The organism is Streptomyces sp. NPDC058872, from assembly GCF_042743065.1.
Lineage (GTDB): Bacteria > Actinomycetota > Actinomycetes > Streptomycetales > Streptomycetaceae > Streptomyces.
This window is the reverse complement of the sequence record NZ_JBHYMK010000028.1, coordinates 1-57,671: the sequence shown is the minus strand read 5'-3', so window position 1 is coordinate 57,671 and position 57,671 is coordinate 1. Positions and strand designations below refer to the sequence as shown.

The following is a 57,671-nucleotide window of genomic DNA, read 5'->3' as shown; positions in this document are numbered from 1 at the left end:
CCTTGCTGATGCCGAAGTCGATCACCCGAGGGCCGTCCGCAGAGAGCAGGACGTTGCCCGGCTTGACGTCGCGGTGCACCACCCCCGCCGCGTGGATGACCTGGAGCGCCTCCGCGAGGGCGGTGCCCAGCGCCCGCAGCGCCGGCTCCTGGAAGCTGCCGCAGAGCCGGACGGCCCGGTCGAGCGAGGGGGCCGGCACGTACGCGGTGGCGACCCACGGGCGCGGGCCCTCGGTGTCGGCGTCCACGACCGGCACCGTGTAGACGCCGCTGACCCGGCGGGCCGCGGCCACCTCACGCCGGAAGCGGCTGCGGAAGACGGGGTCGTCCGCGTACTCCTCACGCACCTGTTTGACCGCGACCAGTCGCCCCGACGCCATCCGGCCCAGTGACACGACGCCCATTCCGCCGCTGCCGAGCTCCCGCATCACCACGTACGGTCCGATGGTGGCCGGCAGCGCAATGGTCACGTCCTCCGGCCCTGTCCCGCCACTGCCCGGTTGCTGCACGCTCATCCCCCAGTCCCCCCACAAGTCGCGTTGCCGCACTGCGGCAGCAGACGTCACCAACTCAGCCTAAGGTTCCGCGTAGTTGACGCCACGTCAATCAACGGGATCACGCCAACCGCCCCTGTGTGCCGGCATGCCGAAAACCCGCCAGGCGCCGCGCACATCCCGTCACGTACGAGGAGGCGCGGACCTCGCCAGGCCCGGTTGCTCGTGGTCGGCGCCGTAGGCCCGGCCGTCAACAAGCAGCATCCCTGCCCACGGGGCTCAGCCTTCCGGCCACCACCGACAGCCGGAGCCTGCTACGGGGGTGCCCACCGCCCCGCCCGCCGCCGGGCGGCCCCTGCCCCACCCCGGACGGCCCGCTCGACCGGATGTGGACCGCGTCCCATCAACATCGCGGCTCCAGCGCGGCCGCATTGCGCGTTCGCGCATACTCCTCGGATTGGACACGGACCTTTCAGGCCGGCTCGTGCTCGACCACGCTAACGATCACGTTGCGCGGGAACGGCTCGACCCCAGCGGCAACCCGCGCCTGATGGCCACGCTCCAGGTGTCCCTCAACGATGCGTATCGCGTCATTCCGTTCGATCACAACGGCAGCGTCACCCAGCACGTCAGCTCGCCACCAGCGGATTTCCCCTCATCGAGCACTCTCATCTGCAGGCGCCGAGAACACGTCTGGGCCGATCCATCACGAAACGTCCGCCACAGCCACGAAAGCGGCCAGGCCCTCTTCTGATCCCCCAGGTGGTTGTCCGTTGAAGAAGATCGGGATCTCGGCGAGCGAGGGTCATGGGTCGCCCGTCCCTTGATCGTTCGGCCCCCTCCAGCCCGTCAAGGCGACGGGGGCCGACCGTCGGAACGAAAGCCGGCGCCAGCCTGCCGCGCGGCAGGCGGGGGTCAAGCCGTGGCCGGGCACGGAGCGTCGACCCCGGGCCGCGTGGAACGCCGTTCAACGGATGGGGCGTGTACGGGGTATGGCGCAGTGTCCGACGGTCGGTGCACACTGCGCAACGCGCGTAGAAGTGACGTGCGGAGGAAACCTTTCGGTTCCCCGTGTGCAACCTGTCCCGCCTAGAACTTCCTTGCCGCCACGGCGTGTCCCCCACACACCCCCGGTGCGGTGCTCCGCGAACCGTCCGCAACCGCTCGCGAAAGGCACCCTCATGTCATCTTGTCGCATACCTGCCAGGCGCCCCCGCCGTACCGCCGCGCTCGGTGCCGCCTGCCTGGCCGCCGCCGTGACGCTGGCAACGCTCACCACCGCCCCCGCGGCGAACGCCGCCGCCTCGGTTCCGTCGCAGGGATCGCCGACACAACTCGACGTCGGCAACTGGAACGTCGAGTGGTTCGGTGCGCCGGACTTCGGCCCGACCGACGAGGCGCTTCAGCAGCAGAACGTCCGCGACGTCATGGCGGGCGCCGACATGGACGTCTGGGGCCTGTCCGAGGTCGTCAGCACCTCGGCGTTCGACACCCTCGTGGCCGGCATGCCCGGGTACACCGGGGTCGTGGCCAACGACCCGGTCGTGACGAACGGCGCGCAGTACTACTCGGACTTCGGCAACACCGAGCAGAAGGTCGCCCTCGTCTGGCGCTCCAGCATGGCCACCCTGGTGAGTGCGAAGGTCATCCTGACCGACCAGAACAGCAACTTCGCCGGGCGCCCGCCGGTGGAGTTCACGTTGCGCGGCACGTTCGACGGTGTCACCCGCGACCTCGTCTTCATCGTCCTGCACGCGAAGGCCGGGGCCACCCAGGACGCGTGGAACCGGCGCAACCCCGCGTCGCAGGCCCTCAAGTCCTACCTCGACGCGACCTACCCCACGCAGAACGTCTTCGTCATCGGTGACTGGAACGACGACGTCGACACCTCCATCGTTTCCGGGCAACCTTCGCCCTACGCCGACTTCGTGAACGACTCGGCGCGCTACACGTTCCCGACGCGTGCCCTGTCGCTGGCGGGCGTGGCGTCGACGACCGGCTACCCGGACTTCATCGACCACCAGCTCACCACCAACGAGGTGCAGGCCAAGTACGTCGCCGGCTCGGCGACCGCCTTCCAGCCCCAGGCGTACGTCCCGAACTACGCGGCGACGACCAGCGACCACTACCCGGTGCTGGCCCGCTACGACTTCGTCATCAGTGGCAGCGGCGCGAACCAGCCGCCCACGGCGTCGTACACACACTCCTGCACCGCTCTCGACTGCACCTTCACCGACGCCAGCAGCGACTCCGACGGCACCATCGTGAGCCGCAGCTGGAACTTCGGCAACGGCCAGACCTCGACCGCGACGAACCCGACCGCGACCTACGCATCGGCCGGAACCTACCCGGTCTCGCTGACCGTGACCGACAACGACGGGGCCACCCACACCACGACCCAGAACATCACCGTCACCGCCGGCGGCGGACCCGCCAACGTCATCATCAACGAGGTGCTGGCCAACGAACCGGGCAGCAGCACCGCCGGCGAGGCCGTCGAGATCGTGAACACCGGCGGCACGGCCATCGACATCACCGGCTGGACCGTCCGGGACGGGTCGGCGGTGCGGCACGCGTTCGCCGCCGGCACGACGCTGCAGCCCGGCAAGGCGATCACCGTCTTCGGCGCGAGCTCCGCGATCCCCGGCGGCATCGCGGCGGTGGCAGCCAGCACCGGCGGCCTCAGCCTGTCCAACAGCGGCGACCAGGTCATCCTTCGGGACTCGGCCGGAGCGACGGTCCAGTCGATGACCTACACCTCAAGCCAGGCGAACTCCGACGGCGTGTCCATCAACCGAAGCCCCGACGGCTCGGCGACCGGCAGCTGGGTCAAGCACAACACCATTAGCTCACTGTCCCGCTCGCCCGGCCAGCACGCCGACGGAACCGCGTACTGAGCCCGGAACCGCCGGCGCGGACCGGCTGATCTGACAGCCGTCCACGCTCCTCACCGAGCGTGGGTGATCGGCCCACGCTGCTCAACGAGCCCGGCTCGGGGAAGATTCGCGCACCCCCTCCCCGAGCCGGGCGCCCGCAGCCAGATCGCCGGTGGCTCGGGGCGGGAACAACCGCCTCGACCTGCTCCCACATCGTGGCCGGGCCCGGCACTCAGGTGGGGAGCCACGATGAGCAGGTCTGGCCAACATCCGAGTCCCGGGTGGCCGTTTTCAGGGTGCTGACCGCAGTTGCGTGAATGATCTTGTGGGCGAGGCGGCCGGCCGTGCGCCGCTCGTGGACCGCTCTGTCGGGTCATGCGGGTGCCTGGGGATCTGCGCGTCCCAGCATTTCGGCGAGGGAGATGCCGGTTCGGGTTGCTGCGATTCGACGTGCGCGCAGCTGAGCTCGGGTACGCGGGCGGAACGTGGGTTTCTTGCCGCAGCCGCAGGGTTCACGGCCCTCGTAGCGCAGTCCGGCGTTCAGTACCGCAGCAACGACGGTCCATGCCTTGGCGTCCCGGCGCCGTGGGGTCGCGAAGTCGTGGCCGGCGCAGACCATTGGTTCGGAGCATCGGGGGCATCGGTGCTCGCCGGGCTTTGGATGCCGCTTGAACGCGATGCGGCAGGGCACGCACGTGTAGTGCAGCTTGTAGGACTTTTCGGCGTAGTGGCACACGAGGTGAACGTACCCGGCACGACGACGACTGGCGAGAAGTTTGCCGACCAGGTCATGGTCGGGTGAGGACCCGGGGCCGGAGGAGTCGGAACGAGGCCCAGTCGCACCTCGTCCTCTTGAGGGTTTTGACCCGGGAGGAGAGCAAGCACCTGCTGGGACTGTTCCGGTTCGAGTCCGGCACCGGTGGCGAAGCCGTCGAATACCTCGGCGAGTGGGACTTTCCGCCCGGCAAGGTTCTGCACAAGGCCCTCGACCTCTGCCCGTCCCGACGCTGAGCTTGCGGCAGCCTCGCGCTGACGGACAGTGCTACCAAGGTTCGCCTCCCGCCACGGGGGCGGCTTGACCTCACGATGGGGAAGTCCTTTCCGCCTGGCCGCACTGGTCTCCCGGGTGGAGACGCGGTCGCGGGACCGAACGGGCGGGAACGTAGGGCACCGAGTTCGTTGGCGCCGCGTCCTGGCCGCCGGCCCCGGGCGAGAAGGAACCTCTTCCCCACGGCTGCTGCGCGGGGAAGAGGCGTCGTCGGCGCGGACGAGCTTGCCTGCTGCCCTTGACCTGCGCGAATGGAAGATCATCGGTTTCGGGGGTTCCCACCTCCGGTCACACCTGCGGTCCCCCGCCTAGCTCGTCCAGCTGTGGGCCACGTCGACCACGACCCGGTCGTTCAGCTGGATCACGCGGAACGGCAGCCGGTTGCGTACGCCGAGGCCGACCTGGGTCTGGCCCTCGAAGGTGCCACCGAACCGAGTGTCCCGGAAGGTGCTGTAGCCGCTGATGTTCACACCGGGCAGGGGCTCACCCACTTCGCCCGGGTAGGTCGGCGTGCCGGCTTGGAGGTCGTAGCTCCAGGCGCCGACGCGAATGTCGAGGACCGCTCCGCCGGCGACCGGTATGTGCTGGCCCGAGGGGTCGGCGTAGAACTGGTCCACGTACTGGACCTGGTAGCTGATGCGGTCACCGCCGCCGGGCACGTCAAACACGATGCGGTCGTAGCACTCGTGCTGTCCGGTCCTGATGCTTCTCAGATGGTCGGCACCCATGACGGCACCGCCCTTGGCGCCGCTGCCCCAACCCGTCGGGCAGGTCGCCGTGCGCGAGCCCCCGGCCGGGGCCGCTGCCACGGTACTGGCCGCCGTCCCCAGCGAGGCGGCCGCGAGCACGAGCACCGCCGCTACCGCTCCGATACGTCGCATTATTCCCCCTTCGATCGCACCTGCGCGTGACTTCCGATATCAAGTCAGACGACCTGGAACATGGGAAGGTTGCATATCGGACAGGGGCAAAAAGAGAATCTTGTGCACCTGGGCGAAGGTACGGAAGCGGCACCACGTGTACCTCTGCCGGCCGGAACGGTTTCGGGCACGGAGGCGTCGACGTGTCCTGTGGCCAGTTGACGCGGCGGATGGCAGCCGGGACGGGGCCGGGCAGAAGGAGCCCCCGGGAGGGGGCGGGACCGAGCCGGAGGATCATGGGCTGGTCCGAACGACTCGGGCAACACGTTCGTCGTGATCCAGCCCGATCAGGACGACCTCGACTGGTTCGCCTCCGTCGCCGTCCTGGACGAAGGCGGATGCGAGGTCGTCCGCCGCGACACCACCCGCCGCGAACACGACGTGACCATCGAGACCAGCTCCGGGACGACCTGCTGGCGCCGTCTGGCACGTGGAACGAGGCCGGCGTGGTATCAGCTGCACCTGGTGTTGCTGAAGAAGCTGCGAGCGGCGAGGAAGCTTGACCGGTCGCGGGCGGTGATCGACTCCTCCCACGTCAGGGCCGCTCGACGGGGCCCACAAGCAGTCTCGGCCTCGCCACCCGCCTCATCACCCACCGACACGTCCAACGCCTTTGTGAGGACCTCTAAGCCCCGCCAAGCGGCAGGCAGCGGCTGCGTGGGCGGCGGGGGAGCGGCAGGCCGCTGCCGCCTGGGAGGCCGGCCGACAACGGGCGGCCTCCGCCTGGGACACGGCTCCTGATCCCTGCGCCGGCACCGGCGCGGGGATCACGGGTTCCGGTGCCCGCCGGGTGGGGCCGCCCGTCTCTCGGCGGTGCCGGATGGATCCGGTGAGGGCTCGCCCGCCGCGAGGTGTTCCAGGACCTCCGCCAGTTCCTGGCAGGCGCGGCGCACCGACCGGCGGGTCGCACGCTGCTCGGTGATGACGGAGGCGAGGAGCAGGGCGGTCAGGGCGGCGGAACCGTTGAACGCCTGGAGCTTGACCATGATCTCGACGTCCGTGAGGTGGAGGAACGCGCCCCGTCCGGAGGTCGCCCCGAAGGTGGCGAGCACGGAGGCGAAGAGCGCGCACAGCATGCTTCCGGCGAGCTGGAAGCGGAGCGCTGCCCAGATCAGCAGGGGGAAGACGAGGAAGAGCATGCTCATCGAGCTGAGTACGACCACGGGCATGAGGATCAGGGTCGTCAGCCCCAGAAAGGCCGCCTCCTTCCAGCGCCGTACCCGGAACCGTCCGGCCGGCCCCATGAGGACGAGCATGAGCGGGGCGACGAGCAGCACCCCCATCGTGTCGCCCACCCACCAGGCCAGCCAGACGGGCCAGAACTCGCTCTTGTCCAAGGAGCTCTTCGCCACCTGCAGCCCGACCCCCGCGGTCGCGCTGATCATCATGGCGCCGAACCCACCGAGGAAGACCAGGGAGAGTCCGTCCCGCAGCCGCGCCATGTCGCGCCGGAAGCCGGCCCGCCTCAGCAGCAGGAAGGCACAGAGCGGCGCGACGGTGTTGCTGACCACGGTGACTACTGTGGTGGGCCCCGGAGTGGTGAGGGAGGCGATGACGAGGAAGGAGCCGAGGGCGATCCCGGGCCAGACCCGCGCGCCGAGCAGCAGCAGGGCGGCGACGGCGACGCCGGTGGGAGGCCAGATGGGGGTGACCACCACGCCTTCGACGACAAGGTGTCCCATCAGGCCGAGTCGTCCGGCCGCGTAGTAGCAAACCGCCACGGCCAGCGACATCAGAGCCGTCCCCGTAGAGGACCGGAACTGCCGAATATCCAACACGTCACCCATCAGACACCGGCCGGGCCGCCACGAGCGGGCAAGGCTCCTGCGTGTCGGGCGCCGCCGTCCGGCATGGGTCCGGGCCGGGTCCGAGGACCGACCCGGCCCGAGGCGAGCCCCTCCCCTCATTCCTCGGCCGCCGGCCGGGCCGGACCGCCGTCATGGCCGACGACCAGGACGGCCGCGTCGTCCTCGTGCCCCACCGTGGCCGCCAGCTTCATGACGGCGGTGGCGAGCCCGTCGACGTCCAGTCCGGCGACGGCGGTGATCCCGGCGAGCCTCGTCACCCGGTCCAGACCCTCGTCGATGTGGAGCGAGGGCCCCTCCACCACCCCGTCGGTCAGGAGGACGAAGACACCGCCGGTGGTGATCCGGTGGCGCGTGGCCGGGTAGTCGACGCCGTGCAGCACACCGAGAGGAGGCCCGCCCTCGCTGTCGTCGATGCCGGAGCGGCCGTCGGTGGTGGCCCAGATGTAGGGGATGTGACCGGCCCGGGCACACTCCAGGGTGCCGGCAGCGGGGTCGAGCCGCAGGAAGGTGCAGGTGGCGAAGAGGTCGGCGCCCAGAGAGATGAGCAGGTCGTTGGTGCGACCGAGCAGCTCTCCCGGGTCTCCGGTGACGGAGGCCAGCGCGCGCAGTGCCACGCGGACCTGTCCCATGAAGGCGGCGGCCTCGATGTTGTGTCCCTGCACGTCACCGATGGACATGCCGATCTGCCCGTCGGGCAGGGAGAAGGCGTCGTACCAGTCACCGCCGACGTTGAGCCCGTGGTTGGCGGGCTCATAGCGGACGGCCAGCCGGGCGCCAGGAAAACTGGGTAGGTCCGAGGGCAGCATGCCGCGCTGCAGGGCCACGGCGAGCTCGACACGGGAACGCTGCGTCTCGGCCAATTCCCGCGCCCTGGCGGTCAGTGACCCGAGCCGGGCCAGAAGGTCCTCGCTGTTGTCGGCCGGTCGTCTGCGGAACATCGATCACTCCGACGTCACGACAATCCTCGCATCACTTCGTCCCGGTCTCCAGCATGCGTCACCACAGGGGACCACCTCGGTACGAACAGGTCCTCCCTACTCTGCCCGCAGGGGGCAGGGTCCGCATCTCGTCGGCGGAGAACGCGGCGGATCCCAGCGGGGCCACCCCGCACCGCAGGCAACGAGCAGCGGTTCGGCGAGGGCGAAGGCATCGCCCCGCCCCTGACCTGCGTCCGGACCGAGCAGGCCGACGCCGCGCGACTCGCAAGACACCGGCGGCCCCAAGGACACCAGGCATGAACACGAACCACACCCCCGTCCCCCGGCGCGAAGAGTTCTGCGCCGGTCCTCCTCGGCGCCGGGTGATGTCGGTGACGTCCGCCCGGCAGAACCTGCTGCCGACGGGGTGGGGTGCAGACGGGGCTGGCGGAGGGCGAAGGACGGCGGGCCTCGCCCCCGAATCCTGAACACGGGTGATGCGGCGGATGCCAGCGTAGTTGGTGGTGCTTCGAGTACGGCTTCGTAGGTGGTGGGGCTGCGGTGTCCGGGGCGGGAACGCCGGCGCCGGGTGTGGTGGCGGTTGAGACGTCGGAAGGCGTGGAGCCGGCCACGGCGTTCGTCGGGCCAGCTCCTTCGGCCCCGGAGCGTCTCGTGTGCGAAGGTCGCGTTGAAGGACTCCGCAAGAGCGTTGTCCGCGCTCGACCTGACCGTACTCATGCCCCGTCGCACCGCTGCCGGCCTGCAGGCTTCGGAGAAGGCCCTGCTCGTATATCGGGCGGCTGAGGATGTCGAGGCAGTCGCTGCCACGCTCAACAGTCGGCCCCGGAGGAGCCTCGGTCGGAAGACACCCGCCGAAGCCCCAACGACGATCTGTCTATCGATGAGGTAAGCCGGTGTTGCATCCACCACCGCCGGGTCGTCGAACGCACCGTCGCCCGGCTCCACGGCTTCCGACGCCTCCGCATCCGCCGGGCACGACGCGAAGGCATCCACGATGCCTTCCTCGGCCTCGCCACCCACCTCATCACCCACCGACACGTCCAACGCCTTTGTGAGGAGCTCTTGTCTAGGGCACGTCCGCCTCGACGGCTGCCTTGATGCGCTTTCCGAAGGCCGGCGCGTCCTTGCGCGCCGCGCCCAGGGCCAGGCCCACGATGAGCTTGCCGAGGCCGTGGCCCTCCAGCACGTTGTGGATGCGGACCCGGGTTCCGCCGTCCGGCAGCGGTTCCAGGTCATAGCCGCCCTCACTCACCGTCACGAGGTTCTTCGACACCTCGGCCCAGCGCATCGACCGCGGCGGATCGAAGGCGGTGACGCGGAACTCCCGCGAGGTCTTCATCCCCGCGTCCTTCACCGTGCTGCGGAACACCGTACCGACGGCCGTCGGAGATTCGGGGACCCGGTCTATCCGGAGCACCCGCGGGCTGAACCGCGGATCGTTCCGCCCGTCGGCGAGATAGACGAACACCTCGTCGATGTCCCGGCCCACGTCGACCCTCGCCTCGAACTGTCTGGACATGCCGCTCCTCGTCGGGGTCGCACCCGCCCGGCGCGAGGGGCGGGTTCCCTCCAGAGTGGAGGACCCGCCCGTCCCACGCACTTCGGACGGGTCGGACGGCGGGTGTCAGGTCCCACGAGGTGGTGCATGGTTGGCGCTGGTGCGTCGGACCCCTGAGCGCCTTCCCGGAGGCACTCCGGTGCCGAACCGCAGCCGTCCTCTGCGTGATCACCTCGGAGTGCCGGCGTCGTGGCCTCGCCCGGTTCGTGCCGGTGACGCTGCAGGGCCCTCGTCCATGGCCGGTCGTGCGCTGTCGTGCCAACCCCTGGGCGCAGGAGGTCAACTCGGTCGTTCGGGGCGCTCGTAGCGTGAAGAAGTGCCGGGCCGCGAAGGCGGTGGGCACGTTTCCGATGGTTTCGAAAGGACACCTCATGTTCGACGTCGACAAGGTGCAGGCCGCCCCGAGCAAGGACCTGCTCACGCCAGGCAACTCGGTCATGCTCTTCGTGGACCACCAGCCGCAGATGTTCTTCGGCACCGGTAGCGGCGACCGTGCCGCGATCATCAACAGCACTGTGGGTCTTGCCAAGGCGGCCAAGGCGTTCGACGTTCCGGCCGTCCTGACCACGGTTGCCGCCGAGTCCTTCTCGGGCCCCCTGCTGCCGCAGCTCGCCGAGGTGTTCCCCCAGAACGAGATCGTCGACCGCACCACCATGAACGCCTGGGAGGACGAGGCGCTCGTCGCCGCGGTGAAGGCGACCGGTCGCAAGAAGATCATCCTGTCGGGTCTGTGGACCGAGGTCTGCCTGGTGCTGCCCGCGCTCTCGGCCCTCGAGCAGGGCTACGAGGTGTACGTCGTGACGGACGCCTCCGGTGGTGTCAGCCCGGCCGCCCACGAGCACGCGCTGCAGCGGATGATCGCTGCCGGCGCCGTCCCGGTGACCTGGGTCCAGGTCCTTCTGGAGCTGCAGCGCGACTGGGCGCGCCAGGAGACGTACGGCGACGTCATGGAGATCGTCAAGGCCCACGCGGGCGCGTACGGCCTGGGCGTCGTATACGCGCAGTCGGTCATCGGCGCACACGCGGCCGGCTGACACCCGTGGACACCGGCATGCTGATCCTGCGTCTGCTGGTGGGACTGCTCGTCGCCGGCCACGGTGTGCAGAAGGTCAGCTCGCACCTGGGCGGCAAGGGAATCGAGGGCGGCACCGAGGAGTTCCGCGCGGACGGCTTCCGAGGCGGTGTCCTCACCGCTCTGGCTGCGGGCGGTGGTCAGATCGGCTCAGGCCTGCTGCTCGCGGCCGGCCTCCTCACCCCGCTCGCCGCGACCGGCGCCATCGGTGTCATGACCGTCGCCCTCACCGTGAAGTGGCGCCACGGGCTCTGGGTGCAGAACGACGGGTACGAGTACCCGCTCGTCCTCATCGGCACGGCCGTCGCCCTCGCCGCCACCGGACCCGGCGCCTGGTCCCTCGACGCGCTCCTGGGTTTCGCGCCGTACCCGCTGTGGTGGGCCGCCCTCGCGCTCGTGTCCGGTCTCGGCAGCGGACTCCTCACCCGGCTCCTCCTGCGCCGGACTCCCCCCGCCCCGGCGATCGCCGATCGCTGAGCGCAAGCACCCAGACCGGGTCCGGCCGGCTGTGCACCCCCGACCGGGCGGCCGGGCCCACCCACCCACTTCTCCCCGTACTGGAGTACTTGATGGACACCCTCACGAATCCGCACGGCGGCGGCCAGCCGCTACTGCACCAGAAGGGTGCCGAAACCCAGGCGTTCGGCACGCTCAAGCAGTTGCCGATCGGCCTCGGCCACGACACCCGCATGTACGCCTGCCAGCGGCTGAACCGCGTCCTCGCCGACACGCAGATCCTCCACTCCCTCTACAAGAAGCACCACTGGCTCATGCGCGGGGCGACCTTCTACTCGCTCCACCTGATGCTGGACAAGCACGCAGAGACCCAACTGGCCATCGTGGACGCGCTGGCCGAGCGGGTCCAGAGCCTCGGCGGCGTCGCCGTCGGGGACCCGCGCCACGTCGCGGAGCTGACGGCGATCCCGCGTCCGCCGGACGGCGTCGAGCCGGTGCCCGTCATGCTGTCCAGGCTCCTCGACGCGCACGAGCGGATCCTGGTCGACGCCCGCGACGCTGCCGCCCGGCTCTCCCAGGAGGGCGACGAGGGGAGCGCCGACCTGCTCGTCTCTGACGTCATCCGCACCGGTGAGGCGCACGTGTGGTTCCTGGCCGAGCACCTCGTGGACACCCCTCTGGTGCACGGCTGATGGACACGTACGACGTCGTCGTGGTCGGCGGCGGGCCGGCCGGCGAGGTTGTCGCCGCCCGCGCCGTCCGGGCGGGGCTGACCGCCGTCGTCGTGGAGGCGGAGGCGGTCGGCGGAGAGTGCTCCTACCGTGCCTGCGTGCCGAGCAAGGCCCTGCTGCGTCCCGGCGCCGCTCGGTCGGAGGCCCGCTCGGTCGACGGGGCCCGGCAGGTGGTCACGGCGGCGCTCGACCCGGTGCGGGTGCTGGCCCGCCGCGACCGCTTCACCGGACGCGGTGACGACACCGGCCAGGCCGACTGGCTCGACGGCGCGGGCATCGCGCTCGTTCGGGGACACGGGCGGCTCGCCGGTGAGCGCCGGGTGGAAGTGACCCGGGCCGACGGCACGGTCCGCACCCTGGGGGCCCGACGTGCGGTGGCGGTCTGCACCGGCACGGAGCCCTCGCTTCCCTCGGTCGAAGGGCTCGCCCGGATCGGAGTCTGGACCAATCGGCAGGCCACCACCGCCGACGCGGTGCCCGCGAGGCTCGTCGTCATCGGCGGGGGAGTGGTGGCCTGCGAGATGGCCACCGCGTGGCGCTCGCTCGGCGCCTCCGTCACGCTCCTCGTCCGCGACCAGACGCTGCTCACCGGCTGGGAGCCGTGCGCCGGCGAAGAGGTCACCCGGGGGCTGGGCGATCTGGGCGTCACGATCCGCTTCGGAGCGTCGGCCGTCCGGGTCGCCCGTGACGGGACCACTCGTACCGTGACTGTGGAGACCGACGACGGCACCGCCCTGGCCTGCGACGAGGTCCTTGCCGCCGTGGGTCGTCGCCCGCGCACGGCCGACCTCGGCCTGGAGACCGTCGGACTGCCCGTCGGCGACTGGCTGCCCGTCGACGACACCTGTCGGGTCACCTCGGTCGAGGGAGGCTGGCTCTACGCCGTCGGCGACGTCAACCGCCGTGCGCCGCTGACCCATATGGCCAAGTACCAGGCCCGTGTCTGCGCCGCCGCGATCGCTGAGCGTGCCGCAGGCAGGCCGGCCGACACAGGAGGCTGGCCGGCGTGGAGTGCGCGGGCCGACCGAGCGGCCGTTCCCCAGGCCGTCTTCACCCGTCCCGAGGTCGCGAGCGTCGGTCTCACGGAACGCGCCGCACGCGAAGCGGGTCTCGTGGTGCGCGCGGTGGAGTACCGCGTCGACGACGTCGCCGGTGCCGCGCTCCACGCGGACGGCTACCGCGGCTTCGCGAAGCTCGTCGTCGACGAGACCCGAGGGGTCGTGGTCGGCTGCACGTTCACCGGCCCGATGGCGACCGAACTGATCCACACGGCCACCGTCGCCATCGTGGGAGAAGTCCCGCTCGAGCGTCTCTGGCACGCCGTCCCCGCATTTCCGACGGTCAGCGAGATCTGGCTGCGTCTCCTCGAGGCGTACGGCCTCTGACACGTACGGCCTCCGACGTACACCGCCTCCGACGCGTACGGCCCTTGATGCGTAAGGCCTTTGGCGCGACAGCAGCCCGTCCCTTCGCGCCCGCCCTGCACAAGCACCTGACAAGGAACCTCGTTGATGCTTCCATCGACCAGGGCAAGTACCGCCGCCAGTTCGCCGCGGACGTCCCCGCCGCCGACGCGGCGGTCATGGCCGCGACCCAGCGCCCTGTGTCCACCTTCGCCCTGGAGGATAAGGCCGGGGAAGCGGCGTGGAAGACGGTCTCGTCCCGGGCGCTGGTCGCCACCGCCGACAAGAACGTCCCGCCCGCCGCCGAGCGGTGGATGGCCCGGCGCGCCGGCTCGCACATCACCGAGGTCGACGCGTCGCACGCCGTGCCGGTCTCCCGCCCGACCGTGGTCACGGACGTGATCCTCGACGCCGCGCGCAGCACTCACTGAACCCGCCCAGCGGAAGCCGACGCACACAACCCGCCCAGCACACCCCTCGAAGGAGCGCCCTCATGCCCAACCGACCGACCCTCGAACCCGCCGCCCAGGCATTCGCCGACGCCACCGCCCATCCGCCGTACCTCTACGAGATCCCCGTGGCCGACGGCCGGAAGGCCGTGGACGACGTCCAGAGCGGGGAGGGCGTCCCGCTGCCCGCCGTCGACGACGAATGGGTCACCGTCCATGGCGGTCCCACCGGCGACGTCCGCGCCCGGATCGTGCGCCCGCGCGGCGTCACCGGCTCCCTCCCCGTCATCCTCTACATCCACGGCGCCGGCTGGGTCTTCGGCAACGCCCACACCCACGACCGGCTCGTCCGCGAACTCGCCGTCGGCACAGGGGCGGCCGTCGTCTTCCCCGAGTACGACCTCTCGCCCGAGGCCCGCTACCCCGTCGCCATCGAGCAGAACTACAGCGTCGCCCAATGGATCGCCCGCGAGGGACACCACAAGGACCTCGACGGCACCCGGATCGCCGTCGTGGGCGACTCCGTCGGCGGCAACATGACCGCCGCCCTCACTCTCATGGCCAAGCAGCGCGGCGACGTCCACATCACCCACCAGGTCCTCTTCTACCCGGTCACCGACGCGCGCTTCGACACCGACTCGTACCACGACTTCGCCGAGGGCTACTTCCTGCGCCGCGACGCCATGAAGTGGTTCTGGGACCAGTACACGACCGAAGAGGCCGAGCGCGCCCAGATCACCGCCTCGCCGCTGCGGGCCACCACCGAGCAGCTCACCGGCCTGCCGCCCGCCCTGGTCATCACCGCCGAGGCCGACGTCCTGCGCGACGAGGGCGAGGCGTACGCGGCGAAGCTCCTCGCCGCCGGTGTCCCCGTCACCGCCCTGCGCGTCCTGGGAGTCATCCACGACTTCGTGATGCTGAACGCGCTGCGCGAGACGCAGGCCGCCGAACTCGCCATCGGTCTCGCCACCGAAACCCTGCGCAAGGCCCTCGCATGACCGGGCCGTCGACGAGCATGCCCGTGGCTGGCCTCGTCCCCGGCCCCCGCCGGGAATCCGTACCGGCCGACCTCCTCGTCCGCAACGCGAAGGTGTTCACCGGAGACCCTGCCCGTCCCGAGGCCCGTGCCGTCGCGATCCGCGACGGCCGGGTCGCGGCGCTCGGCGACGACCACGACCTCGCCCTCCTCGTCGGGCCGGGCACGAAGGTCGTGGACGCCCTGGGCCGCCGGGTGATCCCCGGCCTCAATGACTCGCACCTGCACGTCATCAGGGGAGGCCTGAACTACGTCCTGGAGCTCCGCTGGGACGGGGTGCGCAGCCTCCGCCACGCCCTCGCGATGCTGCGGGAGCAGGCCGGCCGCACCCCCAAGGGGCAGTGGATCCGGGTCGTCGGCGGCTGGACCGCCGAGCAATTCACCGAGCGCAGGATGCCGACCGTCGCCGAGCTGAACGCCGCCGCCCCCGACACCCCGGTCTTCGTCCTGCACCTGTACCAGTCGGCGCTGATGAACCGGGCCGCGGTGCGCGCCGCCGGATTCACCCGGGAGACCCCCGATCCCCGCGGCGGCCAGATCGTACGGGGCAGGGACGGCCAGCCCAACGGGGTCCTCCTCGCCGCGCCGAGCGCGCTCATCCTGTACTCGACCCTGGCCAAGGCGCCGGCCCTCGACGAGGCCGACAAGCGGACGTCGACGCGGCACTTCCTGCGCGAGTTGAACCGCTTCGGGCTGACCTCGGCGGTCGACGCCGCGGGTGGGTTCCAGAACTTCCCCGACAACTACGCCACCGTCGTCGACCTCGCCAGGTCGGGCGAGCTGTCCCTGCGGATCGCCTACCACCTCTTCCCGCAGACGGCCGGGCAGGAGCTCGCCGATCTGAAGCGCTGGACCGAGATGGTGAAGCCCGGGGACGGGGACGAGTGGCTCCGCCTGAACGGCGCGGGCGAGAACCTGACCTGGGCCGCCGCCGACTTCGAGAACTTCTCCGAACCCCGTCCCGAACTTGGCGGTTACGAACCGGAGTTCGAGCTGGCCGTCCGGCTCCTGCTGGAGAACGGCTGGGGCTTCCGGCTCCACGCGACGTACGACGAGACGATCCGCCGCGATCTGACCGTCTTCGAGAAGCTCGCGGCGGAAGGCCTCTTCCCCGGTGGCAACCGCTGGCTCTTCGACCACGCGGAGACGGTCTCGGCCGACAGCCTGGACCGGATCGCCGCCCTCGGCGGTGCCTTGTCCGTCCAGAACCGCATGTCCTTCCAGGGCACTGCCTTCCGCGACCGGTACGGAGCCGAGGCCGCCGCCCACGCCCCGCCGGTCCGCGCCATGCTCGACCGGGGCCTGACCGTTGCTGCCGGAACCGACGCCACCCGCGTCTCCTCGTACAACCCCTGGATCGCGCTGCACTGGCTGGTGACCGGCAGGACCGTCGGCGGCACGGCGCTCTCCCCGGCCGGGAACCTGATCGACCGGGAGACCGCCCTCGGTCTTTACACCCGTGGGGGAGCGCGGCTCACCGGCGAGCAGGACGTCAAGGGAAGCCTGCGTGAGGGCTGGTACGGCGACCTCGCGATCCTGTCCGACGACTTTCTGACCGTGTCCGAAGACGTCATCCCCGGCATCGAGTCCGTGTTCACGGTCGTCGGCGGCCGGATCGTCCATGCGAGCGCGGAGTACGAGGGACTCGACGAGGCCGTTCCGCCGATCAGCCCGGAGTGGAGCCCTGTGGCCCACTTCGGCGGCTACCAGTCGGGTCAGGGAGGTGCCCGTCAGGCGTCGCTCGTGGCCGAGGCCGTGGCCGAGTCCGAGCAGCACCGTCGGTGGCGCGTCGGGCGCGGCTCCGTTCCCGAGACGCAGCCGCCGTTCGTCGACCCCTGCTTCGAGCACTGAGAGAGATCCACACGATGAGCACAGCCTCCCCCGCCGCCGACGGCGGCGCCCAGGCCACCCCGCCGGACGCGCCCCAGGAACGCCGCTTCGAACCGGACCTCCGGTCGATGACCCGGATCACCCTGCGCCCCATCGCCTCGCCCATGCCGCTCGGCTTCTTCACGATAGCCATCGCCTCCGTGATGACGGGCTGCCTGCAACTCGGGCTCTTCGACGAGGCGGCCCGTGGCGCCGTCGCCCTCACGGTGCTGCCGGCCTTTGCCCTCCAACTCCTGGTGAGCGTCCTGGCCTTCGGAGCCCGTGACGTGATCGCGGCGACGCTGATGGCGGTGTTCGCCGGCAGCTGGCTGCCCTACTCGCTCGTCATGCTCAGCGGCGTGGCCGACGGCCTTCAGGTCCTCGGCGTGTTCAACCTGGCACTCCTCTGCTTCGGAGCGCTGATGACCGCCGTGACCCGGCCCAAGCGTGCGCTGTGGTTCGTGCTGGTGGTCTCCCTGCCCCGCTGGGCGGCCACCGGCCTCGGGGGCATCACCGGCACGGAATGGCTGACGCGCACGTCCGGTGCGCTCGGCCTCGTGGTGGCGCTCGTCGCGATGTACACGGCGTTCGCCCTGATGCTCGAGGACATGCGCAGCGAGGAGGTCCTGCCGATCGGCCGCAGCGGCCCCGCCCACCTCGCCGTCGAAGGCGACCTGGCCGTCCAGCTCCGCAACCTGGAACGCCAGGCGGGCGTGCGCCGCACGCTCTGACCACCCCACCGACCCCGTCGCACCGACGACCGCACAGGAGCACCCATGGAACCGCAGGTGACGGACCGGCCCGAGAAGTCCCGGTACGAGGTCCTCGCCGGCGACGACGGCACCGAGACCGCGGGCTTCGCCGAGTACCACCTCTCGGAGGACGAGATCGCCTTCATCCACACCGAGATCGCCACCCGGTTCGCCGGTCAGGGCCTGGGCGGGCTGCTCGCCCGGAGCGCCCTCGACGACGCCCGGACCCGCGGGCTGCACGTCCTGCCGTACTGCCCCTTCATCCGGGGGTGGATCGGCAAGCATCCCGAGTACACCGAGCTGGTGCCCGAGGCCCGCCGCGCCCGGTTCGGCCTCTGAAGCGCCACGGGCCCGCCTCCGAGAATCCCCGCACACACCGAGGAGTTCTCCCGTGCCCCGACATTGCCCTCCCGGCCGAAGGCCGTGGCCGAGCTGATCCAGGACGCGGTCCGGTCCACCGCCCACTGAGCCGAGGCCCGGTTCGAAGGCCGTGCGGGGTCCGCCCCTCGGGGTGGGCCCCGCACGGCCTTCGGCGTGGGGCGTGAGCGTCCGGGCCATTGGTGCCGGGGAGCGGAACGCGCTGCCGGCTACGGCCGTGCCGTCGCGATCGGCGGGCGACTTCACGGGGCGCCGAGTGGAGCCGGCGCTGCTCCGTGACGCGGCGGTACGGGCCAGTGCCGACGGGCAGGTGCCGGTGTGGGGCGCCGACCGCCGGTTCAAGCCCGAGTGCGGGGCGCCGCCGGCTTCCTGGCAGGGGCTGGCCCCGTTGGAGCGACCCACGGCACCTGCCTCGGACTGCTCGGCCGCGGCGAGGAATTCCCGGTCCAGCACCAGCACACCATCGCCTTCCTCGATGCGCCCGACTGTCCGGTGAATGGGCACTTCGCCGACACCTACCGTGCGCGGTGAATGTCGCCCTTCGGGGCGACGGGCTGTTCACCGGGCTCACCTTGCTCTCCGCCCAGGAAGTGACTCCGGGGCGACGGGCGAGAGGCCCGCGTTTCCGCCCGCACCTCACAGCCGAGCAGCGGGCCGTTTCCGTCTCCAAGCAGAACCACGGGCAGGAATCGCGGGAGCGTGCGGCACGTCGGGCGCCGTGCGGCAGAACGCTGCGCCCATCGGCAAGGTGTGGTGCGTGGGGAGGCAACAGAAGGCGATTTCGCGGCCGTAGCGTGACGGCGTTCCGCTCCGAACCGAGGCGCGGACCAGCTACTTCGTATCGAGGAGACATCCCATGCCGTACATCACCGTGGGCCAGGAGAACGCCACTGCCATCGACCTCTACTACGAGGACCACGGCACGGGCCGGCCGGTCGTCCTCATCCACGGCTTCCCGCTCGACGGCCACTCCTGGGAGCGGCAGAGCGCCGCGCTGCTCGATGCCGGCCACCGGGTGATCACGTACGACCGGCGCGGATTCGGACGGTCCTCCCAGCCGACGACCGGTTACGACTACGACACCTTCGCGGCCGACCTCAACACGGTGATGGAGGCCCTCGACCTGCAGGACGCCGTCCTCGTCGGCTTCTCCATGGGCACCGGCGAGGTCGCCCGATACGTGTCCACGTACGGCTCCGCCCGCGTCGCCAAGGTCGCCTTCCTGGCCTCCCTCGAGCCCTGCCTGCTCAAGACCGACGACAACCCGGACGGCGTCGCCCCGAAGGAGTTCTTCGACGGAGTCGTCGCCGCCGTGAAGGCCGACCGCTACGCCTACTACACCGCCTTCTTCAACGACTTCTACAACCTCGACGAGAATCTGGGCATCCGGATCAGCGAGGAAGCGGTCCGCAACAGCTGGCACACCGCTGCCGGAGGTGGCTTCTTCGCCGCGTCCGCCGCGCCGTCGACCTGGTACACCGACTTCCGCGCCGACATCCCGTCCGTCGACGTGCCCGCCCTGATCCTGCACGGCACGGCCGACCGCATCCTGCCTGCCGAGGGCACCGCGCGCCCCTTCCACAAGGCTCTTCCCTCCGCCGACTACGTCGAGATCGAGGGCGCCCCGCACGGCCTGCTGTGGACGCACGCGGAGGAGGTCAACACCGCCCTCCTCGCCTTCCTGGCGAAGTGACGTCACCTCATCGACCCACCGGGTGACACCGGAGCCCCCGGCGTCACCCGGTTCCGTGGTTCCCGACGCGAGAACCACACGAGCTCAGGAGAGCCGACACCCGTGCAGTTCGGCATATTCACCGTCGGGGACGTGACCCCCGACCCCACCAAACGCGCCCGTGTACGGCCACGGCCCGTCCCTGGAGGGCTTCACCGAGCAGACCCCGCTCACGGTGGGCTCTCCTCAGCAGGTCATCGAACGGACTCTCCCCTTCCGGGAGAACGTCGGCGACTACCAGCGCCAGCTCTTCCTGATGGACCACGCGGGCCTGCCCCTCAAGACCGTCCTGGAGCAACTCGACATCCTCGGCGAAGAATTCGTGCCCGTGCTGCGCAAGGAGTTCGCGAACGGGCGTCCTGCGGACGTGCCGGACGCGCCGACGCACCCGGCGCGGGTCACCGCCGCCGCGACGCAGCGGGGAGCGACCGCCGCATGAGGCTGACCGTCGTTTCCGCGGGGCTGAGCACGCCCTCCTCCCCCCGCCTGCTCGCCGATCGCCCGGCCGAGGCGGCCCGCGACGGACTCGCCGACCGGGGCCACACCGTATCGATCGAGGTCGTCGAACTGAGTGCACTCGCCGGCGACGTCGCCAACCACTTGGCGACCGGCTTCGCACCGCCGCGGCTCGCCGCCGCGATCGAGGCGGCGACGGGAGCCGACGGCCTGATAGCCGTGACTCCGGTGTTCACGGCCTCCTCCAGCGGGCCGTTCAAGTCCTTCTTCGACGTGATCGCCCCGGACGCTTTCGCCGGGCAGCCGGTCCTGGTCGCGGCGACGGGCGGTACCGCCCGCCATTCCCTGGTCCTGGAGCACGCCCTGCGACCGCTCTTCGCCCATCTGCGCGCCGCCGTCGTTCCCACCGCGGTGTACGCGGCGTCCGAGGACTGGGGCCGGGTGGAGACGGGGACACCGACGGCCTGCCCGCGCGCGTCCGGCGGGCGGGCGGCGAGCCGGCCGCGCTCATGGCGGCCCGCCCGCCCCGGGCCGAGCCCGAGGACGACGTGACCGTCCTTGAACGGCAACTCGCCGACCTGCGCTTGGAGTGAGTCCGAGGAGTCTCACACCTGTGCATGGCCATGCTGAGAACGAATTCTCGAGCACGCGCACCGGTTCATGCGGCGCGCGTGCTCGACTGCCATTCCCGGGGCGACATCCCGTACGCGGTGCGGAAGGCACGACTGAAGTGGGACGGGTTCGTGAATCCCCAGCGCTGGGCCACCGCCGACACGGCAGGTGCCGTCCGCGACGACCGGGACAGCTCCCGTCGGCACCTCTCCAGGCGCTCGCGACGGATCCAACGGCTCACCGTGGTCCCTTCCGGCTGGAAGAGTTTGTGCAGATACCGGACGGACATGTGGTGCGCGGCCGCGATCCTCTCCGGAGAGAGGTCGGGGTCGGCCAGGTGCCGCAGGACGTACTCCTTGACACGCACCAGCATGCCGCGGGCCACCTCCGACGCATGGGGGTTCAGCCGGCCCTGACGTTCACGCACCAACACCGTCAGCAGATCCGCAGCGGTCATCGCGAGTTGCCGCCCAGTGTACGGATCGAACCCGGCGGCCCGATCCGCCAGGTGTTCAAGATATCCGGCAACGACTCCGGACGTGCCGCCGCGACCGTCGAACACGGTCCCGGTGATGGCCCGCAGGTCTGCGTCCGACACACCCAGCACACTCTTCGGCACCCGGATCGCCGTGAAACGGAAGTCGTCCGGCTGCTCCCTCCGATACGGTCGACCGGCGTCGGAACAGGTGAAGGTGCCGGGCTGGACGAGGGTCTCGACCCCGTCCTGGGTGAGCCGTCCCGTTCCCCGGTGCTGGAGGGTGACGGTCAGGTACTCTCCTCCGCCCCGGGAGATCAAGGCGGCGTGCCGCGACACCGTCTGCGGACCGGCCTCGACCACCGAGAACTGGAGCGGCCCGAGCCGATCGGTGGTGATCGTCCCCACCGAGGGCTCGCGCTCGTGCAGCACGACGTCCAGCGGAATGAAGGTGTCGGAGACCACACTGCGCCAGTAGTCCGCCCGCTCGGACGGTGAGAGCGGCAGCGTGGACAGGACGACGGACATCGCGACCCCTCGGGCATGGTCGGGCGGACGCTCTCCGAAGAGCGTCGGGAACGAGGTCCATCCTCGGAGCACTTGCCTACGGTGCCATCAGTCACCCGACTGGTGCACTTGCCCAGTACCCGACTCGTCCAGCGCCCCGGCCCGCTCCCCTCGGGCGTGTCAGGAACCAGCAGAGTGTCCCGCGGTCGCCCTCACCACAGATGCTTGCGCAGGAACATGGCACCGAGCCGAACCGCGGCCCGCGTCGGCGGGCTGTCGCGCAGCGCGGTCAGGGAAGCGAAGTCGTGGACCGTGCCCTGGAACCGTGCCGCAGTCGCGGCGACACCGGCCCGGCGCAGCCGGTCCGCGTACTCCTCCGCTTCGTCACGGGTCGCATCGGCCTCCGCACTGACGACCAGCGCCGGTGGCAGCCCCGTCAGCGCGGGCGTACTCGCCCGCAGCGGGGACGCGGTCGGCTCGTCGCGCTGCAGGGGATCGACCACGTACTGCCGCCAGTAGGACCGCACGGCCTCCCGGGTGAGCAGATATCCCGTCGCGAACCGCCGCTGCGACGGGCTGTCGCAGCGGGCGTCGGTCAGTGGGTAGTACAACAGTTGGGCGCGGATCCCCGGACCCCCGCGCGCCCGCGCAAGGAGGGTGAGTGCCGTGGCCAGGGTGGCCCCCGCGCAGTCGCCGGCGACCGCGAGCCGGTCGGTGTCGAGTCCGAGCGGCTCAGCCTGCCCGCACGCCCGGGTCAACAAGGCGTAGCACTCCTCGAGGGCGACCGGATAGCGGCTCTCGGGCGTGCGGCTGTACTCGGGAACGACGGCCGCGACGCCCGCGTGGCGTACCAGCTCGCTGACGAGCCACGCGTGCGTCTCGGCTTCGCCCAGCATCCAACGGCCGCCGTGGACGTAGAGCATGACGGGGGGCCGGCCCACCACACCGGTGGGTCGGAAGATCCAGAAGCCGACCAGACCGGTGGGTCCCACGGGCGCCGCGTGGAAGGTGGCGTCCACGTCGAAGTCGACGATCCGGTCGCCCTGGGACTCCCGCAGCGCCTGACGGGCGGTCTCCGGTTCCAGCTCGTGGAGAAACGGCGGTGTCGCCGAAGCGTCGAGGAGGCGCCGCACCAGAGGATCCAGAACCACGGGCGACGGTTGCCCGGCGCGCGCCTCCCACGGGGGGTCCGGCCGCATGCGTTCCGCCTCTCGTTCGGACCTCTCTGGGGGAGTGTTCATCGCAGGTCAGTTGTCGTGCAGGAGGTCCCGGAGCTGATGGCGACTGCTGATGCCGAGCTTGGGATAGACGTTGTAGAGGTGCGAGCCCACCGTACGCGGCGAGAGGAACAGCCGCTCGCCGATCTCGCGGTTCGACAGACCACCCGCGGCGAGCCGCGCTATCTGCTGCTGTTGGGCCGTCAGCTCGGCCATCCGTTCAGCGGCGCCGGAAGCGGACGCGGAGACGCCGACGGCACCCGCCGCGCGCAGCTCGCCGCGGGCCGCGTCCGCGAGGGCCCGGGCGCCGAGCCGCACCGCCACCTCGAGGACCGCCGTCAGCTGGGCACGGGCCTCCAAGGGCCTTCGACGCCTGCGCAGCCAGATCGCGTAGTGCAGACGGGCCTGGGCCCGTTCCAGCGGCCACGTGTCCGCCGCGGGGTTGACCAGAGCCAGCCGGAAGTGATGCTCGGGGTTCGCGCCCTCGTCGACGAGGGCGGCCGCGTGGTGCATCAGGAGCGTCATGCGGGTCGTCGGCCGCTCGCCCAGCCCCGCCCGCACCGCACCGAGGGCGCGTGATGCCTCCTCCTTTCGGTCGACGCGCTGTGCGACGGCCGCCAGTTCGCCGATCGAACGGGGGGCCAGGAAGGGGACGATCGGCGATCCGTCCTCGCCGAACAGGGCCCTGAAGTGACGGAACGCGCGCTCCGCGTCTCCCAGGGCCAGTGCGTGGAGCCCGCCGGCGCGCAGCATCCTGGCCCTGGTGGCGCGGTTCTCACCGAGGTTGACGGAGCGCCAGTGCGGGCTGGTGAACGGGACGTCCGGCAGACTGTCGCCGCGCAATGCGCGCAGCGTCACCTCCAGTGCTTCGAGGTCCATGTCGACACGGGTCAACCGGTGGACGGCCGCCTCGGAGCGCCCCTCTTCGATCAGGGTCTGGGCCTCAGGCCAGCGGCCCATGGCGATGAGGGTGTCCACGTGGCTCGGCAGAGCCCACACGCGCGGGCCCCATGCCCAGGAGGCACCGGGCACCGTGCTTGCCTGTCGGTGCATCTCTGCGCACAGCTCCGACTCGTCGCTGTAGTACGCCACCGAGGCGTCGGCCAGCAGCCGGGCCAGTGAAGCCGGGCCGTCGAGCGGTCCGGGCAGCGCGACGGGCGCCTGGCGGGCCTTGTCGCCGCCGTGTTCCCCGATGCACACCGACACGTAGGCGTCCATGGCGGCCGGCACTCCAGGGCCGGTGAGCCCGGCGAAGCCACCCCGGTCCAGGGGCCCCACCTGCTCGGCGGGCGTCACGGCACCGGAGCGATCGGCACGGTCGTCCCGCGTATCGGGCATCTCCCGGACCACTTGCCTGGTGTGGTCGAGCAGGCGCGGCAACTCCGCCCGGTGCTCGGGCAGGCCGGACTGGTGGGCGATCGCCGCCGCGAGCGCGGTGAGCGAGAGGGAGGCGTTGGTGGTACGCGGGGGAGAGTGCCGCGACAGGTCGAGGAGGAGCCCGAAGGCCTCTCGTTGGAACGAGAGCAGCGACAGCGCGCCGGCCATGGCGCAGACGGCGACGCATCGCAGGTCCGGGTCGCGGTTGATCCGGGAGAACTCCGCGTACAGGTCGCGGACCCACTCGGGATTCCCGAGATCGCTCGCCGCAGCCATGGCCGCGGCGAGGCGGCGGGCCCGGTCCGCGTCGGTCCCGCTGAGCCGCGCCGCCTGTTCCAGCGCCTTCGCCGAGGCGAAGCGGTCGCCCCCACGCAGGGCGTGGACGGCGGTCGCCCGCTCCAGGGCGCAGGCCACGGCCTCGTCGGGACCGATCGCGGCCGCGGCCAGATGCCAGGCCCGGTACGCCGGACTCTGTACCGCCGCCGCTGCCAGGTCCCGGTGGGCCCGCTGCCGCAGCTTCGCGGGCTGCCGGTGGAACGCCGCCGCACGCGTCAGCGGGTGACCGAACGCGATGCGGCCGTCGGCGATGCCGATCAGGTCGGTTTCCTCCGCCGGGGTCCACACCGTGAGGTCGTCGGTGCCCAAGGCGGCCATCACGACGGGGAGTTCTTCCTCTTTCAGCGCGGCGGAGGCATAGAGCAGCGCGCGCCGCGTGCCCTCGGGGAGGGCGTCCAGGCGCGAGGTGAGCACCCCCGGGGCAGAGGCCGGCCCGGCGCCGACGCGTGACGCCCGGTTCAGCTCGACGATCGCCAGCGGATTGCCCTCCGCCTGCCGTAGCAGGTCAATGCGGAGCCGCCCCCGAGGCGCATCGGGTTGTGCGTCCAGGAGCCGGGCCGCCGCCCCGGGGGACAGCGGGCCGAGCCGCAGGACGGGAAGGTCGCCCGGGACTCCGGGCGGGGGAGCTGTGCCGCGTGCGGTGAAGAGCATGGTCACCGCCTGGTTGGTGAGCTGCCGTCGTACGGAGAACAGCACGTCCAGGGAGGCGTCGTCGCAGTCCTGTGCGTCGTCCACCGCCACCAGGATCGGGGTCGTCCGGGCGAGCCGGGTGAGCACGGCCAGCACGACGACACCGAGCGCTCGTCGCTCTTGCGGCCCGGCTCCCGCATCCGGACCGAAGGCGGTGTGGAGCACGGTCCACCGGTCTTCTGGAAAGAGGTCCGGTACGTCGAGGACCGGCAGCAGCAGTCGGTGCAGCGAGCTGAACGGTGCCGGTTCCTCCCCGCCCCAGCCCCGCGCCGAAAGGACCCGGGCCCCGTGCGTCGAGGCCGCTTCCTCGGCGAACCGCAACAACCGGGACCTGCCGGTGCCGGTCTCCCCGAGCACGAGCAGACCCTGCGGCCCGCAACGTACGTCAAGGCAGCGCCGGATCAGGTCGATCTCCTCGTCACGGCCGACCGGCACAGCCGCGCGTCCCGCTTCCCACTCCGTCATCGCACTCCGACTCCCCGCGCGGGGCGGCTGGTTCACGCCCCTGCGGGGATGTTGTCAGGACGCAGAACGGCGCGCTTCTGTCATGTGACCAGTCATGCCGGAGGAGAGCCTGGCAGGATGGCATCAACGCTGTGAACAGGCACTTCACGGTCGACCCCGTTCCACTGGGCGGTCCGGGTCAGCCGTGGGGCGGACGAGGGAGAGCATGGACGTCGGCGCCGTCGAGGCACGAACGCGGGGTATCCAGGGCAGGGCCCGTGAGCTGGAGTGGATCGACAGACTGGTCGAGGCCGTGGACGGCCCCGGCTCGAAGGTGCTCGTGCTGACCGGTGAGCCGGGCGCCGGCAAGAGCACCCTTCTCGACCACGCCGCCGACGTGGCCGCGGTGCGCGGCAGACGGGCGCTCCGGGTACGCGGCTGCGAGGGTGAACAGGGCCTCGACTTCGCGGGAGTCCACCAACTGCTGCGCCCCGTGCTCCGCGGCATCGACCGGCTGCCGACGCGTCAGCGCGAAGCCCTGCGGCACGCGTTCGGCATGGACGACGGCGACGGCGGACAGATCCCCGAGCCACTCGTGATCAGGTCCGGTGTGCTCACCCTGCTCTCGGAGGCGGCCACGGAACGGCCCCTGCTCCTCGTCGTCGACGACGCCCAGTGGCTGGACGTCGGCTCCCTGGACGTACTGGCGTTCGTCGCGAGGCGTCTGGAGGGCGAGCCGATGGCCCTGCTGCTCGCGGCACGGGAGGAGTCGGTACCGGCGCGTTTCGACCGCGACTTCCCCCATCTGGCGACCCGCCCCCTCGACGGGGCGGAGGCCGGCCTCGTGCTGGACGAGCAGCCGAACCCGCCGCGCGGCAAGGTCCGGGCCCAGATCATCGAACAGGCCGCCGGGAACCCGCTCGCCCTCATCGAACTCGCGCGGGCGTTCGCCAAGGGACCGGGCCTCCAGCGGCCCGGCGCGATCGAATCCCTCCCCCTCACCACCAGGCTCGAGCGCCTGTTCGCCGCGGACCTGCCCGGCCTTCCGCAGCAGACCCGCCACGCGCTGCTCCTGGCCGCGGCCGCCGGCACCGACCGGCTCTCCGACGTGCTGTACGCCGTCCCGGGCCTGGAGGACCCCGAAGTCTGGCGGCCGGCCGAGGAGGCCGGGCTCGTACGGGTCGAGAACGGTGACGTCCGGCTGCGCCACCCGCTCATCCGCTTCGCGATCCATCAGGCCGCCTCCTTCGCCGACCGCCGCGAGGCCCACCTGGCACTCGCCGCCGCGTTCGCCCACGAGCCCGACCGCCGGGCCTGGCACCTGGCCGCTGCCGCTTTCGGCCCGGACGAGGAGGTCGCCGACGTCCTGGCACAGAGCGCCGAGCGCTCCCGGCGCCGCGGCGGATACGCGGCCGCGGCCACCGCGCTCGAACGGTCGGCCGAACTCACCCCGGACGCGGAGCGCCGCGCCGGACGCCTGCTCGCCGCCGCCGTCTCCGCCATGTACGCCGGCTACCCGCAGTGGGTGGGCGAGATCGCGGTCCGCGTGGGCACCCTGACGAACGACCCCGAACTCCTCGCCCAGGCATCCCTGTGCGGAGGCTGGTCGCTGTCCGTCACGCTCCGTCATCAGGACGCCCTCGGATTCCTGCTGCCCGTGGCAGAATCCATGGCCACAACTGCACCCGGGCTGGCGCTGGACGCGCTGGGAACGGCGGCGACCCCGGCCTACAACTCCGGCGACCCCTTCTACCGCGCCGAACTCCAGCGCATCGGCGATCTGATCCCGCTGCAGCCTGACCGGATCGACCGGCTGTGGGTGGAGGCGGTCGCCGCCCCCTTCACGGACCGGGAGAAGGCGCTGCGACGCCTGCACGACGTGGTGGGCACCTCATGGGAAGGCCCGCTCGCGGATCCCGCCACGCTCGGCGAACTCATCGTGCTCGGCGCCGTTGCGTGGGTCCTTGACGAGACCGACCTGTCCATACGGCTCCTCGGCCGGGCCATGGACCACTTCCGTCCGGTCGCCACGGCCGGCACCAACTGCACGGTCACCCAGACCCTCGCCCTCGCCCAATTCGACAGCGGAGCATGGACGGCCGCCGGATCCGCGGCCGAGGAGGCATTCTCCCTGGCCGCGGAAGCCGGCGCGGAGAACGTCGCCGTGGGGGCACCGATCCTCCAGGCCACGCTGCGTGCCGTCCGAGGCGACCACACCGGCGCGCGGGAGCTCGCCGCTCAGGCCGTCCGCGGCATCGAACTGCGCAAGTCCCGAAGTCTGTACGTCCGTCACTGCCAGGCCCTCGGCATGGCGGCGCTCGCGGAAGGCGACCACCAGGCGGCGTACGAGCACCTCCGTCGCGTCTTCACCCAGGATTCCCCGCCCGCCCCCGTGCACCAACACGCCTCCCTCTACCACCTCGCCGACCTCGCCGCGGCCGCCGTGCGCGTCGGTCAGACGGACGACGCCCGTGCCGTGCTCCGAGCGGCTGAGGGCATCCTGGGATCGCCCCGCTCCAGTCGACTGAACGCGATCGTGCACCGCGCCACGGCTCTGCTGAGCCCGCCCGACGACGCCGAGCCACACTTCCTTGCGGCACTCGCCGACGCCGAGGGCGCGCACTGGTCCTTCGAACGCGCCCTCACACAGCTGGACTTCGCAGAATGGCTGCGACGCCGCCGACGGGCCGCGGAGGCGCGCCCCCTGTTTGCTGCCGCCCTGGAAGTCTTCGAGCTGCTCGACGCCCGCCCGTGGATCGAGCGCGCCACCGCCGAACTCCGCGCAGCGGGTGTCACCGTGGTGGACTCCACCGTCCCGGAGGCCGTGGCCGGCCTGACGCCGCAGGAGCTGAAGATCGCCCAACTGGCTGCGGAAGGACTGACGAACCGGGACATCGGCGCCCGGCTCTACCTGTCCCCTCGCACCATCGGCTTCCACCTGCACAAGATCTTCCCGAAGCTCGGCATCACGGGGCGCGCCCAATTGCGGGACGCCCTCGGTCGCTGAAGCGCCTGAGGTGAGCACGGCCCCGGCAGAACCCCGACGTCGAAGAAGCTCAGAAGAAGCCGAGCTTCTTCGGGGAGTAGCTCACCAGCAAATTCTTCGAGTGCCGGTGGTACACGCCTCGCATGGCTTCTGACCAGCGGAAACGGCCACGGCTTGGCCCGGCTGCAGGCTGCTGGTCCGGGTATGGACCGGATCTTGGTCGGCCTCGTCCCTCCCCCGAAGAACGACCGCCATGCGGGAGCAGCTCGCACCGAAGGGCGACAGCCGCTCAGTTCCGCCCCTTATGGCCACGAGGAAAAGCGAGTTGTGACCCTTGCACCCCCGCTCGCGCGGGGACCACCAGCGAGCTCGTGCACGGTAAGCGGTGAGACGTCGGTCTGTGACAGTTGATCATGCTCGGGTGGTGGGGAATGTGACGCGTGCAGCAATTATCGGAAACCGCCGGGTCACAGGGTTGTCGGCCGGAATGATCGCTGAACCTATCGCTGGGCTGGGGCTGTTGTGGCATGAGCGTCACGACGCCAGGCTCGCTTCCCGATCGTGGAAGCGGGCCGTGGACGGCGGTGCGCAACACCGCCTGGTCTTCGTCGACCGCCTGCTGGCCAAACTGGTCCGTCTTCGTCACGGGGTTGCCCGCAATGTGCTGGCCCATTGGTTCGGCGAGGACCGCTGCACCATCACCCGAGCCATTGGCGAGGTGCGGCCCTTGCTCGCCGAGCGGGGGTGCACCGTCAGTGCAGAACGCCGTCGATTCCATGGCGGTCACGGACAGTGAAGGTCGCGTGCTGTGGTGTGGTCCAACCGGGCCCGGAAGCTGCGCGGACATCACCCACGACCGCCGGTTAGGGCTGGTCAGGCTCCTGGTCGACGGGCCCGCGGTCGAGGTTCTTGCCGATGTCGGATACCAGGGCCTCGGCGCCCGGACCGGCGGACACGTGGTCACACCACCGCACCGCAAGTCCGAGAAGGACGCCCCCTACCGGTACGAGGAGATGCATGAACGACATGGCAAGGCACACTCCTCACACCGCATCCGGTTCGAGCACGGCATCGCCCACCTGAAGAACCGGCGGGCACTGGCCCGCCACCTCGGCCGCCGCCGACACATCGGCGACACCGCCCAGGCCGTCGCCGACCTGCTGTCCCACCAGCAGGCAGTGGACCTGACTCCCGCACAACAGGCGTGAGCGTCGAGCCCCGCCAGACGTCCTCGACGTCTCACCGCTTACCGTGCACGAGCTCGTTAAGCCGCCTGGGGCAACCTGCCCACAGCTAACGCCACCGGTCAGAGCCATCGACACCGTGCTCATGTGGAAGGACCCGGATCGGCCCCAGGAGATGGCGGCAACCTTCCGGTTCGGCTGCTGCGGGCCGGCGACGGGGCACGGGAAGCATGAGGGCACGCGGGACCGGGCGCCCCTATGGAAGCCGTTGCCGTTTGCAGCGGTCTGCGTGCCTTTGGATGTCGAAGCTCGTTGAGTTCCGAGGGCGGGACAAATGGTGCCGATGGGAAGGGTCGGGCAGATCTGTGACCGTCCGGGCGACGACTTCGCGTATCGCTGCTTCCCGGCGCTTTCTTCACTCACCTGATGGGAACCCCGCAATGCCTCTCTCCTCACCGCACAATCCGGTCGGGTCCTTGCCGATACAGCGTCCGGTACTGGTACGCCAGCACCGCTGGGACGGGTTGCGCTGCGAGTCGCGACTGGTGCGGGCGGCCTCTCCCCGACTGGGCCCGCTGCTGCTCATCGGCGGCGCCTTCCAGAACAAGGAGACGTGGGGGCGCTGCGAGAAGCTGCTCCTGAGGAACATGGACGTCCTCACCGTCGACCCGCCCGGCTGGGGCATGGCCGACCCCCTGCCCGCAGGGCAGAGCGTGGACGTGCTGGCGGACGCCGTCTGCCACATACTCGATGAGAGCGGTCTGCGGCAGGTCAATGTGGTGGGTGGCTCTTACGGAAGCGCCATCGCCTACCGCATCGCCCAGCGCCATCCCCACCGGGTCAGACGGATGGTCCTGGTCGGCACCATGGCGGCCATTCCCGAGCATTCCCGTGAGGCCATGGAGCGTGCGCTGGCCTTCCTGGACGCCGGCAGGATGGACGAGTACGCCCGTGCCGCGGTCGACATCCTGATGAATCCGGAGCGCCTCGACGGGATCACCAACGGCTCGCGGGTCCGTCGATTCCTCCTGCGTCGCCTGACCGCCCTCACCGACGCCGAGGCCGTTCAGGTGAGCTCCAATACGCTGCGCCTGCTGCATCACGCGGAGCTCGACACGAGCGTGCAGGTGCAGGCCCCGACCTTGACCGTGACAGGGGAGCATGACGCCTTCACCACCCCGGCGCAGTGTCGTCGCATGGCGGTGGCGTGCGGCAAAGGGTGGTTCGCGGAAGTCGCAGAGAGCGACCACATGCTCTTCCTGGAACGGCCGACGGAGATCATCGACCTGGTGACCCGCTTCCTGGCCGATGAGCCGCTGCACGGACTGCCTTACTGCACGCGGGTCGAGCAGCTCTCCTCGAACCACCTTCCGGCCCCCCGGGCCGCCGGCCCGGCGCCAGGAAGGAGCACCGGATGAGCGGATCGGGCGTAGCGAAGAAAGTGTGCGGCGGTTGCTTGGCGGCGGCGCCGACGCCAACGCCGCGGCGAAGGGGTAGCTGCTCATGAGCCAGTTCTCGTACTCCGACGAAGCGCTCGTGCCCTTCTGCGACGTACTGTTCACGCCAGGCGATCTCGACCTGCTGACGGCGGGAGCCTTCGGGAAGCCGGTGTACGCCATGGCTAGGGAGAGCCGACGACGGCAGGCGCTCAGGGCATGCAGGGAGCGGCATCCGGACGAGCACGGCATGGAGACTCCTGCGGTGGCCTGAGCGCAGACGTCACTCTCGTTAGGGCGATGCACGCCGATCCTGCCCGTTGTCACAGGCGGCCCCGATGGATGTCGCCGTGCTGTTCCGGGCGGTCCGGGAAGACCCGAGGGCGACTGCGGGACTTTCCGCCGCCGCCCTCGCCCTCCTGCCCGGGCTGCCCGCCTGGCAGCGGTTCATCAGCATGTCCCCGTCGCGAAATGCCGGGCCGCCTTGCGAAGGGTGTCGCGTTCTTCCGCCCGTTAGGGGACTCTCTTCCGGGCTGCGGTCAACGTGCCCTGAACGTCTTCCCCGCTGGCCTGCGAGTCGGCGGGCTGCGTCGAGCGGGAGCCGGGCAGGCGTCCGGCGGCAGCCCGGATCCGGTTCCGCAGTCCCTCGGTGTCGGCTCCGAGACCAGCGATGGCCGATTTGGTCGGTGCTCCGGCCTCTACCGGTGCAACGCGAACTCGTCCGCCTTGAGCTCGGCGGGGTGGTGCTTCGTCCCCACGGGGACTCCGTTCTTCTGGGCCATCAAGATCCAGGTCTCTCTGGTGTCCAAGTCCGGCGAGAACCACCCCGTGTATTCCCGCTCTCGTGCACTCTCCGAGTACCCTCCTCATTTCCCTGGATGACTGATCAGCCTGTCGTCCTCGGTCACTGCCAGCAGGCGTCCCGCGTACGCAGCGAGGGCCCGTGCGGGCGGGAAGGAAACCGGAGGCGTGGCGGGGGCGAACGGCGCGTCGCTGAGGTCGGGAGGACGGGTGAGGAGACCGTCGGGGGTCACCGCGTGGAGCCGGGCCCCGAGAACGGTCAGCGCCGACGCCTTGCCCGCCGGGCCCAGCCGTCGCCATGGCGCGTCGAAGTCGCCGGCCGGGCGCCCGTGAAGGGTGTCGTCGTGTGGGGTGACCGCGAACAGGCTGGTGTCGCACATCGCCAGGGCCGTCGTCCCCGCCGGCACCCGACCCGCTGGGAGCCACGGGGCGGGGCCCGGCACCGGTGCCCGGTGCACCAACCGGTCGTCCGCGGTGACCGCCAGCAGGGCCAGCGGCATCGGGTGGGATGCCTCGCGCGGGGCGGTCAGACAGCGCAGTTCGGGTGACGAGCCGTCAGCCGGTGGGCACGGCGTCCACGGGAGGTTCTGCTCGGACGGCTCGCGGTGGAGCAGCGTCCGGCCGTCCTCGGCCACGGCGAAGAGCAACCCCTCGCACGCGGTGAGCGCCCGCAGCCGGGGCGCCGGGCCGATGGAGTGCCAGCACGGGGCCGGGGCGGCGTCCGAGAGCCGGTCGAGGACGTTGCGCGTGACGCGGTCGACCACCGGATCGTGCAGCGCGTGACCCCAGTTGATGGTGGCGGCGTTGAAGACGGTGCCCGCTCCGGCGCGGAAGACGCCCATGGTCGCCCAGCCGCCCTGCCCGTACGTCCGCCAGTGCCGCAGGTCGGCGGTGGCGAGCACGGCGAACGACCGGGGCGTCCCGTCACGGCCGGTGGCCCGCGGCACCCCGGCCGACCAGTCCAGCTCCGCCGCGTCCGTCTCGTACCCGAGCGCCCCGCGCGCGAAGGCGTCCCCGTCGCGCAGCCCGGTGCCCTCGAAGACCCAGTGGTCGGCGAAGCGGACCGTGTACGCCTCGCTGCCGATGACCGCCATGCCGTCGCCCCACGCCCCGGCTCCCCGCCGGAAGCTGACACCGGTCATCGTGTTCTCCGGCCGGTCGACGGGGAAGCTGGACCACTCGACGGTCGCCCGCGCCGGGTCCACGGCGGCGACGGGATCGGCGGCGGCGTCGCGGTGGCAGACCATCGTGCGGCCCCCGTCCTCCAGCCGGATCTGCCACCAGGCGGTGTTGCCGGCGAAGACGGCGAGGTTCCCCCCGCGCCGCACGAACCCCTCGACGGAGTCCCGCATCTCCGCCGTCCAGTACTCGTCGTGCCCGTTCACGACCAGGAGCCGGTAGGGCGCGAGGAGTCCGGCCCCCTCGTGCAGGTCGAAGCCGGAGCAGTACTCGACGGGGCGCCCGGTCCGGTGCAGCCAGCGCAGCAGCGGCTCCTCCCACCGCTCCGGCGGCGGCCCGCCACCCGGCGCGGCGAGGGACACCCGTGCCGCCCGCGTGGGCTGCTCCGCGTAGTAGATGCTCCGGCCGGGCTCGCCCGCCCGGTGGTACGCCCGCCACGTCGGGAAGGGGACGGAGACGAGCACGGAGGAGGCGGCGCCCGGCCGCGCGGCCCGTACGACGAACCACACCTCGTGCTCGGCGTCCCGCTCCGGGGCGGGCGTCTCGGGACGGGCGTCGTGGAAGGACGCGCGGTACAGCGAACTCGCCCACGTCTCCGGTACGTCGAGGGTCCAGCCCGACCCCGTGACTCCGGCCTCCGCCACGACCCGCTCCCCCACCACGTCCGTGACGACCACCCGGCCCCGGAACCGGGCCCCGTCTCCCGCCGCCACGTGGAACCGCATCCGTCCGCCCTGCGCACAGGACGTCGTGTCGGCGTGGGCGAGCGGCCGGGGCACCCGCCCGCCGCTCACCTGCGGGCCTCCGGTCCCGCGAGGAGGCCGGCCAGCCGGGAGAGCCGCGGCGGCGTGCCGGCGGCGGACGTGACCACGACCTCCTCGATGCCCCGCAGGTGGGCGTGGATCGCCTCCGGCGGCAGATAGGCCGTGTCGGCCGTGAGGGTGACGGTCAGCGCGGCCGCGTCGCCGGTCAGGTGGAGGCAGTAGCGACAGGCCACCCGTTCCTGCGTCGCCGGGAAGTCGAGGACGGTGCGGCGGCGCAGCTCCGCCAGCTCCGCTGCCGCGGGTGCCGGGCCGGTGGCCGCGGCCCGGTCCACCAGGCGCATGTCGTTGAAGCAGCAGTACGGATGGACCTCGGCGCCCCGGTCGCGTGCCGCCCGCTCCAGCAGCGCGTCCCAGCCGACCGGATCGTAGGCGGCGGCGTGGTACCCGGCCAGCGCGGCGGGCCACGCCTCGGCCAGTAGATCCGTGAAGACCGCCTCGCCGGTCGCGTCCTCCGGCAGCGCCAGGACGAACAGCGCGTCCTGCGACAGCGTGCTGACCAGGGTCCGCCGCCGCTCCGCCGCCCGATTGCCCGCGATCGGCATCACCGCGGCGGCCCGGTGCCCCTGGCCGGCCGCGACCAGCGCCGCGGCCGCGGTCAGCAGCACCGTGGAACCGCTCACCCCGTGGGCGACCGCCAGCGCGTCCACGGCGCGCGGCAGGGCCGCCGAGACCAGCCGGCCCGTCCAGAAGCGCGGCCGGAGGGGCTCCGCCACCCGGTCCGCGAACATCGTCGGCGGCACCTGCGCCAGCCCGCGCTCCCAGTGCGCGAGCGCCGCGTCGCTCGCCCGGCGCCCGGCCGGACCGTGCTGGTGCCGGGCGAGGTCCAGCGGGGTCTCCGGACAGACCGGTCCGGCCGTCCCGCGCCGGACCAGCAGCCGGAGGTCCCGTACCAGGATCTCGGCGGCGTGCCCGTCGGCGGCCAGATGGCACAGGGCGAGCACCACGTGGGTGATCCGCCCGTCGCTGCGCACCGCGCCCAGCCGCACCGGCCACTCCTGCGCGTAGTCGAACCGGTGACCGGACAGCTCTGCCAGCAGCGCCGCGGCCGTTTCCCCGGTCCGGTCCGGGTCGGGCTCGTCGCGCACGACGAGCTCGGCCCGCCCCTCCGCGTGGAGCCGCTGCGCCGGTTCGCCGTCCTCGGCGACCACCCGTGTGCGCAGCGCCTCGTGCCGCGCCAGCAGGGTGGAGAGCGCCGTGCTGAGGCGGGCGGTGTCCACCGGGGCGCCCCGGTCGGCGAGGGGCAGCACCCGGCCGAGGTTGAAGTAGTGGTCGTTGGGGGCGGTCCGGCCGATCGCGTTCCAGATGGCGAGCTGCCCCCATGTGAGGGGGGCGTCGCCCGCCCGACCGCCGGCGAAGGTGACGTCCAGGACCTCGTCCGGGAGGCGGCCGTCCCCCGGCGCGGCCTGCCGTTCCGGAGCGGCGCCGGTGGCGGAGGGGCTCACGGGGTGGCCTCCGCGCCGAGCCGGATCAGCCGCTCCGTGAGCCCGCGCAGGCCGTCGGTGTGCAGGGTGCGGTCGCCGAGGTCGACGAAGACGCCGTACGTCTCCTCCACGGCGTCGACCAGACGCAGCAGGGAGAGCGAGCTGACGCCGAGGGCGGCGAGCGGCTCGGTGGAGTCGAGCAGCTCCCGTACGCCGATCAACCCGTCGGTGGACCGCGACACGAGCGCGGCCACCTGCGGACGGAGTGCCTCCGTGCTGTCGTGGGGAACGGGGGGAAGCGGCGCGTCCGGCCCCCTCTGGTCCGATGGCGGCGCCTCCGGCGCCGGCAGGGATCGAGGGTGCTCCGGCGTGTTCATCGGGCCTCCGTCCGGTCGCCGGAGCGCTCGGCGGCCAGTCGGCGGCGCAGGCTGAGCGGGCGGATGTCGGACCAGACGCGGTCGACATGCGCGACGCACTGCTCCTCGGTGCCGGCGAAGCCCTCGGGCCGCCAGCCCTCGGGCAGCGGGGCGCCCTCCGGCCAGACGGCGTGCTGCTCCTCGTCGTTGACGACGACGGCGTAACGGGTCTCGTTGCTCATGGCTGCTCCTCGCGCAGGGCACGGACGACGGCGGCGACGTCGCGTGCGGTGGGTGTGTCGAAGAAGACGTCCAGCGGGACGACGGCGCCGAGGCGCTCGTGGATGCGGGCGGCGATGGCGGTGACGATCAGTGAGTGGCCGCCCAGGTCGAAGAGGTCCTCGTCCGGTGCGAGGTCGTCGAGTTCCAGCACCTCGCGCCAGATGGCCAGCACGGCGGCGCCGACCGGATCGAGTGCTTCGTCCGACGAGGGTGCGGTGGTCGGCTCGGGGCGGACGGCCTCCGGCTCCGGCAGCGCGGCGCGGTCCAGCTTGCCGTTGGGCGTCAGAGGGAAGGCGTCCAGGACGACGTACGTCCCCGGGAGCACGGCCGCGGGGAGGGAGCCGGCGAGGAAGGCGCGCAGCGCGTCGGGGTGCGGGGCCGTGCCGGACGGGACGACGTAGGCGGTGAGGCGACGGTCGGTCTCCGGGCCGTGCAGGGCCGCCGCCGCCTGGGCGACCGCGGGGTGCCGGGCGAGCCGGGCCTCGATCTCGCCCAGCTCGATCCGGTGGCCCCGCACCTTCACCTGGCTGTCCGAGCGGCCGAGGAACTCCAGGACTCCGTCGGTGCCGCGCCGGACCAGGTCGCCGGTGCGGTACATGCGGCTGCCGGGAGGTCCGTACGGGTCGGGCAGGAAGCGGGTGGCGGTGAGCCCCGGCCGCCCCCGGTAGCCGTGCGCGACCCCGGCGCCGCCCAGGTACAGCTCGCCGGCGACCCCGTACGGCACCGGCCTCGCGTCGGGATCGAGCACGTAGACACGGGTGTTGGCGAGCGGGGAACCGAGGGAGACGGAGCCCTCGGCGGTGAGGGCGGGCTCGGCGAGCGTGGACCAGATGGTGGTTTCGGTGGGGCCGTAGACGTTGACCACCCGCGTGGCCGCGGCTGTCAGCCGGGCGGCGAGCGGCGCGGGCAGGGCCTCGCCTCCGGTGAGCGCGGTGGGGACGGGGACGGCGCCGTCGAGGCCGGCGTCGAGGAGCAGCCGCCAGCCGCTGGGCGTCGCCTGCACGTGGGTGATGCCCTCGCGGCGGATCAGGCCGAGCAACGCGGGTCCGTCGCGGTGGGCGGCCTCGGGGGCGAGCACGACGCGTCCGCCGGTCGTCAGGGGCAGCAGCAGCTCGACGGCGGAGATGTCGAACGACAGCGAGGTCAGCCCCAGCCAGCGGTCCTCCGGGCGCGAGCCGAGGTGCTCGGCGAGGCTGCCGAGGACGTTCGCGAGGGCGGAGTGCGGCACCTCGACGCCCTTGGGGAGGCCGGTGGAGCCCGAGGTGTAGAGCACGTACGAGGGGAGGGCCGGATCGGGGAGCGGGAGGGACGGCGCGGCGGCGCCGATCGCCGGGGCGAGGTCCGCCGGGGTGAGGTCGCCGGCACCCTCCGGGGAGCGGGTGACGCGCAGGACGAGGGCGGCGTCTTCCCGGACGAAGGCCAGCCGTTCCGCTGGATAGGCGGGGTCCAGCGGCAGGTGGGCGGCCCCGACGGCCAGTGTGCCGAGGACGGAGACGAGCTGGTCGAGGCCCCGCGGCAGCCCGATGCCGACGAGGGTGCCCGGTCCGGCGCCGTGCCGGGCGAGCGCCGCCGCGGCGTGTGCGACCCGGTGGGTCAGCTCGGCGTACGTGACGTGCTCGCCGTCCGCGACGACGGCGACCGCGTCGGGGCGTTCCTCCGCTCGGGCGGCGAGCAGCGCGGGGACCGTGCGGGCGGCGAGTTCCGGGCGCGGAGCGGGCGCGGCGAGCTGGTCGCGCAGCTCGTCCTCGTCGAGCAGCGGCAGTTCCCCGAGGAGGGTCGTGGGGTCGGCGAGGGCCGCGTCGAGCAGTCGCGTCCAATGGCCGACGATCCGGCGGACGATGTCGGCGGTGAGACACCCGTCGCCGTCGGCGGGGACGTCCGCGGCCGGGCCGTCGTCCTCACCGGGCGTGTGCGCGAAGGGCGGCGCGGTCCGGAACTGCGCGCTGCCCTGGATCTCGTGCCCGCTGTCCACGAGCTGGAGGTGGAGGAGGTTGCGGACGGTGCCGGGGAAGCCGATCCAGCGCACCCCGGCGGTCACCGCCCCGAAGTCCGGGGCGGGCGCGTCCGGGCGGCGCCGGTAGCTGACCGACAGGGGGGTGATCGCCGTCCGGGGAGCGAGGCCGCGGACGGCTTGCCCGAGCGGGACGGCCCGGTGCGGGTACAGCGCCCGCAGCTCGCCCCGTACCGCGCGCACCCAGTCCTCGAACGGCAGGCGGACCGCGCTCCTGTCGTCGACGGGATCGACGCCCAGGGGCAGTTCGTTGACGGCGAGTCCGACGCCCACCGGCGCGCCGGGCGTCCGCAGGGACAACTCGATCGCCGTGGAGGGGGCGGGATCCCCGTACCGGACGAGGAGCGCGTGCCAGGTGGAGAGGAGAAGTTCGAAGCGGGTGACGCCGAGCTTCCGGGCGGCTTCCGCGAGCGCGGCGCAGCGCCTGGCGTCGAGCAGGAACGGCACCTCGGCACCGGGCGCGGCCACCAGGCCGCCGTCCGCAGGCGGCACGAGGCCGGGCAGGACGGGTGGGCCCGGGGCGTATCCCTTCTCCTCCCAGTACGCGCGGGCGGCGGCGAGGGCCTCCGGCGCGGGCGGGCCCGCCGGGGCTTCGGTGGCGGGCGGGAGGGGCTCGCCCCGGTAGGCGGCGGCGAGGTCGGCGACGAGCCGGTCCTTGGACTCGCCGTCCAGGACGAGGTGGTGGGCGGTGATCAGGAGGACGTGGTGCTCGGGGCCCGTACGGAGCAGGGTGAAGCGGCAGAGGGGACCGGCATCGGGGTCGAACGGTGCCGCGCGCTCCCGGGCCAGGGCGGCTTCCAGCTCCTCGGGCGCGCAGTCGGCGCGTCGGGGGGCCGGGACGTCGCAGGGGTGGACGCGGCCGTCCGGTCCCGGCCGGCTCGCGAGTGCTGGGTGGTGCGCCGTCACCGCGCGACAGGCGAGGTCGAGGGCCTTGCTGTCGAGCGGGCCGGCGAGGTCGAGGGTGATGGCCAGGTGATAGGCGCCGCCGGTGTCGCGCGTGCGCTCGGTGAGCCAGATGCCGTGCTGGGCCGGGCTGAGCTGGGTCATGGGGTGGCCTCGCGGGGGTCGTGGGTGAGGATCCGGCGCAGCTCCCGCTTGAGGACCTTGCCGCCCTCGTTGCGGGGGAGCGAGTCGAGGAAAAGAACGGTGGCGGGCAGTTCGTGGGCGGACAGCAGTTCGAGGAGGAAGGTCCGTAGGGCGGTCGCGGTCAGACCGTCGCGGTCGCCGCCGCTGCCCACCGGGTCCGTGCCGCGCGGGACGACGGCGGCGGCCACGACGCTCCCCAGGACGGGGTGCGGGACACCGACCGCGGCGGCGTCGACGACGTCGGGGTGGGCGTGCAGCGCGTTTTCGACCTGGAGCGTGGAGACCTTGTGGGCGCCGGACTTGACGACGTCCCGCTCGCGGTCGAGGAGGTGCAGGAAGCCGTCCTCGTCGACCCGGCCGAGGTCGCCCATCCGGGTCCAACCGCCGCGGAACACCCCGTCGTCGCCGTCCCCCAGATAGGCGCGCGGGGCCGTGGCGGAGCGGAGCCACAGTTCGCCGGGCTCGCCGGGCGGCAGCGGGCGGCCCGCGTCGTCGGTGACGCGCAGCTCGGCCAGCGACGCGGGCCGGCCGGGCGACCACGGCCGGGCCGCGTCGAAGAGCAGCGTGACCTGGGCGGGGGCGGCCTCCGTCGACGTGTAGTAGTTGACGATCTGGGCCGGCGCGAAGGCCCGGCTGAGGCCGAGCGCCACCTGCTGCGGCAGGGCCGCCGCGGTCGAGCCGACGAGGCGGACGGTGTCGAGGGCGCCGGCCTCGGCGGCGGCCTCCAGGGCCGGTGAGCCGAGGAGTTCGATCGCCATGGCGGGCACCACGAAGACGCTGCCGACGCCGTGCTCGGCGATCGCCCGGAGGAACCGTGCCGCGGTGAACTGAGGCGCGGTGACACAGGTCGCGTGAGCGTTGAGCGCGTTGACGAGCATGGTCTGGCCCGCGTTGCTGCCCACGGGGAACGCGTGCAGGAAGGTACGGGAGTGGCGGAGCGGCCGGCGCCGCTCGTCGCGCGTGCAGCCGTGCGCCAGGTTCGCGTGCGAGGCCACCACCCCCTTGGGCACCCCGGTGGTGCCGGAGGTGTACAGGATCTGGGCCGGGGCCGACGGATCGGGCTCGGGGAGGCCCGGGTCGGCGGGGTGCCCGTTCGCGTCCTCCTCGGTGAACCCCCGCACGCCCGGCGGCGTGCCGGCCGGCAGTCCGGGGCCCGCGTGCACGAGGAGGCGGGCCCCGCAGTCCGTCAGGGCGTGTCCCAGGCCGGCGGGCGCCATCCGGTCGGAGAGCGGGACGGCGACGCCGCCGACCCGCAGGATAGCGAGGAACGCCACCGCGTACTCCGCCCACCGGTCCGTGCCGAAGCAGAGTCCGACCCGGTCCCCGGCGGCGAGCCCGGCCGCGCGCAGGGCGGCGGCCAGTGCGCCGCTGCGGTCCCGCCAGTCGGCGAAGGACAGCCGCGCCGGGCCGTTGACGATCGCCGTACGGCCTCCGTGGACGGCGGCCCGGTGGGCGAGCAGCGCCGGCAGGGTGGCGGGCGGGGCCGGGGGAGGGCCCGCGGGGGCGCCGGTCCCGGGGCGGCGGATCACGGGGCACCCGCCTTCGTTCGGCTGTTCGTGGCGTCCGGCTCCTCGCCGCGGGCCGCGGCTCTCGTCTTCTCCCCGAGGCCCGTGGAGTCCGTCTCCTCCTCGTGGTCCGAGCCTCCCGCCTTCGCCCGGCGGTCGGCTGCGGCCCGAGCCCGTTCCCGTAGGCCGACCAGGTCGTCCGGCTCCGCGTCGGGGACGTCGCGGTCGAAGCGGGCCAGGGTCGGCAGCCGGAGCCCGAGGACGACCAGTCCTGCCATCGCGAGCCCGAACAGCACGTACATCAGGGCGATGCCGCGGCCGGGACCGGTGCCGATGAGCGGCCCGAAGACCGGGGCGAGGGCGCCGCCGGGCTCCATCAGCGGACCGAAGAACGCAGAGCCGAGCGGAGCGACGACGCCGTGGCCCAACGGAATCGTGGACCAGGCGACCAGCGTGTTGAGGGCGAACACCCGTCCGTGGAACCGCTGCGCCACCTTGGTCTGGACGATCGTCGCGTAGATCCCGTTGACGAGGGCGAGGGCGAAGGACATGCCGAAGGCCCCGAGGGCGACCACCCACAGGTTCGCGCGCAGTCCCGTGACGGCGCCGGCCAGGGCGAGGAGCCCGGCGAGGGCGAGCATGCCGCGCAGTCGATGCCGGCGCGGCCCGCCCCAGAAGCCCATGGCCACGCCGCCCAGGAGCGCACCGGCGCCGCCCGCGACCGCGACCCGGGCCGCTCCGCCGAGGTCGTCGAAGGAGAGGACCAGCGGGGTGGTGAGGAGGAAAAGCGGAGAGAGGAAGACGTTGAGCCCGGCGAACCACAGCAGCATGGAGCGGAATCCGAGGTGCCGCCACGTGTGGGCGAGGCCGTTGCGGATCTCCGCGACGAGGGACTCGCGCCGGGTCCAGGGCAGCGTGCGCGGGAACCGCACCACGAGCAGGATCCCGATGGCCACGGCGTAACTGATGACGTCGATGACGAGGATGCCGCGCAGCCCGATCGCCGCCAGCAGTGCGACGGCGGCCAGCGGCACGACGAACTGAGCCGTGCCGAAGGCGAGCTGGACGATGCCGTTGGCGTGGCCCAAGTACCGCTTGGGCACGAGCTGCGGCACGGCCGAGGCGTAGGCGAGCCGTTGGAAGGTCAGGGCGACGGAGAGCACTCCGAGCAGGACGTACACCTCCCACGATCGCAGCTGACCGGTGAGCAGCAGGACGAGCAGCCCGGCCTGGGTGGCCCCGGCGGCGACATCGCCCACGAGCATCACCCTGCGTCGGTCCATCCGGTCGACGAGCGCCCCGGCGAGCGGGCCGACGAGGATGCCGGGGAGCATGGCGATGACCGCGTACAGCGCGTACCGGGCCATCGACCCGGTCTCCAGCAGGATCCAGATCGGCAGCGCGAACTCGGTGAGCGCGGAGCCGGTGATGGAGGCGAGCTGACCGCCCGCCACCAGCAGGAACCGTCCCATGCTGGGCTGCGGGCAGCCGTCCGGCTCCGTACCGGGTGCCGGGGCGTCGCCGGCTGCGGTGGCGGGGCCGGGCGCGGACCCCGTGCCGTCGGCGGCATCGGTCCCGGAGGCCGGTGCGAGGGTCGCGGGTGCGGTGGTCACCGATGCGGCGTCCTCGACGGCGGGGCCGGTCTCGCCGTGGAACCACCAGGAGTTCTCCGGATCCGCCGCGGGCAACTCGTCGGTCGTGCCGTCCAGGACGGCACGGTGCACGCGCGTGACGGCCTCCGCGACCTCGACGGCCCGGTAGGTGATGAAGAAGTGTCCGCCCTCGTCCAGCACGGCCACGGCCGAGCGCTCGGCGAGGAGCAGCCACTCCCGGTAGCGCTCCTGGTAGAAGTCGGCGGCCGGGTCCCGGTCGCCGACCAGGGAGACGAGCGGCGCCCGCAGCCGGGGCGCGCCGTCGGCGACATCCGCGATGGCCCGGGTGAACCAGTCCTCGGCGGCCATCGTGTCCCGGCGCATGTTGCCGATGACGAACCGGACCTGCTCCTCGTCGAGCTCGGAGGTGTCGACGCCCATGCCGGTCAGCCAGTTCGCGTACGTCCGGTCGCCGACCAGCGGCTCCAGCGAGGCGATCTTCCCGAGGGCGGTGAGGAAGCGGCTGCGCGGCTTCGCGAAGGGGTACTGGGCGCCGGCGTACACGCCCTCCAGCTCGCGACCGGACGCCTCCAGGGAGCGGGCGACGGCGACGGCGAGCGCGGTGCCCACGGCGCAGTGGCCGTAGACGGCGAGCGGGCCCTCGACGCGTTCCCTGACCTCCGCCGCGATGCCCTCGGCGAGGTCGTCGAAGGAGAGCCGTTGCTCGGTCACCCCGAGGTCGTGCCCGGGGATGGCGACGGCCCACAGCTCGGTGTCGGCCGGCAGGGCGTCGGCGACGGGCTGGTAGACGACGGCGCTGCCGCCCCCGTACGGGACGCAGACGAGGGTGAGCCGCCGCCGCTCGGCGGGGACCGCGCGGGTGAGCCGGTGCAGCAGGGACCGCGGGCCGCTCTCCCGCTCGTCCCGAGCGGCGACGGCGGCGAGCTCGCGGACCGTGCGGTGGGTGAACAGGTCCATCACGCTGATCGGGCGGGCCCCGGCCTCCGTCAGCAGCTTGCGGGCCTTGGCCACGACCTGGGTGGCGAGGAGCGAATGACCGCCGAGGTCGAAGAAGTTCTCGTCGGTGCCCACCCGGGGCAGCCCCAGGACCTCCGCCCAGATCTCGGCGAGGACGACCTCGGCCGGTGTCTCCGGCTCGGCCGCTCCGGCCGCGCGGTGGACCGTCGGGACGGGCAGGGCCCGCCGGTCCAGCTTGCCGTTCGGGGTGAGCGGCAGCGCGGGCACGACGGTGAAGGCGGTCGGCACCTGGTGGTCGGGGAGGCTCCGCCGGAGCGTGGCGCGCAGCGCGGACGGGTCGGGCTCGTCGGCGCCCGCGGCGGCGACGAGGTAGCCGACGAGGCGCTTGTCGCCGGGGCGGTCCTCGCGCAGCACGACGGCGGCGTCCGCGATGCCGGGCTGTGCGCGGAGCGCGGCCTCGGTCTCGCCGGGCTCGATCCGCAGACCGCGGAGCTTGATCTGCTGGTCGATCCGGCCGAGGTGTTCGAGCGTGCCGTCCGGGCGCCGGCGCGCGAGGTCGCCGGTGCGGTAGAGCCGGGAGCCGGGCGGGCCGTACGGGTCGGGCACGAAACGGGCGGCGGTGAGGCCGGGACGCCGGTGGTAGCCGAGGGCGACGGCGGTCCCGCCGATGTGGAGCTCCCCGGGGGCGCCGGGCGGCACCGGGCGCAGCCGCTCGTCGAGTACGTAGAGGCGCGTGTTGTCGATGGGAAGGCCGATCGGAACGGTCTCCATCGGGCCCGCGCACTCCCAGGCGGAGACGTCGACGGCGGCCTCGGTGGGGCCGTACAGGTTCGCCAGCGCCAGACCGGGCAGCCGCGAGGTCAGCTCGCGGGCGGCGTCCGGGGGCAGCGCCTCGCCGCTGCACACCACGCGGCGCAGCCCGGTGCAGCGTTCCACGCCTTCCTCGGTGAGGAACGCGGTGAGCATGGCCGGCACGAAGTGGGCGACGGTGACGCCGGCGGAGACGATGAGGTCGCGCAGGTACCCGCTGTCCTTTTGCCCGCCGGGCTTGGCGAGCACGATCCGCGCGCCCGTGGCGAGCGGCCAGAAGAACTCCCAGACCGACACGTCGAAGCCGGTCGGTGTCTTTTGCAGGACGGCGTCGTCGGGCCCGATCCGGTACGCCTCCTGCATCCACTGGATGCGGTTGGCGATGGCCCGGTGGGTGTTGGGCACGCCCTTCGGACGGCCGGTCGAGCCGGACGTGTAGATGAGGTACGCGGTGTCGTCCGGCCGCGGACCGGCGGGCACGGCGCGGGCGCGCGGCCACTCGGCGGGGTCGTCGAGGAGCAGGACGCGGGCGGTGCAGCCGTCGGGGGTGGCGAGCCCGCGCTGGGTGAGCAGGACCGGGGCGTCGCTGTCGGCGAGCAGGAAGGCCAGGCGCTCGGCCGGGTAGTCCGGTTCGAGGGGGGTGTACGCGGCTCCGGTGCGCATCACCCCGAGGAGCCCGGCGACGAGCTCCGGCGAGCGCTCGGCGCTCACGGCGACCAGGTCGCCGGGGCCGACGCCCTCCGTGGCGAGGCGGGCGGCGATCCGGCCGGCCAGGGCGTCCAGGGCGCGGTACGTCAGGGCGGGCCGGTCCTCGACGGCGACCGCCACGGCGTCCGGGGTGCGGGCGGCCTGCTCGGCGAAGAGGGCGGTCAGGGTGGTGGCCGGCCGGTCGACGGCGGTGTCGTTGAACCGCTCGGTCTCGAAGGCCCGCTCCTCGTCGGTGACGGCGTCGAGGCCGGAGAGGGGGACGTCGGGCGCGACGGCCACGGCGGCGAGCAGTCGCCCGAGGTGGGAGGCGAGGACGGCGACGTCCTCCTCGGCGAACAGGTCGGTGTTGTAGTTGAAGGAGCCGTACAGGCCCTCCGGCCACTCCTGGAGGAAGAGCTCGAGGTCGAACCGGGTGCCGCTCGCCCGGACGCCGAACGGCTCGACTTCCAGGGGTAGTTCGAGGCCGGTGTCGTCACGCTGGACGGCGTAGTTCTGCACGGCGAGGACGGCCTGGAAGACCGGGGGCCGCGAGACGTCCCGGGGCACGTTCAGCTCGCTGACCAGCTGGGCGAACGGCAACTCCTGGTGGGCGTACGCGTCGAGGCAGGTCTCGCGGGTGCGGCGGACCAGCTCGGCGAAGGACGGGTCGCCCTCCAGCCGCGCGGGCAGTGCGAGCACGTTCACGAACATGCCGACCAGCGGTTCCAGTTCGGGCTCAGGGCGGCCGGCTACGGGCGATCCGACCGCGAAATCGCTCCGCCCGCCGTAGCGGGACAGCAGGACCTGGAAAGCGGCCAGGAGCACCATGTGGGGGGTGGCGTCGTGACGGTTGCCGAGGGCGGTCAGCCGGTCGAGCAGCTGCCGGTCCACGGAGAAGGCGTAACCGGCGCCCTCGAAGGTCTGCCGGGGCGGCCGGGGCCGTGAGAAGGCCAGCTCCAGCGGCTCGACGCCGCCGAGCTCGCGTCCCCAGTGCGCGAGCTCGGCGGCGAGTCGCTCCCCGCTCAGGCGCTCGCGTTGCCAGAGGGCGAAGTCGCCGTACTGAACGGTGAGTTCCGGGAGCGGGTCCGGTGCGTCGACCACCCGGGCCGCATAGCTCCGCAGCAGCTCTCCGAGGAGCACCTCGCTCGACCAGCCGTCGCTCACGCTGTGGTGGACGAGCAGCAGGAGGACGTGGTCGTCGTCGGCGAGCCGCACCAGCAGCGACCGGAACAGCGGCCCTTTCTCCAGGTCGAAGGGGACCGCGGCGGCCTCGTCCACGATCCGCTCGGCGGCGGTCTCGTCGGCCGCCTCCAGCAGGGTGAACGCGGCGGGCCCCGGCGGGTCGACGACGAGCAACGGACGCCCGTCCTCGGTCGCGGGGTAACGGGACCGCAGCGTCTCGTGGCGGGCGACGCTCGCGTCGAGCGCGGACCGGAGGACATCGGTGTCCAGGTGCCCGCGCAGCCGCCGCACCACGGGAATGTTGTACGCGGAGGTCCCGGGCGCGAACTGCTCCATGAACCAGAGGCGTTCCTGCGCGAAGGAGAGCGGGACGGGTGTTCCCGGAGCCCGCCGGGGAATGACGGCCGCGGGCTTGGCCCGTGCCGCCAGCCGCCGCCGGAGCAGCTCGCGCTTGGCGTCGGAGAGGGCGGGCGTGGGGGTGGGCCGCGGTGCCGGGGGAGCGGTGTCGGTGGCGCGGGCGTGCACGGGTTCCGAAGACGGGTCGGCCGGAGTCGTGGTGTCGGCGGTGCTCATGACGTCGGTCGGCTTCCTTCCAGGGCGTCCTGGGCTGCCAGGAGTTCGACGGCGGCGGCCTCGGACAGGGTGTCGATCTCGGCGGCCAGGGCGGCTTCGACGGCCTCGGCGAAGGCGGCCACCGTGCGGTGGGTGAAGAGCGCGCGGAGCGGTACGGACAGGTCGACGGCGGCGCGGATGCGGGCGACGACCCGGGTGGCGAGGAGGGAATGTCCGCCCAGGGCGAAGAAGTCGTCGTGCGCGCCGACCCCGTCGACGCCCAGGACCTCACCCCAGACGTCGGCGACGAGCTCCTCGGCCTCCGTTCGCGGCGGTACGTGTACGGCCCGGGGCGCGACTCCCGTGTCGGGCGCCGGCAGCGCGGCCCGGTCGAGCTTCCCGTTAGGGGTGAGCGGCAGTGCGTCCAGGAGGACGAAGGCGTGGGGGACGGCGTGCGGCGGCAGCACCGCGGCGAGTCCGCTGCGCAGGAAGTCCGAGCCGGGTGCGGGAGCGTCCGGGACGGGGACCACGTGGGCGACGAGGACGTCCCCGTGCGCGGTGACGACCGCCCGCGTGACGCCCGGGAGCGCGAGGAGCGCGGCCTCCACCTCCCCGGGCTCCACCCGGTAGCCGCGGACCTTGACCTGTCCGTCGATGCGCCCCAGGAACTCCAGCGCCCCGTCGGCCCGGCGCCGCACCAGGTCGCCTGTCCGGTAGCGGCGGGCGCCCGGCGGCCCGGCGGGGTCGGGGACGAACGCGCGGGCGGTCGCGCCGGGCCGGCCCAGGTAGCCGTCGGTCACTCCGGCACCGCCGATGACGAGCTCTCCGGGGGTTCCGGGGGGCACCGGGCCGCCGTGCCGGTCCAGGACCGCGACGGTGGTCGCGCCGATCGGACGCCCGATCGGCGGACGCGTGGTGGCGTCCTCGTCGCCGAGGACCGCCGTGGTCGCGATGATCGTCGTCTCGGTGGGGCCGTATGAGTTGATCAGCCGCACCCGGTCGCCGAACCGTGCCCGCCAGGCCGCGACGGCGTGCGGCTGGACCTGGTCGGCGCCGAGGATCAGCAGGCGCAGCCGGTCCGGCCAGGGGGTCTCGTCCAGGTCGGCGACCAAGTGGTGCCAGTAGGGCGTGGGCAGGTCGAGCACGGTGATGCCGGCGGAGTACGGCGCGGCCAGCTGGTCGGGGAGGGGGGTGTCGGTCCGGGCGGTGACGAGGACGGCACCCGCGGCGAGCGCGGGGAACAGCTCCTCGGCGCTGGTGTCGAAGGAGAGCGTGGCGTACTGCAGAACGCGGTCGTCGCCGGTGAGGCCGTACCCCTCGCGCATCCAGGCGACCCGCGCGGCGAGCGCCCGGTGCGGCACGAGCACGCCCTTGGGCGTCCCCGTCGAGCCGGACGTGTAGATGAGGTACGCCGGGTCGTCGGGGCGGGCCGCTTCCTCGGCGGGCGGCGCCGGTGACGTGCCGGGTACGGGCTCCGCCGAGCCGGGGAGCAGGGACAGCAGCGGGATGCCTCCGGGGGCCCTGTCGGGGAAGCCGTCGGGCAGAGTCCCGTCCAGGGTGACGAGCAGCGTGGCGCCGCTGTCGGCGAGCATGAAGGCGAGCCGGGAGGCGGGGTATGCGGGGTCGAGCGGGAGGTAGCCCGCACCGAGCCGCCAGGCGGCGAGCATGGCGACGACGGCCCGCGGCCCGCGGGGGAGGCAGAGCGCTACCAGGTCGCCGCGCGCGACGCCGCACGCGGCCATCCGGGCCGCCAGCGTCCGGGAGGCGTCGGCGAGCGCGCCGCGGGTCAGGCTCTCGTCGGGTCCGACGACGGCGAGGGCGCCGGGCCGCTCGGCCGCGGCCAGGTCGACGGCCTGGAGGACGGTCGGGGCGGCCGACCCGGTGAGGCCGGGGCCGCGGGATCCGTCGGCGATCAGCCGGAGTTCGTCCGCGTCGAGGAGGGGGAGCCGGTGGACCGGTGTCTCCGGGGCGGCCAGCACGGCCCGGAGGAGCGTCTCGAAGCGGGACGCGAACGCGGCGGCGGTCCGCGTGTGCAGCAGGTCGGTGCGGTAGCCGAAGACGGCGTGCAGGTCGTCCCCGTCCGGCCTGATGTCCAGGCCGAGTTCGAACTTGGCTGCGGTGTGCCCGCCGTCGGTCTCGGTGCACGTCAGATCTGCGAAGCTCTGCTCGCCGAGCGCGCCGCCCTCGTGGGTGTGGACGGCGAGCAGGGTCTGGAAGACGGGCGTGCGGCCCGCGTCCCGCTCGGTTCTCAGTTCCTCGGTGAGGCGCTCGAAGGGGATGCGTCGGTGGGTGAGCGCGCGCAGCCAGTCTGAGCGGATCTTGCGCAGCGCCTCGGCGAAAGTGGGGGCTCCGGTGAAGTCGGCCCGCAGGACGAGGGCGGAGGAGAAGTAGCCGATGGTCCGCTCGCTGTCGACGGTGTCGCGTCCGGCGGTGGGCACGCCGACGCAGAAGTCGTCCTGACCGGTGCTCCGGTGGAGCACGCTCGCGTAGGCGGTGGCGAGGACCATGAACGGCGTGACGCGGTGGGCGCGGGCGAAGGCGTCCAGGACGGGGCCGATCCCGCGCAGCACCCGGGTGTGGTAGGCGCCGGAACTGCTTGGCGCGGACGGCCGGGGAAGATCGAGCGGCAGCTCCAACGCGGGTGCCCCGGACAGGTACTCACGCCAGTAGGCCAGTGTGTCGGCGGCCTCGGGGCCGTCCAGCCAGGCGCGTTCGGCCGTGGCGTGTGCCCCGTAGGAGGGCACGGTGGGGAGGGCGGGATCGCGGCCTTGCCGGTATGCCGCGTACTGATCGGCGAGTTCGGTCCGGAGGAGCCCGAGCGACCAGCCGTCCGCGACGATGTGGTGCAGGACGAGGCAGAGCAGGTGCTCCTCGTCGCCGGTACGCAGCAGTGCTGCCCTGAGCAGCGGCCCGACGGCCAGGTCGAACCCCGTGTTGGTCAGGGAGGCCAGCGTCCCGGCGACTTCCCGCGCTCCCTCGCCGCGCAGATCGCGCTGGTCGAGGGGGACCGGCCCGGGATCGTCCACGACCGCCGACGGTCGCCCGTCCTCGGCGGGGAACCGCGTGCGCAGGGCTTCGTGGCGGGCGACGACGCCATCGAGCGCCCGCCCCAGGGCGACGGCGTCGAGCACGCCGCCGAGCCGCAGCACGTACGGAATGTTGTACGCGGGGTCTCCAGGCTCCAGTTGGTCCAAGAACCAGAGTCGTTCCTGCCCAACGGACAGCACCCCGGAATTGCCGTCCACGGTACCGGCCGGCGGCTCGACTCCCGAGGTCACCACTTGAACTCCTGTTCGACTTCAGTGCGAGGGTGCGGCGCCGCCTGGGGCGCCGCGCAGAAAGGAACCGGGCGTACCTGAAAGGAACGATTCCGGACATGAAAAGAAGGGCGTCCGGAGGAACGGGAGCCCTCGTGGGGCGGCCGCCGTGACGGCACCGATGCTAGGGAGCGGTCCGATGCGAGGTCAATGGTCTGGACCATCTGATTGTGTCGACCTGTGAGATGTGGGGATCGGTCACCGCAGTTGAGAGCACGGGGCGGGCCGCCGGGCCGGATGCCCCTCGGCAGTCGTGAGGGCCTTCCCCCCGGCCCGCGCCCGGAACCAGCTCGCTCCACCGGGCGGGAGGGGGCTGAGGATGGGCTCCGCGCGAGAAAAGGACGCCCCGTGGCTGGAACTGTGTGCCTGCGTGCGGATGGATGGGCGTGTCGATGGACGGACGAACGACGATGACCCCGCCTACTCGCTTTCAGCGCCCGGCATCCCTCGTCACCGCCCGGCTCTGAAGAGCGAGGCGACGGGACGGCAAGGTCTTCTGTGGGCCAGGAGATCGTGGGGTTCTCCTCCAGGGCGCAGCGGGTGTGTGGGCCGCCGAAACAGCCGCGGACAATGTGCGGCTGGCGCTGGGGTCCCCAGAAGAAACGACGTGCCTCCGCGGCGAGTTCGACCCGACTTTGGGCTCGGTGCCGTTTGGGCGGGCCGTGCTCGAGGCCGGCGTTGACCGACTCGTCGGGAACGATCCCGGCGGAGTGCAGGGGCGGGAAGTGCGGCTCGCCGTCGCCGGGATGGGCGGCGAGCCGGTCTCGGACCTTCCCGGAACGGTGGGTGGGGTGTCCGCCGACCACGAGACGGATCTTGTGGCCGAAGTGGCCGGCGCTTCGGTCCAGGAAGCGGCACATCACCTCGGCGGTGAAGCCCTCGGTGAGGTCCATGAGCCTTTTCGGGTCTGTCGATGCTGGCCGTCTGCTGGACGATGGGTCAGCCGCCGCACTTCACCACAACCTTCCACCCACCAGGAGCACCGACATGGGATTCGACGATCACCGCGTGGCCGTCACCGTTGCCGGACGCGACTTCGGACGCACTTTGGCCATCTCCAGCAAGCAGTCATGAAGCGCCTGACCCCAGCCCTTTCGACTATGGCCTCCCCCGCGTGGATCACCGCAGGCGCTCAACCTCTACGCTGGCCCGGTGGGGGATCTGATAGCGATGTGGCTGGCCGCCGTCGTCGGCGTCATCGGGAGCGTCGCAGGGGTGCTGCTGATATGGACCGAGATCGGCTTCAAGCGCCGCTGCGTGCGCATCGACGCGGAGGTCGTCGGAGTGAGAGAGCACGAGGATGGCGACGGCGACGTGCACTTCTACCCGATTGTCCGCTTCACGACTCCAGACGGCACGACGGCCGAGGGCGAGTCGTATGCCCGCATCAACACGTACAGGCCGCCGGACACCATCAGCGTGTTCTATGACCCCCGCGACCCATCGAACTTCAGCGAGGATCCCCGGACCGGGATTCATGTCGGCCTCATCCTGCTGGCCTTCTCTGGCCCTGCGGCCGTCATCGGCCTGTGGCCGTCATCGGCCTGTGGCCGTCATCGGCCTGTGGCCGTCATCGGCCTGCGGCCGATCACCCACTGACACCCAGGGCCAATCGCGTCGACACGCGTTTCCGCAACAACGGCTGGACGAAATGGCCGTCGTGAGACCGAGCTCTACGACGACAGGGTCGCATCCCTCCGTCACCATCGCCGGCGCTGCGGCGGCGACTCCGCGGATCTTCATGGTCCGAGCGTAGGGGCAGTCGTGCTCTATTCGGAGGCGGCGGCGATGTACTTCGGTCCGACGAACGGACCTCGCTCGAGGCGCCCCTTGATCCTGACCGTGACGGACGGGTACGTGCTCTCGCAGCTCACGCGGGTCTTGCACGGGATTCTCCGGTCGCAGGCGCCCGAGGACCAGTGAGGGTTCTCAGGCGTCGCGATGCACACCGCCCCGCCCGCGAAGAAGCGGAAGGCCCCCGGCGTGTCCGCCGACCCCTTGAACCCGAGGACCGTGTCCGGCATGGGAGGGCCCCGGGTCGGGCCGCGGTGCGGTGCGGACCGCGGGGGTGGTCAGGGAACGGGGACGGTGCCGGCGGGTGCCGTGACGAAGGCGTGGATCGTGGTGCCCTCGTCGTACCGGCAGAGCACCCGGCCTCCGGAGCCGTCCGGCCCGAGGGCCAGTACGGCCCCGTCGGCGGCGAGCAGTAGCCGGCCGTCGGCGAACGCGGCCCGGGTGACCGGTTCCCGTGACGGGGCGGCGCCGAGCAGTTCGGCGAGTCGCGACCGGAGCGAGGTACGTCGCCACGGGCCGCCTGCCCGCGAGGTCCACAGGTTGCCGAAGGTGGTGACGGCGTACGCGGTGCCCCGGGCGTCCACGCCGTGCGCGGTCACCGCCTCGTCGCGCCGGAGTTCCGCCGTGGACCAGGTGCCGCGTTCGCGGTGTACCGCGTGCAGGACCTCGTACTCGAAGGCGTGTCCGTACGAGAGGGCGGCCACCAGGACGCCGTCGTGGAACGTCCCGTGTTCCAGGGCCGCCGGGCCGGGACCCGTCCCCGGAAGCAGCCAGCGGGTCCACCGGGGCCGGGCCGGGCCGGCCGCCGGGAGCGGCAGCTCGGTGACGGTGCCGCGGGCGGTGTCGACGGCGAACAGGGCGGGCCGCTCGCCGCCGAGGACGTCGGCCGGGTCCTTGCTGACCCCGCCCACGACGTGGGCGACGCCGTCCGTGGAACTGACCACCTCGTGGAGGACGAAGCCCGGCGGTACCTCGACGGGCCGCCACTCCCCGGCGCCCCAGTCCAGCGCGTACAGCGCCTCGGCAGGAAAGGCGTCCCGGTCCTTCACGGTGGCCAGGGCCGTGCCGTCCGCGGTCACCCCGAGGCACAGCGTCGGAGCGGCTCCGCCCGGTGTGACCGGTACGGGCAGCAGTCCGGTCCCGTCGGCCGGCCCGGTCAGGAGCGGCACGTTGCTCTCCTGGATCCTGGTCAGCACGCTCAGGCCCCGCGCGTGCCGCACCGCCCGGTGGGAGCTGCCGACGCCGCCCGTCGCCCGGCCGGGCACGGGATGCAGCCGGTGCAGTTCACCGGCTCGTATCTCTGCGAAGGAGACACCCGTGGTGTCCGTCACGAGGACGGACACCACGGACTCCTGTGACCTCTGCGTCACAGCTAGAACAGACCTCCCAGGAAGCCGCCGACCTTGCGGCCGACGACGCTTCCGATCACGCCGACGACGCTGCCGACCGCTGCGCCGACGGGACCACCGAAGGCGCCGCCCAGGCGCCCGGCAACGTGCCGGCCTTCTGCCGGCGAGACCGCCGACGATACCTCCGGTCTCCCGGGCGGCCGTCTGGACCTTCTCGCCCTCGGGCGCGGTGGCGACGTTGTACACGCCGACGCCGACGCCGACGCCGACCTCCAGACCGAGCAGGCCACGACCGCCCCACTTGCTGACCGCATTGAGCGTGTCGACACCCTTGTTGGTGTTCGCGGCGCCCTTGATGACGCCCTCGTCCGACTTGCCCTCGACATCCTTGAGGTACTCGTACGTCGGGAAGTCGCGGATACCGCGCGTCCTCGGCATCAGCCAGTCGTCCATCGGCGACCGGTAGGGGGAACGCAGCGCGTTGCGCTCGTCCACCGCCCACCGCGCCGAGGCCTTCCAGCCGTAGACCTTCGCCATGCGTTCGGCGTTCTGGTTGGCGATGACGTCGCCCTGCTGATAGGCGGCCCGACGCGCGGCGGCGGCCTCGGTGTAGTAGGAGCCGTACGACGACGTGCCCTGGTAGGCACCCCAGGCGAAGCCGTTGCCCCGGGTGGCACTGGTTCCCGCGGTGCCGGAGGTGCTGCTGCCGCTTCCGCCGGAGCCGCCCCCTCGAACACGTCGCCCAGGAACTCAACGGCCGCCCACGCAAGACGCTCGGCCGGGATGCCCCGGCCGAGCGTTTTGCGTGGTCCACTTGCCGCACCCCACCTGGTCCGGAGCGTCCGTGGTGAAGTCCCGCCGCACGAAGTGCGGAGCCGTCGGCCGCTTGCCGGGCCGGGTCAGCCCACGCCGTCGGCGCACCTTCCGCCCCGTCAGTCCGAGCTCGGCCATCAGACGGGCCGCGGTTTCACCGAGACCCGCCGGCCCGCGCGGACCAGAAGGCACCAGATCTTCGGGGAGCCGTAGGTGCCGCCGGAGTCCTCGAAGTTCTGCCGGATCACGTCGGCCAACTGCCCGCGCCGGACCTCGCGCGCGGTGGCGGGCTTGTCGCGCCACTTGTAGGACCAGTACTCCGGCACCCCAAGACCTGGCAGGCCAGCCGGTGCGGGACGCGGTGCTCGGTCCTCTGGCTACCGATGAACACGGCCGGGACGGCCGGGTCCTTCCCGGTCACTTCGCCCAGAGGACCATGCATCGCTTGAGGACGTCACGCTCCATCTCCAGCTCGCGCATCCGCCTGTCCTTCTCCGACACCTCCCGCCGCAGCCGCTCCGGCTCGGCCTCGGTGATCCGCCCGCCCGCCCGGCGCAGGCTCGGTCGGACGACGCCGACCCGTTGCGCCGCCACCGCGACACCCGGTTGTGCAGCGTGCCCGAATGGACACCGAGCTCCTCGGCGACCTCCGGGATCGCCCTGCCCCTCTCGATCACTATGCGTACAGCACCCTCACGGAACTCAGGCGTGTACGTCCGTTGCTTGGGCCCCATGAATCTCAACTTCCTCTGCAATCAAGGGCTCCACGCCACGAGGGGAGGGACACCGCGGCCCTGGACGGCATCGGGGAGGAGCTGGGCATGACGCGCGCACCGGGCTGGCGCCGGTCCGCCGTGACGGACGGCTGACCCGCCCGCGGGGTGCGCGCGGTTCTCCCGCCCCCGCGACCCGCCCGCCCCCGTACCCGTACACACGCCGTACGCGTGCCCGTACGCGTGCCCCTGTCCGTGTCGCGGCCTGCGCTATCGGGCTGCTATGCGGCTTAGGCAAGATCGGCGTCGCAGGTCCGGTGGAGGTACGCGCCGGGCATGACGAAGGCGCCCCGGCCGGCGCGGGACCCGCGGGAGCGGGCCCCCCGCCCAGGTCCGGTGACGGAAGGTCCTGCTCGCCGTGAAGGAGTCCGAAAACACGATGGCGCACCCCGACGGTACGGAAGCACCGCTGCTGTGGACACTGGCCGGCAACGGCAAGGACGCGCTGGCGGCCGGAGCACGCGAGCTGCACGCGTACCTGGCCGGTCGTGACGACTGGAGCCCGCAGGACGTCGCGTTCACCCTCGCGCGCACCGCGTCCGGAGGGAGCCGGCGGGCGGCACTGGTCGCGGACGGGCGCGACGGCTTCCTGGAGCGGCTGGACGCGCTCGCCGGCGGCCGGACCATGCCCGGCCTGGTGGAGGGGACGGCCGCCGGGTCCGCCCGGCGGGTCGCCTTCGTGTTTCCCGGACAGGGCGCGCAGTGGCCTCGGATGGCGGTCGACCTGCTGGACGCCTCCCCAGTGTTCCGCGACCGGATGGACGCGTGCGCGCAGGCCCTGGAACCGTTCGTCGACTGGTCACTGATGGACGTGCTCCGAGACCCGGACGCGCCCGGCGCCCCCGCGGCCGACCGGGCCGACGTGGTGCAGCCCGTGCTGTTCGCCGTGACGGTGTCCCTGGCCGCGCTGTGGCGCTCGCACGGGGTACGGCCGGACGCGGTGCTCGGCCACAGCGTCGGCGAGGTCACCGCCGCCGAGGTCTCCGGAGCGCTGTCCCTGGACGACTCCGCGCGCGTGGTGGCCCTGTGGAGCCAGGCCCAGGCCACCCTGACCGGGCGCGGGGACATGGTCTCCGTGATGGCCCCGGCCAGCGAGGTCGAGCCGCGGCTGGGCCGCTGGGACGGCCGCCTTGTCGTCGCCGCGCACAACGGCCCGCGGTCCGTGATCGTCTCCGGCGACCGCGACGCCGCGGCCGAACTCCTCGACGGACTCACGGCCGACGGGGTGCACGCACGGCGGATCGCGGTGGGCCTGGCCGCCCATTCCCCGCACATCGACGAGGTCGTCCCCCGGATGCGCGCTGACCTCGCCCCGGTCCGCCCCCGCACCCCGCACCTGCCCTACTACTCCGGGCTGACCGGCGGACGGCTGGACGTCCCGGTCCTGGACGCCGACTACTGGTGCCGCAACCTGCGCGGCACGGTCCTCTTCCGGCAGGCCGCCGGAGCCCTGCTGCGGGACGGCCACGACGTCCTGCTGGAGGTCAGCCCGCACACCGTGCTCACCTCCGCCCTCACGGACACCGCGCAGGAGCACGGCACGCAGGCCGCCGTCCTCGGCACGCTGCGCCGCAACCAGGGCGGGCCGGTCCGGTTCCTGACCTCGCTCGGTGAACTGTACGTACGCGGTGCCGCGCCGGGCCCCGACCCGGAGGCGCACTCCGCCGGGCCGGGGACCCTCGTATCCGAACTCCCGCTGGCGGCCCTCACGGAGGCCGTCCCGGCGGGCGCGTCCGGAGCGGCGGACGGGCGCGGGACGGCGGGCGGCGACGGGCAGCGGGACGACGGCGCCGCGTTCCGCGCGGAGCTGGCCGCCATGGACCCGGCGGAGCAACGCGCCGCGCTGGCACGGCTGGTGGCAGCGGAGATCGCCGCGCTGACCGGGCGGTCCGACCCGGTCCCCGGCCGACTGGCCTTCCTCGACCTGGGATTCGACTCCGTCACCGCGGTGGAGCTGCGCAACCGGCTGAGCGCGGCGACGACGCTGCGCATCCCCGCGACGGTCGTCTTCGACTGCCCGACCCCGGACGACCTGACCGCGTACCTGTGCGCCGCGCTCTCCGGCGAACGGCCCGGTGAGGACGCCGACGCGGACGCGTCCGTGCCGGTGCGGGCCGCGGACGACGACCCCGTGGTGATCGTCGGCATGGGCTGCCGCTACCCCGGGGGCGTCGGCAGCCCGGACGACCTGTGGGAGCTGGTGTCGAACGGCGTCGACGCGGTCTCCGCGCTGCCCGACAACCGAGGCTGGGACACCGCAGGGCGCTACGACCCCGCGCCGGGGACACCGGGCCGCTATTACCAGCGCGAGGCCGGGGTGCTGTACGACGCGGCCGACTTCGACGCGGAGTTCTTCGGCATCTCGCCGCGCGAGGCGCTGGCCATGGACCCGCAGCAGCGGCTGCTGCTGGAGACCGCCTGGGAGGTGCTGGAGCGGACCGGGATCGAACCGTCCACCCTGCGCCACACCCGTACGGGCGTCTTCGTCGGCGCGATGACCATGGACTACGGGCCCTCCCTCGAACAGGGCGCCGACGCGGGCGGCCACCTGCTGACCGGCAACACCGGAAGCGTCGCCTCCGGCCGGCTGGCCTACACCCTCGGACTGGAGGGAGCGGCGGTCACCGTCGACACGGCCTGCTCCTCCTCCCTGGTCGCCCTGCACCTCGCCGTACGGGCGGTGCGGTCGGGCGAATGCTCCCTGGCGCTCGCCGGAGGCGCCACCGTGATGTCCACGGTCGGCATGCTCGTCGAGTTCAGCCGGCAGGGCGGCCTGGCCCCCGACGGCCGCTGCAAGGCGTTCGCGGCAGCGGCCGACGGCTTCGGCCTGGCCGAGGGCGTGGGCATGCTGCTGGTGGAGCGGTTGTCGGACGCGCGGCGGAACGGGCATCCGGTGCTGGCGGTGGTCCGTGGTTCTGCCGTGAATCAGGACGGTGCGAGCAATGGGTTGACGGCGCCGAGTGGTCCGTCGCAGCAGCGGGTGATCCGGGCGGCGTTGGCGGATGCGGGTTTGTCGGCTGCTGATGTGGACGTGGTGGAGGCGCACGGTACGGGGACCCGGTTGGGTGACCCGATCGAGGCGCAGGCGCTGCTGGCGACGTACGGGCAGGGGCGGCCGGT

38 protein-coding genes and 5 pseudogenes (1 of these 43 running past the window's edge) are annotated in these 57,671 nt (G+C 72.5%); 23 read left to right on the top strand and 20 right to left on the bottom strand.

Annotated features, from left to right (window positions below; translation table 11 throughout):
* Positions 1-469 carry the beginning of a PQQ-binding-like beta-propeller repeat protein gene (locus tag ACFW22_RS19390; protein WP_386405855.1) on the bottom strand. Its footprint begins 1,898 nt before the window's first position, so the window shows 469 of its 2,367 coding nt (coding positions 1-469); its start codon is at positions 467-469; its stop codon lies off the left edge, out of view.
* A gap of 481 nt (positions 470-950) precedes the next feature.
* Between ACFW22_RS19390 and ACFW22_RS19385 the strand changes: the two genes are divergently transcribed.
* The 3 genes and pseudogenes from ACFW22_RS19385 to ACFW22_RS19375 all read left to right on the top strand — a co-directional run.
* The gene (locus ACFW22_RS19385) at positions 951-1,247 is read left to right on the top strand and encodes a hypothetical protein (RefSeq protein WP_386405852.1); all 297 of its coding nucleotides are present in this window, start codon (positions 951-953) and stop codon (positions 1,245-1,247) included.
* Between the two features lie 427 nt (positions 1,248-1,674).
* Positions 1,675-3,390 carry a lamin tail domain-containing protein gene (locus ACFW22_RS19380; RefSeq protein WP_386405849.1) on the top strand — a complete coding sequence of 572 codons (1,716 nt, stop codon included), beginning with the start codon at positions 1,675-1,677 and terminating at the stop codon, positions 3,388-3,390.
* 849 nt (positions 3,391-4,239) lie between these two features.
* Positions 4,240-4,380, top strand: a pseudogene (locus ACFW22_RS19375) (peptidoglycan bridge formation protein FemAB); the annotation flags it as partial.
* A gap of 345 nt (positions 4,381-4,725) precedes the next feature.
* Here ACFW22_RS19375 and ACFW22_RS19370 read toward each other — a convergent pair.
* The 3 genes from ACFW22_RS19370 to ACFW22_RS19360 form a co-directional block, all read right to left on the bottom strand.
* Positions 4,726-5,298, bottom strand: a complete 573-nt coding sequence (locus ACFW22_RS19370; protein ID WP_386405847.1) for a hypothetical protein — start codon at positions 5,296-5,298, stop codon at positions 4,726-4,728.
* 806 nt (positions 5,299-6,104) lie between these two features.
* The gene (locus ACFW22_RS19365; RefSeq protein ID WP_386405844.1) at positions 6,105-7,070 is read right to left on the bottom strand and encodes an MASE1 domain-containing protein; all 966 of its coding nucleotides are present in this window, start codon (positions 7,068-7,070) and stop codon (positions 6,105-6,107) included.
* Positions 7,071-7,240: 170 nt separating this feature from the next.
* Positions 7,241-8,083, bottom strand: a complete 843-nt coding sequence (locus ACFW22_RS19360) for a PP2C family protein-serine/threonine phosphatase (RefSeq protein WP_386405841.1) — start codon at positions 8,081-8,083, stop codon at positions 7,241-7,243.
* 906 nt (positions 8,084-8,989) lie between these two features.
* Here ACFW22_RS19360 and ACFW22_RS19355 point away from each other — a divergent pair.
* Positions 8,990-9,181: pseudogene (locus ACFW22_RS19355) on the top strand (hypothetical protein); the annotation flags it as partial.
* Here the strand turns inward: ACFW22_RS19355 and ACFW22_RS19350 are convergent.
* Positions 9,150-9,602: an SRPBCC family protein gene (locus tag ACFW22_RS19350; RefSeq protein ID WP_386405838.1), complete on the bottom strand. Its 453-nt coding sequence runs from the start codon at positions 9,600-9,602 to the stop codon at positions 9,150-9,152. The pseudogene ACFW22_RS19355 and the gene ACFW22_RS19350 sit on opposite strands and share 32 nt — an antisense overlap.
* Before the next feature lie 410 nt (positions 9,603-10,012).
* On the opposite strand from ACFW22_RS19350, the gene ACFW22_RS19345 reads away from it, so the two are divergent.
* The 12 genes and pseudogenes from ACFW22_RS19345 to ACFW22_RS19290 all read left to right on the top strand — a co-directional run bounded on the left by ACFW22_RS19345 (position 10,013) and on the right by ACFW22_RS19290 (position 20,568).
* On the top strand, positions 10,013-10,675 hold the full coding sequence (locus tag ACFW22_RS19345; RefSeq protein ID WP_386405835.1) for a hydrolase: 663 nt from the start codon (positions 10,013-10,015) through the stop codon (positions 10,673-10,675).
* 5 nt (positions 10,676-10,680) lie between these two features.
* Positions 10,681-11,190, top strand: a complete 510-nt coding sequence (locus tag ACFW22_RS19340; RefSeq protein ID WP_386405831.1) for a DoxX family protein — start codon at positions 10,681-10,683, stop codon at positions 11,188-11,190.
* A 92-nt stretch (positions 11,191-11,282) separates the two neighbouring features.
* The gene (locus tag ACFW22_RS19335) at positions 11,283-11,861 is read left to right on the top strand and encodes a Dps family protein (protein WP_386405828.1); all 579 of its coding nucleotides are present in this window, start codon (positions 11,283-11,285) and stop codon (positions 11,859-11,861) included.
* Positions 11,861-13,285, top strand: coding sequence for a dihydrolipoyl dehydrogenase family protein (locus tag ACFW22_RS19330; protein ID WP_386405825.1), 1,425 nt, complete (start codon positions 11,861-11,863; stop codon positions 13,283-13,285). The genes ACFW22_RS19335 and ACFW22_RS19330 overlap by 1 nt, the downstream gene beginning before the upstream one ends.
* Positions 13,286-13,332: 47 nt before the next feature.
* On the top strand, positions 13,333-13,734 hold the full coding sequence (locus ACFW22_RS19325) for an alpha/beta fold hydrolase (RefSeq protein ID WP_386405822.1): 402 nt from the start codon (positions 13,333-13,335) through the stop codon (positions 13,732-13,734).
* A 62-nt stretch (positions 13,735-13,796) separates the two neighbouring features.
* Positions 13,797-14,750 carry an alpha/beta hydrolase gene (locus tag ACFW22_RS19320; protein ID WP_386405819.1) on the top strand — a complete coding sequence of 318 codons (954 nt, stop codon included), beginning with the start codon at positions 13,797-13,799 and terminating at the stop codon, positions 14,748-14,750.
* Between the two features lie 17 nt (positions 14,751-14,767).
* Positions 14,768-16,639 (top strand): amidohydrolase, encoded by a 1,872-nt coding sequence (locus ACFW22_RS19315; RefSeq protein ID WP_386405816.1) that lies wholly within the window; start codon positions 14,768-14,770, stop codon positions 16,637-16,639.
* Positions 16,640-16,653: 14 nt separating this feature from the next.
* Positions 16,654-17,388: a GPR1/FUN34/YaaH family transporter gene (locus ACFW22_RS19310; RefSeq protein ID WP_386405813.1), complete on the top strand. Its 735-nt coding sequence runs from the start codon at positions 16,654-16,656 to the stop codon at positions 17,386-17,388.
* A 45-nt stretch (positions 17,389-17,433) separates the two neighbouring features.
* On the top strand, positions 17,434-17,748 hold the full coding sequence (locus tag ACFW22_RS19305; RefSeq protein ID WP_386405810.1) for a GNAT family N-acetyltransferase: 315 nt from the start codon (positions 17,434-17,436) through the stop codon (positions 17,746-17,748).
* An 895-nt stretch (positions 17,749-18,643) separates the two neighbouring features.
* Positions 18,644-19,480 carry an alpha/beta fold hydrolase gene (locus tag ACFW22_RS19300; protein ID WP_386405807.1) on the top strand — a complete coding sequence of 279 codons (837 nt, stop codon included), beginning with the start codon at positions 18,644-18,646 and terminating at the stop codon, positions 19,478-19,480.
* 151 nt (positions 19,481-19,631) lie between these two features.
* A pseudogene (locus ACFW22_RS19295) lies at positions 19,632-19,958 on the top strand (5,10-methylene tetrahydromethanopterin reductase); the annotation flags it as partial.
* Positions 19,955-20,568 (top strand): annotated as a pseudogene (locus tag ACFW22_RS19290) (CE1759 family FMN reductase). The pseudogenes ACFW22_RS19295 and ACFW22_RS19290, both read left to right, overlap by 4 nt.
* 65 nt (positions 20,569-20,633) lie before the next feature.
* On the opposite strand, the gene ACFW22_RS19285 reads toward ACFW22_RS19290, so the two are convergent.
* The 3 genes from ACFW22_RS19285 to ACFW22_RS19275 all read right to left on the bottom strand — a co-directional run bounded on the left by ACFW22_RS19285 (position 20,634) and on the right by ACFW22_RS19275 (position 25,654).
* Complete coding sequence (locus ACFW22_RS19285) at positions 20,634-21,590, bottom strand: helix-turn-helix domain-containing protein (protein ID WP_386405804.1); 957 nt, start codon at positions 21,588-21,590, stop codon at positions 20,634-20,636.
* Between the two features lie 191 nt (positions 21,591-21,781).
* Complete coding sequence (locus tag ACFW22_RS19280; protein ID WP_386405801.1) at positions 21,782-22,720, bottom strand: alpha/beta hydrolase; 939 nt, start codon at positions 22,718-22,720, stop codon at positions 21,782-21,784.
* Between the two features lie 96 nt (positions 22,721-22,816).
* Positions 22,817-25,654 carry an AAA family ATPase gene (locus ACFW22_RS19275; RefSeq protein WP_386405798.1) on the bottom strand — a complete coding sequence of 946 codons (2,838 nt, stop codon included), beginning with the start codon at positions 25,652-25,654 and terminating at the stop codon, positions 22,817-22,819.
* Positions 25,655-25,859: 205 nt separating this feature from the next.
* Between ACFW22_RS19275 and ACFW22_RS19270 the strand changes: the two genes are divergently transcribed.
* The 5 genes from ACFW22_RS19270 to ACFW22_RS19250 all read left to right on the top strand — a co-directional run bounded on the left by ACFW22_RS19270 (position 25,860) and on the right by ACFW22_RS19250 (position 31,513).
* Positions 25,860-28,640 (top strand): ATP-binding protein, encoded by a 2,781-nt coding sequence (locus ACFW22_RS19270; RefSeq protein ID WP_386405795.1) that lies wholly within the window; start codon positions 25,860-25,862, stop codon positions 28,638-28,640.
* Positions 28,641-29,193: 553 nt separating this feature from the next.
* The gene (locus tag ACFW22_RS19265) at positions 29,194-29,415 is read left to right on the top strand and encodes a transposase family protein (RefSeq protein WP_386405792.1); all 222 of its coding nucleotides are present in this window, start codon (positions 29,194-29,196) and stop codon (positions 29,413-29,415) included.
* Between the two features lie 7 nt (positions 29,416-29,422).
* Positions 29,423-29,827: a transposase gene (locus ACFW22_RS19260; protein WP_386405789.1), complete on the top strand. Its 405-nt coding sequence runs from the start codon at positions 29,423-29,425 to the stop codon at positions 29,825-29,827.
* A gap of 452 nt (positions 29,828-30,279) precedes the next feature.
* Positions 30,280-31,221: an alpha/beta fold hydrolase gene (locus ACFW22_RS19255; protein WP_386405786.1), complete on the top strand. Its 942-nt coding sequence runs from the start codon at positions 30,280-30,282 to the stop codon at positions 31,219-31,221.
* Between the two features lie 85 nt (positions 31,222-31,306).
* Positions 31,307-31,513, top strand: coding sequence for a hypothetical protein (locus ACFW22_RS19250; RefSeq protein WP_386405783.1), 207 nt, complete (start codon positions 31,307-31,309; stop codon positions 31,511-31,513).
* A 592-nt stretch (positions 31,514-32,105) separates the two neighbouring features.
* Here ACFW22_RS19250 and ACFW22_RS19245 read toward each other — a convergent pair.
* From ACFW22_RS19245 to ACFW22_RS19210, 8 genes are all read right to left on the bottom strand, one after another.
* Entirely contained in the window at positions 32,106-33,944 is a 1,839-nt protein-coding gene (locus ACFW22_RS19245) for a N,N-dimethylformamidase beta subunit family domain-containing protein (protein ID WP_386405930.1), read from the bottom strand.
* A gap of 65 nt (positions 33,945-34,009) precedes the next feature.
* Positions 34,010-35,410, bottom strand: a complete 1,401-nt coding sequence (locus ACFW22_RS19240) for a condensation domain-containing protein (RefSeq protein WP_386405927.1) — start codon at positions 35,408-35,410, stop codon at positions 34,010-34,012.
* A gap of 71 nt (positions 35,411-35,481) precedes the next feature.
* Complete coding sequence (locus tag ACFW22_RS19235; RefSeq protein WP_386405780.1) at positions 35,482-35,706, bottom strand: phosphopantetheine-binding protein; 225 nt, start codon at positions 35,704-35,706, stop codon at positions 35,482-35,484.
* A 131-nt stretch (positions 35,707-35,837) separates the two neighbouring features.
* Positions 35,838-36,062, bottom strand: coding sequence for an MbtH family protein (locus ACFW22_RS19230; protein WP_386405777.1), 225 nt, complete (start codon positions 36,060-36,062; stop codon positions 35,838-35,840).
* Entirely contained in the window at positions 36,059-39,160 is a 3,102-nt protein-coding gene (locus ACFW22_RS19225; RefSeq protein ID WP_386405774.1) for an amino acid adenylation domain-containing protein, read from the bottom strand. The genes ACFW22_RS19230 and ACFW22_RS19225 overlap by 4 nt, the downstream gene beginning before the upstream one ends.
* Positions 39,157-40,728 carry an AMP-binding protein gene (locus tag ACFW22_RS19220; protein WP_386405771.1) on the bottom strand — a complete coding sequence of 524 codons (1,572 nt, stop codon included), beginning with the start codon at positions 40,726-40,728 and terminating at the stop codon, positions 39,157-39,159. Before ACFW22_RS19220 ends, ACFW22_RS19225 begins: the two co-directional genes overlap by 4 nt.
* Positions 40,725-46,526 carry an amino acid adenylation domain-containing protein gene (locus ACFW22_RS19215; protein ID WP_386405768.1) on the bottom strand — a complete coding sequence of 1,934 codons (5,802 nt, stop codon included), beginning with the start codon at positions 46,524-46,526 and terminating at the stop codon, positions 40,725-40,727. Before ACFW22_RS19215 ends, ACFW22_RS19220 begins: the two co-directional genes overlap by 4 nt.
* Complete coding sequence (locus ACFW22_RS19210; RefSeq protein WP_386405765.1) at positions 46,523-49,786, bottom strand: amino acid adenylation domain-containing protein; 3,264 nt, start codon at positions 49,784-49,786, stop codon at positions 46,523-46,525. The genes ACFW22_RS19215 and ACFW22_RS19210 overlap by 4 nt, the downstream gene beginning before the upstream one ends.
* Before the next feature lie 1,188 nt (positions 49,787-50,974).
* Here ACFW22_RS19210 and ACFW22_RS19205 point away from each other — a divergent pair.
* Positions 50,975-51,421 carry a DUF3592 domain-containing protein gene (locus tag ACFW22_RS19205; protein WP_386405762.1) on the top strand — a complete coding sequence of 149 codons (447 nt, stop codon included), beginning with the start codon at positions 50,975-50,977 and terminating at the stop codon, positions 51,419-51,421.
* Positions 51,422-51,894: 473 nt separating this feature from the next.
* Here ACFW22_RS19205 and ACFW22_RS19200 read toward each other — a convergent pair whose 3' ends face one another.
* From ACFW22_RS19200 to ACFW22_RS19185, 4 genes and pseudogenes are all read right to left on the bottom strand, one after another.
* Positions 51,895-53,502: a hypothetical protein gene (locus ACFW22_RS19200; RefSeq protein WP_386405759.1), complete on the bottom strand. Its 1,608-nt coding sequence runs from the start codon at positions 53,500-53,502 to the stop codon at positions 51,895-51,897.
* A gap of 413 nt (positions 53,503-53,915) precedes the next feature.
* Entirely contained in the window at positions 53,916-54,104 is a 189-nt protein-coding gene (locus tag ACFW22_RS19195) for an IS3 family transposase (RefSeq protein WP_386405756.1), read from the bottom strand.
* Between the two features lie 91 nt (positions 54,105-54,195).
* Entirely contained in the window at positions 54,196-54,372 is a 177-nt protein-coding gene (locus ACFW22_RS19190) for a hypothetical protein (RefSeq protein WP_386405936.1), read from the bottom strand.
* A gap of 32 nt (positions 54,373-54,404) precedes the next feature.
* Positions 54,405-54,512 (bottom strand): annotated as a pseudogene (locus tag ACFW22_RS19185) (transposase); the annotation flags it as partial.
* 418 nt (positions 54,513-54,930) lie between these two features.
* Between ACFW22_RS19185 and ACFW22_RS19180 the strand changes: the two are divergent.
* A partial coding sequence (locus ACFW22_RS19180) for a beta-ketoacyl synthase N-terminal-like domain-containing protein (protein WP_386405753.1) occupies positions 54,931-57,671 on the top strand: 2,741 nt, incomplete at its 3' end.

Excerpts from the sequence above, each read along its gene's own strand:
- ACFW22_RS19380 (WP_386405849.1), top strand. The coding sequence starts at position 1,675 with ATGTCATCTTGTCGCATACCTGCCAGGCGCCCCCGCCGTACCGCCGCG.
- ACFW22_RS19370 (WP_386405847.1), bottom strand. The coding sequence starts at position 5,298 with ATGCGACGTATCGGAGCGGTAGCGGCGGTGCTCGTGCTCGCGGCCGCC.
- ACFW22_RS19365 (WP_386405844.1), bottom strand. The coding sequence starts at position 7,070 with ATGTCGCTGGCCGTGGCGGTTTGCTACTACGCGGCCGGACGACTCGGC.
- ACFW22_RS19360 (WP_386405841.1), bottom strand. The coding sequence starts at position 8,083 with ATGTTCCGCAGACGACCGGCCGACAACAGCGAGGACCTTCTGGCCCGG.
- ACFW22_RS19350 (WP_386405838.1), bottom strand. The coding sequence starts at position 9,602 with ATGTCCAGACAGTTCGAGGCGAGGGTCGACGTGGGCCGGGACATCGAC.
- ACFW22_RS19345 (WP_386405835.1), top strand. The coding sequence starts at position 10,013 with ATGTTCGACGTCGACAAGGTGCAGGCCGCCCCGAGCAAGGACCTGCTC.
- ACFW22_RS19335 (WP_386405828.1), top strand. The coding sequence starts at position 11,283 with ATGGACACCCTCACGAATCCGCACGGCGGCGGCCAGCCGCTACTGCAC.
- ACFW22_RS19330 (WP_386405825.1), top strand. The coding sequence starts at position 11,861 with ATGGACACGTACGACGTCGTCGTGGTCGGCGGCGGGCCGGCCGGCGAG.
- ACFW22_RS19325 (WP_386405822.1), top strand. The coding sequence starts at position 13,333 with ATGCGTAAGGCCTTTGGCGCGACAGCAGCCCGTCCCTTCGCGCCCGCC.
- ACFW22_RS19320 (WP_386405819.1), top strand. The coding sequence starts at position 13,797 with ATGCCCAACCGACCGACCCTCGAACCCGCCGCCCAGGCATTCGCCGAC.
- ACFW22_RS19315 (WP_386405816.1), top strand. The coding sequence starts at position 14,768 with ATGCCCGTGGCTGGCCTCGTCCCCGGCCCCCGCCGGGAATCCGTACCG.
- ACFW22_RS19310 (WP_386405813.1), top strand. The coding sequence starts at position 16,654 with ATGAGCACAGCCTCCCCCGCCGCCGACGGCGGCGCCCAGGCCACCCCG.
- ACFW22_RS19305 (WP_386405810.1), top strand. The coding sequence starts at position 17,434 with ATGGAACCGCAGGTGACGGACCGGCCCGAGAAGTCCCGGTACGAGGTC.
- ACFW22_RS19300 (WP_386405807.1), top strand. The coding sequence starts at position 18,644 with ATGCCGTACATCACCGTGGGCCAGGAGAACGCCACTGCCATCGACCTC.
- ACFW22_RS19285 (WP_386405804.1), bottom strand. The coding sequence starts at position 21,590 with ATGTCCGTCGTCCTGTCCACGCTGCCGCTCTCACCGTCCGAGCGGGCG.
- ACFW22_RS19275 (WP_386405798.1), bottom strand. The coding sequence starts at position 25,654 with ATGACGGAGTGGGAAGCGGGACGCGCGGCTGTGCCGGTCGGCCGTGAC.
- ACFW22_RS19270 (WP_386405795.1), top strand. The coding sequence starts at position 25,860 with ATGGACGTCGGCGCCGTCGAGGCACGAACGCGGGGTATCCAGGGCAGG.
- ACFW22_RS19250 (WP_386405783.1), top strand. The coding sequence starts at position 31,307 with ATGAGCCAGTTCTCGTACTCCGACGAAGCGCTCGTGCCCTTCTGCGAC.
- ACFW22_RS19245 (WP_386405930.1), bottom strand. The coding sequence starts at position 33,944 with ATGCGGTTCCACGTGGCGGCGGGAGACGGGGCCCGGTTCCGGGGCCGG.
- ACFW22_RS19230 (WP_386405777.1), bottom strand. The coding sequence starts at position 36,062 with ATGAGCAACGAGACCCGTTACGCCGTCGTCGTCAACGACGAGGAGCAG.
- ACFW22_RS19225 (WP_386405774.1), bottom strand. The coding sequence starts at position 39,160 with ATGACCCAGCTCAGCCCGGCCCAGCACGGCATCTGGCTCACCGAGCGC.
- ACFW22_RS19215 (WP_386405768.1), bottom strand. The coding sequence starts at position 46,526 with ATGAGCACCGCCGACACCACGACTCCGGCCGACCCGTCTTCGGAACCC.
- ACFW22_RS19200 (WP_386405759.1), bottom strand. The coding sequence starts at position 53,502 with ATGGCGAAGGTCTACGGCTGGAAGGCCTCGGCGCGGTGGGCGGTGGAC.